Genomic DNA, 51,606 nt, shown 5'->3' with positions numbered 1-51,606 from the left:
CCCGTTTCCTGGCGTGCTCGGTCCGCCTCATTTCCCGGCGTGCTTTTGGCCGGGATCAGAGTGCGGTGTTGGAGAGGAGGCGTTGTTTGAGGGAGCGGGCGGCGGACTCCGGGTCGGGGGACGCGGTGATGGCGCGGACCACGACGACTCGGGTGGCGCCTGCGGACAGGACCTCGGCGAGGCGGTCCTGGTCGATGCCGCCGATGGCGAACCAGGGGTGGGTGGGTTGTGCGTCGGCGGTGGAGCGGACCAGTTCCAGTCCGGCGGCGGTGCGGCCGGGTTTGGTGGGAGTGGTCCACACCGGGCCGGTGCAGAAATAGTCGATGTGCTCGTCGATCGCCGCCAGTCCGGCCTGGTTGCGGTTGTGGGTGGAGCGGCCGATCACCACGTCCGGGCCGACGATCTTGCGGGCGTACCACGGCGGCAGATCGTCCTGGCCCAGGTGCAGCACATCCGCGCCGGAGGCGTGCGCGATATCGGCGCGGTCGTTGACCGCCAGCAACGCGCCGTGCCGGCGGGCCGCGGCCTTCAGCTCGGCCAGGGCGCCCAGTTCGGCCTTCGCCTCCAGCGGTCCGAACTTCGCCTCGCCCACGGAGCCCTTGTCGCGGAGCTGGATGATGTCGACCCCGCCCGCCAGCGCGGCCTCGGCGAAGGCGGCCAGGTCGCCCGTATCGCGGCGGGCGTCGGTGCACAGGTAGAGCAGGGCCGAGGCCAGGCGGTCCCGGGGTGGTGCGGGGCGGTTCGGGTGGGACGGTTGCACGTCATCGACGGTAGTCGCGGTACCTTGGGATAGCGAAACATCTGGACATCCCCGCAGCGAAGGCGGCCGCGCGGGGAGGCCGTTCGGTGCGGGAGTGCCCGCAGCGTCCGGATCCCGGCTGATCCGGGATCGAGCAAGGTGGAAGGTATGCGAAGTCTGGCCGTCGTGGGTGGGGGTGTGATCGGGCTGTCGGTGGCGTGGCGCGCCGCGGAATCGGGCTGGTCGGTCACCGTCTTCGATCCCGCCGCGGGAAGCGGCGCCTCCTGGGTCGCCGGCGGCATGCTCGCACCCCTGTCGGAGGGGTGGCCGGGTGAGGACGAACCCCTCGAATTCGGTGCCGCCTCGCTGGCCCGGTGGCCGGAATTCGGCGCGCGGATCCGGGCCGCGACCGGCGTATCCGTCTTCGTCGCCGAGGAGACCCTCACCGTGGCCTCGGACACCGCCGATGCCGCGGACCTGCGCACCATCGCCGATTTCGTGACCGCGCGGGGGCACGAGATGCGGCTGCTGGACCGGCAGGGCGTGCGGGCCTGCGAGCCCGACCTCGCCCGCACCGTCCGCGCGGGCCTGCTCGCACCCACCGAACCGGCTGTGGACAACCGCCTACTGGTCGAATCCCTGCGCCGCTGTTGTGAACAGGCCGGTGTGCACATCCGCGCGGCGTCCGTTGCGGCTGTGGACGATCTCGACCACGACCGCATCGTGCTCGCCACCGGGGCCGCCGCCGCACAGCTGTGGCCCGGCCTGCCGGTGCGCCCGGTGAAGGGCGAGATCCTGCGGCTGCGGCACCGGCCCGGAGCGCCGCCCCCGCCGCGCCGCGTGATCCGTGCCCGGGTGCACGGCCGCCCGCTGTATCTGGTGCCGCGGGCGAACGGAATCGTGGTCGGCGCAACGCAATACGAGGCGGGGTTCGACACCGCGGTCACCGTCGCCGGAGTCCGTGATCTCATCGCGGACGCGGAGGCGGTGCTGCCCGCGCTCGGCGAATACGAGCTGCAGGAGGCGAGCGCCGGTGCCCGCCCCGGCACCCCCGACAACCTGCCGCTGATCGGCCGTGTCTCCGACCGCGTGATCGTCGCCACCGGCCACGGCCGCAACGGCATCCTCGGCGTGCCGATCACCGTCGACGCGGTCGCCGCCCTGCTGGCGGGCGACACCCTCGCCGAGGCGAAAGTCGCCGACCCGCAACGTTTTCCACAGTCAGGAGGCAATCGATGACCGCAACGATCCCGATCGGGGTCACCGTCAACGGTCAGGACCACGAGTTCGCCGAGCAGCTCACCGTGCGCGAGCTGCTCGAGCGGCTGGAGCTCCCGTGTCAGGGCGTCGCCGTAGCGGTCGACGGCGCGGTGTTCCCCAAGTCCCGCTGGGACGAGCCGGTCGGCCGCGGTTGGGAGATCGAGGTGCTGACGGCGGTGCAGGGTGGTTAGCCCGGCCACGGTCGACGCCGCGTCCACCGTGGCGCCCCTGCGCATCGCGGACCGCACCTTCGACTCCCGCCTGATCATGGGGACCGGCGGCGCCGAGAACCTGGCCGTGCTGGAGGAGGCGCTGGTCGCCTCCGGAACCGAGTTGACGACGGTGGCGATGCGCCGCGTTGACGCGACCGGCGGCACCGGCGTGCTCGACCTGCTGCAGCGCCTGGGCATCGCCCTGCTGCCCAATACCGCCGGCTGTCGCACGGCCGCCGAGGCGGTGCTCACGGCGCAGCTGGCGCGCGAGGCGCTCGGGACCGAGTGGGTGAAGCTCGAGGTCGTCGCCGACGAACGCACCCTGCTCCCGGACGCCATCGAATTGGTCTCCGCCGCAGAGCAATTGGTCGACGACGGCTTCGTCGTGCTGCCCTACACCAACGACGACCCCGTGCTGGCCCGCCGGCTGGAGGACACCGGCTGCGCCGCGGTGATGCCGCTGGGCGCCCCGATCGGCACCGGCCTGGGCATCGGCAATCCGCACAATATCGAGATGATCGTCGCGGCCGCGGGCGTACCGGTGATCCTCGACGCGGGGATCGGCACCGCCAGCGACGCCGCCCTGGCCATGGAGCTGGGCTGCTCGGCGGTGCTGCTGGCTACCGCGGTCACCCGTGCGCGCAGGCCCGCGACCATGGCCGCCGCCATGTCCGCCGCGGTCGAGGCCGGATACCTCGCGCGAGCGGCAGGCCGCATCCCCAAGCGATTCTGGGCACAGGCGTCCTCACCCGACCTGTGATCGCCTCGCCCCTTGTGAACAGTGGTCGATTCGCCGGGCACACTGTGGATATCGGGAGGCCCACAGTGTGAGTGGCACCGGTTCACCGGTCTGGAAATCGGTGGTCCGTGAGCACTACCGGATGGCATGCTGGTTTGAGTGGGGGATCGGTCGGGCATGCATGGGGGTGCCCCTCATCCTCGAGGATGATCGAACTAGCGACCTGTGAGCGATGGTCTACACATGCAATCTTCGGAAGACTGGTCGTCATGATCGAAGTGACTGGCCTGACCAAGCGGTTCGGCACCACCGTCGCTGTCGACGATCTGACGTTCAAGGTCGAGCCCGGGCAGGTGACCGGGTTCCTGGGACCCAACGGCGCAGGCAAGTCGACCACGATGCGGATGATCCTGGGCCTGGACCGGCCCACGGCGGGCACCGCGGTGATCCAGGGCAAGCCCTACCGCGACCTCGACAACCCGCTACGCACCGTCGGTGCGCTGCTCGACGCCAAGTGGGTGCACCCCAATCGTTCGGCGCGCTCACATCTGCGCTGGATGGCGGCGACCAACGGCATCCCGCAGTCCCGGGTGGAGGAGGTGCTGCGCCTGGTCGGCCTCACCGAGGTGGCCAACAAGAACGCGGGCGGCTTCTCCCTCGGCATGTCGCAGCGGCTGGGCCTGGCGGGTGCGCTGCTCGGCGATCCGCCGGTGCTGCTGTTCGACGAGCCGGTCAACGGCCTGGACCCGGAGGGCATCCTGTGGATCCGCCGGTTCATGCAGCGGCTGGCCGCCGAGGGCCGGACCGTGCTGGTGTCCAGCCACCTGCTGTCGGAGATGGCGCAGACCGCCGACCACCTGGTCGTGATCGGCCGCGGCAAGCTGATCGCCGACACCAACACCAAGGATTTCATCGAGCGCGCCTCGGAATCGACTGTGCGCGTGCGCAGCCCGCAGCTGGACCAGCTGCGCAGCCTGCTCACCTCCAACGGCCTGACGGTGCGCGAGGAGGATCCCGCGGCGCTGCTCGTCGTCGGCGAGACCAGCGACGCGGTCGGCAAACTGGCCGGGGCGAACAACATCACGCTGTACGAACTGGCGCCGCAGCGGGCCTCGCTGGAGGAGGCATTCATGCGGATGACCGGCGGTGCCGTGCAGTACCACGGTGAAGGTATCGAACAGGTGATGGGAGGTGCGCTCTGATGGGCGTGATCACAGCGGAACGCATCAAGCTCACCTCCACCCGGTCGCCGTGGTGGTGCTCGGCGTCGGTCGTGGTGATCGGCCTGGGCCTGGCGGCGATCTTCGGCCTGGTGGCCAAGGCCTCCTACGGCAAGGAGGGGATGCTCGAGCTCACGGTCTCGATGGCGGTCTCCGGCCTGACCGGCCTGGGCGTGATGATCCTGATGATCATGGCGACCCTGACGGTGACCAGCGAATACCGCTTCGGAATCATCCGCACGACCTTCCAGGCGACGCCGAACCGGACGCGGGTGATCGCGACGAAGGCCGGTCTGGTGGCCGTCTTCGGCGCGGTGCTCACCGCGGTGCTGGCCCTGCTGGCCTTCGGCCTCGCCAAGGTGCTCAGCGGCTCGGACGCGGGTGCGCAGCTCACCCTGTCGTCCGCCGAGGACTGGCGCGGGCTGATCGGCGTCCCGGTCTACGCGTTTCTCGGCGCGATCCTGGCCGTGGCGATCGGTGTGCTGGTCCGCCAGTCCGCCGCCGCGATCGCCCTGATCGTGCTGTGGCCGATGCTGGTCGAGCCGCTGGCGGGCGCGTTCGGCAGCTTCGGCCGCAATGTGCAGCCGTTCCTGCCCTTCGCCAATATGCAGCGCTTCATCGGAGGTGCGGACGCCAGCGGCAACTGGCACTGGGGCCCGTGGGGCGGACTGGTGTACTTCACCGTCTTCGTCGCGATCGTCCTCGCCGCCGCGCTGTACACGGTCGAGAAACGCGACGCCTAGAACCTGCCCGAACCCCCGGGGAGCATTCCCTCGCCACCCCGGGGCCGGGAGGGCGGTCCTGTCGGGGGACCGCTGTACCCGAGTCATGTCGGCCACTGCCCGGCCGATGTGACATCACCGGCCCGATGCGAATCTCTCGCATCGGGCCGGTGTTTTCGTGGAAATCCTTGGTTAACTGTGAAACGACGAGCTTCCATCCGGAACGGGCGCTGCGTAGTATCGGCCCCAGCAACCAGGAAGCTATCCATCTGCGGACCCATTGCCGTGCCCGCTCAGTCCGACAGGGGAGATGGCAGGTGGCGATCATCGGTAATCCGCCCACCGACAGGTGGCTGAGCTACGCTGGCGCCGTGAGCGAAACACCCTCCGGCGACGGCGAAAACGCGCCTCGCGCGGCCGATGCCGACGGTTCGGCGCGCCGATCGGAGACGGACGAGTCACGCGCGGGCGGGAGCACCGAGCCCGGCGGTGGCCGACGCCGCATCGAACCCGGCCCGGATGTCGTGATTCCGCTCACTCCGGCCGATTCCGACGATGCTCCCCGGCGCCCTGCCGGTCGGTTGCGCGCGGGGCAATTGTCGTCCTTGATGGCCGCGGCCAACCAGCGGCCGGACGTCATCGGCGTGATTCGGCGGGCCCGCGAGAATCTGCCGGGCGATCCGGCTTTCGGTGACCCACTGTCGGTTTCGGGTCCCGGCGGTCCGCGTGCGGTGGCGCGGGCGGCGGACAAGCTCGTCGGCGACACCCCCAATGCGGCCAAGGAGATCGGCCTCGGCGCGCTGCAGGTCTGGCAGGCCATGCTGGAGCGCGTCGGCCGCGGCAAGGGGACCCAGCAGACGACGGTGATGTTCACCGATCTGGTGGCCTTCTCCAGCTGGTCGTTGTCGGCCGGGGACGAAGCCACCCTGGAGCTGTTGCGCCGGGTTGCGAAGGCCATCGAACCCCCGATCGTGGATCGCGGCGGCCGGGTGGTCAAACGCATGGGCGACGGCGTGATGGCGGTCTTCCCCTCGCCGGACCGGGCCGTGCAGGCGGCGGTCTCCGCGAAGGAAAACCTCTGCGGGGTGGAGGTTTCGAGCTACAAGCCGCAGATGCGGATCGGCCTGCACACCGGCAATCCGCGCGAGATCGGCGGCGATTGGCTGGGAGTCGACGTCACGATAGCGGCCCGGGTGATGGAGGCAGGCGGCAACGGCAACACCATGCTCTCGGCCGCCACGCTGCAGGCGCTCCAGCCCGAAACTCTCGCGGCCCTGGGTCACGTCCCCAAGCCCTACCGCCGCAGCTTCTTCGCCGCCCCGCTCAGCGGCGTCCCGGAGGACCTGCGGATCTACCGGCTCGACGAGGAGTAACGGCCTCTCAGCCGATCATCCACGCGACCGCCCCACCCGCCGCCAGCACGCCGCAGATACCGAGCGCAATCGCCAGCCAGCGGGTGTTCTTCCAGGTGCTGTAGGCGCCGCCCAGCAGAAATCCGGCCAGAGCGAACAGGAAGACCACGATCACGGAGTTGGACACACAGCCATCTTGCCGTGCGCCGTCTTCAACCGTCACTCCGGCGTGTGTCGACGATGCCCCGCCAACTCTGGACTGGCCGTCGGCCCTCCCCATTCCCGTCGCCGCGGCCCCCTGGGGCCGCGGCGACGGGATCCCCGCCAAGCATGCCGAGAATGCTAGTGATGTGGCGTTGACCTGCATGAACCCTAATTAACAAGCACGCAGGCTTGATTTTTTCTTGGGGTGATGTGACCCTTTAACGGACGCAGCGAAGAGGCTGTGCGGACTCACCCCACAGGAGGCGCCGCGCGATGAGCAGGCTGGCCGCCGATCCGGAGGTCATCCGGATCGGCAACTGTTCCGGGTTCTACGGTGACCGGCTGAGCGCGATGCGGGAAATGCTCGAGGGCGGGCAGCTCGACGTGCTCACCGGGGACTACCTCGCCGAACTCACCATGCTGATTCTGGGCCGGGACCGGATGAAGGATCCGAGCCTCGGCTACGCCAAAACCTTTGTCCGCCAACTGGAAGACTGCCTGGGACTGGCCCTGGAGCGCGGCGTGCGCATCGTGGCCAATGCGGGCGGGCTGAACCCGGCGGGCCTGGCCGATCGCCTGCGGGAGGTTGCCGAAAAGCTCGGTGTCACTGCGCAGGTCGCGCACGTGGAGGGCGACGACCTGGTGGCCCGCGCGGCCGAGCTGAACCTGGGCACCCCGTTGGCCGCCAACGCCTACCTCGGCGCATGGGGTATCGCCGAATGCCTGACCGCGGGCGCGGACGTGGTGGTGACCGGCCGGGTGACCGACGCGGCCCTGGTGGTCGGACCGGCGGCGGCGCACTTCGGTTGGGCCCGGGACGATTTCGATGCGCTGGCCGGTGCGGTGGTGGCGGGACATGTCGTCGAGTGCGGCACCCAGGCCACGGGTGGGAACTTCGCGTTCTTCACCGAGCTCGCCGATCTGGACCGGCCCGGCTTCCCGATCGCGGAGGTGCGCCGGGACGGCAGCAGCGTCATCACCAAACACGAGAACACCGGCGGCGCAGTCACTGTCGACACGGTCGAGGCGCAGTTGATGTACGAGATCCAGGGCGCGCGGTATGCGGGCCCGGACGTGACGACCCGGCTGGACAGCATCCGCCTCACCGAGGAGGGCCCGGACCGGGTACTCATCGCGGGGGTCACGGGGGAGGCGCCGCCCCCGCAGCTGAAGGTGTCGCTGAACACCCTGGGCGGCTTCCGCAACGAGATGGACTTCGTCCTCACCGGCCTCGATATCGAGGCCAAAGCCCAACTGGTGCAACGACAGTTGGAGAGGTGGCTGCCGGTGCGTCCGGCCGAGCTGGAGTGGACGCTGACGCGGACCGACCGGCCCGACGCCGATTCCGAGGAGCAGGCCAGCGCCCTGCTGCGGTGCGTGGTCCGCGATCCCGATCCGAACAAGGTCGGGCGCGGATTCTCCAGTGTCGCCGTCGAACTCGCGCTGGCGAGCTATCCCGGCTTCACGCTGACCTCACCGCCGGGAAACGGCGGGCCCTACGGGGTTTTCACGGCCGGATACGTCGATGCCGCCGCGGTGCCGCACATCGCGGTGCTGCCGGACGGGAACCGGTCCGAAATCGCCTCGGCCACAGCGACCCTGGAACTCTCGGAGGTGGCCGCACCGCCGCTGCCGGAACCCCTGCCCCGCGGCGAGACCCGGCGGGCTCCGCTCGGCACGCTCGCGCTCGCCCGCAGCGGTGACAAGGGCGGCAACGCCAATATCGGTGTGTGGGTGCGCACCGACGAGCAGTGGCGCTGGCTGGTGCACGCGCTGACCGTGGACGAACTGCGCGTGCTGCTCCCCGAGACCGCGAAGCTGCCGGTCACCCGGCACATACTGCCCAATCTGCGGGCGGTCAATTTCATCGTCGAGGGCATCCTCGGCCAGGGCGTGGCCTATCAGGCCCGCTTCGATCCACAGGCCAAGGGGCTCGGCGAATGGCTGCGCTCCCGGCACGTCGACATACCCGTGGAGCTGCTGTCATGAATGTGTGGGAAACACCCGAACGCCGCGAATTGCGCGCGACCGTCAGGGGATTCGTCGAGCGTGAGATCCTGCCCTCCCTGGACGATTGGGAGCGGGCGGGGGAGATCCCGCGCGAACTGCACAAGAAGGCGGGCGCCCTGGGCCTGCTGGGGATCCAGTTCCCGGAATCGGGCGGCGGCGCCGGTGGCGACGGCATCGACGCGGCGATCGTCTGCGAGGAGATGCACCAGGCCGGCGCCTCCGGCGGGCTGTTCGCCTCGCTGTTCACCTGCGGCATCGCGGTCCCGCACATCATCGCGTCCGGCAATGCCGAGCACATCGAGCGCTGGGCGAAACCGACGCTGGCGGGCGAGAAGATCGGTTCGCTGGCCATCACCGAGCCGGGTGGCGGCTCGGACGTCGGGCACCTGACGACCAGCGCGGTGCGCGACGGCGACCACTTCATCGTCAACGGCGCCAAGACCTACATCACCTCGGGCACCCGCGCCGACTTCGTGGTGACCGCGGTGCGCACGGGAGGCCCAGGGGCGGCGGGTGTTTCGCTGCTGGTGGTCGAGGCGGGCACGCCGGGCTTCACGGTGAGCCGCAAGCTGGAGAAGATGGGCTGGCTGGCATCGGACACCGCGGAGCTGTCCTACGTGGACGTGCGGGTGCCGGTCGAGAATCTGGTGGGTCCGGAGAACAGCGGATTCGCCCAGATCGCCGGGGCCTTCGTCAGCGAGCGGATGGGACTGGCGGTGCAGGCGTACGCCCAGGCGCAGCGCTGCCTGGACCTCACCCTCGCGTGGTGCCGGGATCGCGAGACCTTCGGCCGCCCGCTGATCAGCCGCCAGGCGGTGCAGAACACCCTCGCGGAGATGGCGCGCCGCGTCGACGTCGCGCGGGTGTACGCGCGCAAGGTGGCCGAGCGGGCCGCCGAGGGCGAGACCGATCTCATCGCCGAGGTCTGCTTCGCCAAGAACACCGCCGTCGAGGCCGCCGAGTGGGTGGCCACGCAATCGGTGCAGTTGTTCGGCGGGCTCGGGTATATGCGCGAATCCGAGGTGGAGCGGCAGTACCGTGACATCCGCATTCTCGGTATCGGCGGTGGCACCACGGAGATCCTGACCGCTTTGGCGGCAAAACGATTGGGGTTCCAGTCATGACCGTTCTGCGCACGGCCGTCGACGCGGGGTCGGCGGAATACCAGGCCGCCGCGGAGGCGATGCGGGGCAAGCTCGCCGAGATCGAGGCCGAGTTCGACAAGGCGATCGCGGGCGGCGGCCCCGACAAGCTGGCGCGACATCGCAAGCGCGGCAAGCTGACCGCACGCGAGCGCATCGAACTCCTCATCGACGAGGATTCGCCGTTCCTGGAACTGTGCCCGCTGGCGGCGTGGGGCAGCGACTTCCACGTCGGCGCCAGCGTGATCTGCGGGATCGGCATTGTCGAGGGCGTCGAATGCATGATCGTCGCGCCGGATCCCACGGTGCGTGGCGGCACCTCGAATCCGTGGACGCTGCGCAAGAACCTGCGGATGAACGACATCGTCATGCAGAACCGGCTGCCGGTGATCGGGCTGGTCGAATCCGGCGGGGCCGACCTGCCCACGCAGAAGGAAGTTTTCGTCCCCGGCGGGCGGATGTTCCGCGACCTGACCCAGGCGTCCGCGGCCGGAATCCCCACCATCGCACTGGTTTTCGGAAACTCCACCGCCGGTGGCGCCTACATTCCGGGCATGTCCGACTACACGGTGATGATCAAGGAGCGCTCGAAGGTGTTCCTCGGCGGGCCGCCGCTGGTGAAGATGGCCACCGGCGAGGAGTCCGACGACGAATCGCTCGGCGGCGCCGAAATGCACGCCCGCGTCTCGGGTCTGGCCGACTACCTGGCCGTCGACGAGCAGGACGCCATCCGCCTCGGCCGGTCCATCGTGCGGCGGCTGAACTGGAACAAGCAGGGCCCGGCGCCGCGCACCGAGGTGGTCGAACCGAAGTACGACCAGGAGGAGCTGCTCGGCATCGTGCCGACGGATCTGAAGATCCCGTTCGATCCGCGCGAGGTGATCGCCCGCGTCGTCGACGGTTCCGACTTCGACGAGTTCAAGCCGCTGTACGGCTCGAGCCTCGTCACCGGATGGGCGGAGCTGCACGGCTATCCGGTCGGCATCCTCGCCAACGCGCGCGGGGTGCTGTTCTCCGAGGAGGCGCAGAAGGCCGCCCAGTTCATCCAGCTGGCCAACCAGTCGAATACGCCACTGCTGTTCCTGCACAACACGACCGGGTACATGGTCGGCAAGGAATACGAGCAGAACGGCATCATCAAGCACGGCGCCATGATGATCAATGCCGTCTCCAATTCGAAGGTGCCGCACATCTCGGTGCTGATGGGCGCCTCCTACGGTGCGGGGCACTACGGCATGTGCGGGCGCGCCTATGATCCGCGCTTCGTCTTCGCCTGGCCCAGTGCGAAATCCGCCGTGATGGGCGGCGCCCAGTTGGCCGGCGTCATCTCCATCGTCAGCCGGGCGGCGGCCGAGGCCAAGGGGCAGCCGTTCGACGAACAGGCCGACGCCGGTATGCGCGCGATGATCGAGGCGCAGATCGAGGCGGAATCACTGCCGATGTTCATGTCCGGACGCCTCTACGACGACGGCGTCATCGACCCCCGGGACACTCGCACGGTGTTGGGAATGGCGTTGTCGGCCATCCACAATGCCCCGATCAAGGGCGCCGAGGGCTTCGGCGTCTTCCGAATGTGAGGGCCGCAGTGAACATTTCGACCGTCCTGGTTGCCAACCGCGGCGAGATCGCCCGCCGGGTGTTCGCTACATGCCGCCGCATGGGGCTGGGCACCGTCGCGGTGTACTCCGACGCCGATGCGGCTGCCCCGCACGTGCTGGAGGCGGACGCGGCGATTCGGTTGCCGGGCAACACCCCCGGTGAGACGTACCTGCGCGCCGACCTGATCATCGAAGCGGCGCTGGCCTCCGGGGCCGACGCCGTCCACCCCGGCTACGGATTCCTGTCCGAGAACGCCGATTTCGCGCGCGCGGTGATCGATGCCGGGCTGGTGTGGGTCGGACCGCCGGTCGCCGCCATCGAGCAGATGGGTTCGAAGGTCGAGTCCAAAAAGATGATGGATGCGGCCGGGGTGCCGGTGCTGGCGGAGCTGAATCCCGCCGAGGTCACCGCGGATCTGCTGCCGGTGCTCATCAAGGCCTCCGCCGGTGGCGGCGGCCGCGGCATGCGCGTGGTGCGCTCGCTCGACGAGCTGCCCGGGCAGCTGGAAGCCGCACGGCGCGAGGCGGAATCGGCCTTCGGCGATCCGACGGTGTTCTGCGAGCGCTACCTCGAGACCGGCCGCCACATCGAGGTGCAGGTGATGGCCGATACGCACGGCACGGTGTGGTCGGTCGGCGAGCGCGAATGCTCGATCCAGCGCCGCCATCAGAAGGTCGTCGAAGAGGCGCCGTCGCCGCTGGTGGAGCGGGTCGACGGCATGCGGGCGCGACTGTTCGAGGCGGCGAGGCTGGCGGCGGAGGCCATCGGCTACGAGGGCGCGGGCACCGTCGAGTTCCTGGCGGACGAGCAGGGCGAATTCTTCTTCCTGGAGATGAATACCCGTCTGCAGGTGGAACATCCGGTCACCGAGAACACCACCGGTCTGGATCTGGTCCGGCTGCAGCTGCAGGTCGCGCAGGGGCATCGGCTGCCCGCCGAGCCGCCGCCGATGCGTGGGCATTCGATCGAGGTGCGGTTGTATGCCGAAGACCCGGCCCAGGACTGGCAGCCGCAGAGCGGGACTGTGCACCGGCTCGAAATCGGCACGGCGCCCTCCGTCATTCCGGCGAACGCCGGAATCGAGGCGGGACATGGGCACGGAGCGGGAACACTCGGTTCCGGCGTTCGCCGGGACGACCGGGTGGCTGAATTCGCGGTACTTCGAGAACCGGGTGTGCGCTTGGACTCCGGCGTTGTCGACGGCTCCGTGGTCGGCGTGCACTACGACCCGATGCTGGCAAAGGTGATCTCCTACGCGGACACCCGCGAAGAGGCCGCCCACCTGCTGGCAACCACCTTGCAGCGGGCCAAGATCCACGGCCTGGTCACCAATCGCGATCTGCTGGTGCGGGTGCTGCGGCACCCCGCGTTCCTGGCGGGCGATACCGATACCGCGTTCTTCGCCACCCACGGCCTGGAAACCCTCTCCGCGCCACTGGCTTCCGAATCCGACGAGAAGCTGTCGCTCGTGGCGGCGGCGCTCGCCGACGCGGCGGCCAACCGATCGCGGGCCCGGGTGGGCGGCGGCCTGCCCAGCGGCTGGCGCAACCTGCCCGCGCAGCCGCAGTCCAAGTCCTACGAGAGCCGCACCACCGGAAAGCACGAGGTGCGGTATCGGATCACCCGGACCGGACTCGAGGTGGAGGGATACGAGGGCCTCGAATTGATCGAGGCGACACCGGATTCCGTCACCCTGCTGGTTCCGGTCGGGCGAGCGGGTTCCGCCGATGAACCCGCCGCCGACCGCGCGCGGCGGCGGGTGCGCCGCCGATTCGAGGTGGCCCGCTACGGAGAATCCGGATCGGATTCCGGCCTGGTGGCAGTGGATTCACCGCTGGGCCCCGTCGCCGCACGTCGTCTGCCGCGCTTCGAGGATCCGTCCGAGCACATCGCCGAGGGCTCGCTGCTGGCACCGATGCCCGGCGCGGTGATCCGGCTCGGCGCCGCGGTCGGCGACCGGGTGGAACAGGGGCAGCCGGTGCTGTGGCTGGAGGCGATGAAGATGGAGCACACCATCACCGCCCCCGCCGCCGGCATGCTCGCCGAGCTGAATGTGACCGCGGGACAACAGGTCGATGTCGGCACCGTGCTGGCCATCGTGCAACCCGACGAGTCCGCCGAGAACACCGTCGACGCCGACAACCAGGAGTAGGCCATGAGTTTCATCGAAACCGACGAGCAGAAGCAGCTGCGGGCCGCCGTGGCCCAGCTCGCCACCAAATACAGTTTCAGCGACTACGTCTCGGCGAAGGCCCGCAACAACGAGCCGCTGGACGAACTCTGGGACGAGGCCGGTCGGCTCGGCTTCCTCGGGGTGAATCTGCCCGAGGAGTACGGCGGCGGTGGCGCGGGCATCTACGAACTGGCGCTGGTGATGGAGGAGCTCGCCGCCCAGGGCGCGGGCCTGCTGCTGATGGTGGTCTCGCCCGCCATCTGCGGCACCATCATCACGAAGTACGGCACCGACGAGCAGAAGCGGTACTGGCTGCCGCGGCTGGCCGACGGCTCGTCGAAGATGGTCTTCGGCATCACCGAACCCGATGCCGGATCGAATTCGCACCACATCACCACCACGGCGCGACGCGACGGTGGCGACTGGATTCTCAACGGCCGCAAGATCTTCATCTCCGGCGTGGACCAGGCCGAGGCCGTGCTCATCGTGTCGCGCACCGAGGACGCCAAGACCGGGAAGCTCAAGCCCGCGCTGTTCATCGTCCCCACCGATGCCCCGGGTTTCGAGAAGACCCGGCAGGAGATGGACATCATCGAGCCCGACAGCCAGTTCACGCTGTTCCTCGACGATGTGCGGCTGCCCGCCGATGCGCTTGTCGGACAGGAGGATGCCGCGCTGGCGCAGCTGTTCGCCGGGCTCAATCCGGAGCGCATCATGGGCGCCGCGATGGCGGTGGGCATGGGCCGCTACGCCATCGACCGGGCCGTCGAGTACGCCAAGGAGCGGCAGGTGTGGAAGACGCCGATCGGTGCGCACCAAGGCATCTCGCATCCGCTGGCACAGGTGAAGATCGAGGTCGAGCTGTCCAAGCTGATGATGCAGAAGGCCGCCGTGCTCTACGACTCGGGTGACGACTTCGGCGCCGCCGAGGCCGCCAATATGGCGAAATACGCTGCGGCCGAGGCCAGTATCAAGGCACTCGACCAGGCCATCCAGACCCACGGCGGTTCCGGCCTCACCCGCGATGTCGGGCTCGCGGGCATGCTCGCCGCCGCCCGCATCGGCCGGGTGGCACCGGTCAGCCGCGAGATGGTGCTGAATTTCGTCGCCCAGCACTCCCTCGGCCTCCCGAAGTCGTACTGATGAGCGGCAACGGCGGGCCGATGCCTTCGCGCCGAAATACGAGTGGAGCGGCCGTCCTGGAGGAGGCTCGATGAGCGAAACACCTGATACCGGAACGCCTTACGTGCGCTACGAGGTCCAGGACGGATTCGCCGTTCTCACACTGGACTCCCCGCACAACCGCAATGCGCTGTCCTCCCGGCTGGTGCGGGAACTGCTGGCGGGGCTGGAACAGGCGGCGGCCGACGACCAGGCGCGCGGCGTGGTCCTCACCCACACCGGCAACACCTTCTGCGCCGGCGCGGACCTGAAGGAGGCGCTGGACGCCGACCCCGCGGCGGCCGCCGATATCCGCACGGGCTGGATGCTCGATGTGCTGCGGCGCATCCTGGATCTGCCGAAACCCGTTGTCGCGCAGGTGGACGGCAATGTGCGGGCGGGCGGCATGGGCATCCTCGCCGCCTGCGATATCGCGGTGGCGGGACAGGACAGCAGCTTCGCCCTCACCGAGGCGCGAATCGGCTTGGCGCCGTTCATGATCTCGCTGACCCTGCTGCCGCGGATGACCTCCCGGTCGGCCGCGCGCTACTACCAGACCGGGGAGAAGTTCGACGCCGCCGAGGCGGAGCGGATCGGGCTGATCACCCTCGCCGTCGACGATCCGGCGGCGGAGGTGGGCAGGCTGCGGGAGGAACTGCGCAAGGGCTCGCCGCAGGGCCTGGCCGAGAGCAAGCGACTGGTCAACGCGGCCATGCTCGCCGAGTTCGATCGCAGCGCCGCCGAGCTGGCGAAGCGGTCCGGCAGTTTCTTCGGAACCCCCGAGGTCGTGGAGGGTATGACGGCCTTCTTTCAGCGGCGTCCGCCGAGCTGGGCACAATAATCGATCATGGCGACACCGCACGAACCCAAGCAGGACCGCAGCCGGGCGACCCGGCAGCGGCTGCTCGAGGCGTCCATCGACTGCCTGGCCGAACTTGGCTGGGCGGCGGCCACCGTGGCGGTGGTCGCCGAGCGGGCCGGGGTGTCGCGCGGCGCGGCGCAGCATCACTTCCCGACCCGGGAGGACCTGATCACCGCCGCGCTCGAGTACATGTTCGACACCCGGATGGCCACGGCCAAATCGGAGGCCCTGGCCCTCGGTGAGGTGGCCGCGGGGGTGGGGCGCACCGAGGCGGTGGTGGCTGGGCTGGTGGAGTCCTACACCAGCCCGCTGTTCAAGGCGGCCCTGCAGGTGTGGACGCACGCGGCCGCCGACCCCGCCCTGCGTGAGCGCATCGTCCCGCTGGAGGCCCGCTTCGGGCGCGTCTCGCATCGGCTGGCCGTCGAGTCGCTGGGCGTCGACGACTCCGATCCCGTTGCCCACCACCTGGTTCAGGCCACCCTGGACCTGGCGCGCGGGCTGGGCCTCGCCGACGTGCTCACCGACGACTCCGCCCGTCGCAAGGAGATCGTGCAGCAGTGGGCGGCGACTCTGCACTCGGCGCTGCACAACTCGCGCACGTGATGCCGCGCGGTGCCGCACAGGTGTCCGCACGGTCGACCGGATCGCGCGATTTGGTTCGTGACGCCGCGCCCGTTAAGCTTGCCGAGCCTTCTTGATAGGAGGCATGCCGGTCTCCGATTCGGAGATCGAGTCCTGGCCCCGTCGTCTAGCGGCCTAGGACGCCGCCCTCTCAAGGCGGTAGCGCGGGTTCAAATCCCGTCGGGGCTACTTCGGGAGACCTACCCATCGAGGGTGGGTCCCGAGATGAAAGTCTCTGCCGTTGCGGCAGATTCGCCACTTGCAGGTATCCGATGATCCCATGTCGTGGCCCGGCTGCCGGGACTCGTCCGCGGGCGAGCGGAGAAAACCTGATCCGCGTCACGAATGCGCCACGTAGCGTACGGTCGAGGTAACGAGACCGCTCAGGTCTTGCAAACAAAGGACCCTCATGTCCGACAAATCTCCGCGCAAGACCATGTCCAAGAAGTCAGGGAAATCTCTCAAAGAGAAGCGAGCGGAGAAGAAGGCCAAATCGGCCGACCACTCCAATGTCGAGGCGACCTTCGAGATCCGAAAATCTCGATCGCGGTAGACCACTGACGTCCGAATCGCTGTCCGGTGCATGAGGGCAATGCTTCTCGCCGGTACCCGCTGCGATGAGCAACGGGCACCGGCGAGAGTTGTTGATTCTCAGTGAGTTCGGGTCAGGTCGTAGATCGTGACCCCGTCCACCTCCTGCGCCGTGAAATGGTCCTTGACCCACTCGGTGATCTGAGCGCTGGTCGAGGTGCCCGAGCGTTCCCCGGGACCGCGTTCCCCGCCGATGAAGTAGTGGATCTTGCCCTCCGCCACATACTCCCGGAACTGCTCCAGCGTCGGCGACGGATCGCTCCCGTTGAAACCACCGATCGGCATCACCGGCAACTGCGTCGCGAGCTGGTAGCCCGACGCACCGTTGGACCCCACCGTCGCCGCCACCCAGGTGTAGGCGTCACCGTTGTCCTCCAGCAGTGCCACCATCCGATCGCTCGGACGGCTGGAACCCAGGAACCCACCCGGACCCCCACCACCGCAGGTCGCCTCGGCCGTAGCGCCGTCGATCGGCCCACCTGTACCACTGTTCGGCTGCGGTGCGCCTGGAGTTCCTGCACCACCCGGTCCGGTGGTGCCCGGGGCCCCACAGGTCGCGCCGGGCCCTCCGATCACCATTCCGGGAGCACCACCCGGTGCCCCGTCGGCACTGTTTCGCGCAGGTCCGCCATTGCCGCCGCGTGCACCGCCGCCCATCATCCGGCCGTCGTCACCCGGCGGACCGCCCGGCATGCCGTGGCCGAACGAGTTCGGCAGGCGCGGACCGGCGCTGGGGATCGATCCCTCGTGGCCGGTCGCCAGGGTGTCCACGGTGTAGGCGACCGGTCCGGCGAGGGCGATCACGCCCGCGGCGATCGCGGCCGCCAGCGCGGGACGGGTCGGCAGGGGCAGCAGGAGTGCCACGGCCGCAACGATTCCGGCGATCAGCACGACCCACCGCAACCAGGGCACGAATTCGGTGCTGCGGGACAGCAGCATCCACGCCGTCGCCACCGTCAGGCCCAGCGTCACCGCGGCCGCGACGCGCGCCCACCAGCGCTCTCGGTTGCGCCACAACAGGATCGCGCCGATGCCGACCAGCGCCGCGATCGCGGGAGCCAGGGCCACCGTGTAGTACTGGTGGAATATGCCCTTCATGTAGCTGAACACCAGCCCGGTCACCAGCAGCCAGCCGCCCCACAGCACGAGCGCGGCGCGCTGCCGATCGGTGCGAACGGCCCTGCCGCGCACCAGCAGTCCGACCGCGAGCAACACCAGAGCGGCCGGGAGCAGCCAGGCGATCTGCCCGCCCTGGGCGGGCTCGAACATCCGGGTGATCCCGGCGCTGCCCCACATGCCGTTACCGCCGGGCGGCAACTCGCCCCCGGGCCCGACGCTGCCGCGTTCGTTGCCGTTCAGCCGTCCCAGGCCGTTGTACCCGAGGGTCAGCTCCAGGATCGAATTATTGTGGGAGCCACCGAAATACGGCCGTGAGTCGGAGGGCCACAGCTGGGCGACGAGCACCCACCATCCCGCCCCGACCACCACGCCCGCGCCCGCGGCGAACAGCTGCACGATCCGCTTGCCCAGCCGGGGCGGCCCGGCGATCAGGTACATCAGCGCCAGTGCCGGGACCACCAGCAGGACCTGCAACTGCTTGGCCAGGAACCCGAATCCGATGAACAGCCCGCACAGCACCAGCCAGCGCCAGCGGCCGTCCTCGACCGCGCGGGTCATCGCCCACGCCGCGGCTACCATCATGAGCACCAGCAGCGCATCCGGGTTGTCGAACCGGAACATCAGCGCCGCAACGGGAGTCACGGCCAGGACCAGTCCGGCCACCAAGCCCGCGGCGGCGCCGAAGTTGCGGCGCACCGTCGCCCACAGCAGCGCCACGGTGGCCACGCCCATCAGCACCTGCGGCATCAGCAGGCTCCAGCTCGACAGCCCGAACAGCCGGACCGACAACCCCATCGGCCACAGCGACGCCGGTGTCTTGTCCACGGTGATCGAGTTGGCGGCATCGGAGGATCCGAAGAAGAATGCCTTCCACGACACCGAACCCGCCTGTGCCGCAGCGGCATAGAAGGAATTCGCCCAGCCGCTGGCATTCAGGTTCCACAGATAGGCCGCCGCGGTGCCGACCAGCAGCACCGCGAGCGCCGCGTACTCCCATCGTCGGTGGGCCGGGGGCGGCGCGGCCACGGGCGCGGCGGGTGCGCTGAGCGTCGCCGTCATCGGGTACCTCCCTGCGGCGCGGTAACGCTGTCGGTGACCGCATCGCGGAACACCCACCGCAATCCGACGAATCGGCTCAGCGTCGCCACGGCATTGGCCACGACCAGCACCAGCAACTCCAGTCCCACCGGAGCATCCGGCGCCCAGCGGTGCAGCGCGAACAGCGAGCCACTGGTCAGCACCCAGGCGAACCCGAAGATCAGCAGTCCCTGGATGTGGTGGGAGACAGCGGCATTCGAGCCCCGCACGCCGAAGGTGAAGGCCCGGTTGGCAGCGGTATTGGCGATCGCCGTGAGCAGCAGCGCCAGAAAGTTCGCCGGCTGCGCACCCGTGAAAGGCTGCAGCGCGACATAGAGCAGCAGATAGGCCAGCGTGGACGCGACGCCGATGATGCCGAACCGCACCAGCTGTCCCACCATGCCCAGCGGAACCCCCTCCACCAGCGGTTCCCGCCCGATCGCGGCCCGCAGCTCGTTGATCGGCAGCGCGCCGGTGGCGAGGCCGCGGCCCACCCGCCACACCCCGAGCAGGTCCTTGCGCGCGGTGTCGACGATGTCGACGCGGCTGTCCGGATCGTCGATCCAGTCCACCGGCACCTCGTGGATGCGCAGCCCGGCGCGCTCTGCGATCACGAGCAGTTCGGTGTCGAAGAACCATTCCCCGTCCTGCACCAGCGGCAGCACCTGCCGGGCCACGGGAGCCCGCATGGCCTTGAATCCGCATTGGGCGTCGGAGAATCGCGCCTGCAGGGAGGCCTTGAGAATGAGATTGTAACTGCGGGAGATGAATTCGCGCTTGGGTCCGCGCACCACCCGGGACGACTTCGCCAGCCGGGTGCCGACGGCGAGATCCGAATGCCCGGACACCAGGGGCGCGACCAGGGGCAGCAGGGCATTGAGATCCGTCGACAGGTCCACGTCCATATAGGCGACCACCTGCGCGTCGGAGGCCTCCCACACCGTGCGCAGCGCCCGGCCGCGGCCCTTGCGGTCCAGGTGCACCACGCGCACGTCCGCGAGTTCGTCCGCCAGCAGGCGTGCCGCCTCGAGCGTGCTGTCGGTGGATGCGTTGTCGGCGATGGTGATTCGCGTCGAGAACGGGAATCCCGCGCGCAGGAATGCGTGCAGGCGGCGCACGCAGGCCCCGAGGTCGCGTTCCTCGTTGTAGACGGGGATCACCACATCCAATACCGGCGTCGCTAATGCATCGGCCGGGTCCGCCGCCGGAGCGGCCGTAGCTGTGTCGGTCATGACAACGAACTTCGGCCACCAGCCTGCGGCGGTGCTGCGTCCGGGCTGGGAGGTTCCTGTGAGCGCTAGTCGGCGGTCGCCTCGACGAGCGCCGCCATCAGCGGCCCGACGATCAGCCCGTAGACCAGCAGCAGAAACACCGTGTGGGTGAGGCAGAAGAGAACGAATCCCCCGATCGCCGCCCGGGAATCGAAGTGGTCGCGGACCTTCGCCCACATCCGTCGCGGCGACTTCACGTCCCAGCTGTTCAATCGCAGATAGCGCCCGAGATAGATCCCGATCGACACCAGCAGGATGATCACCACGGATAGGGACCGGGCGGGTGCACCGCGCATGGCGCCGCTGTCGGTATCACCGAATACCGCGACGACGAAACCCATTTGGACGACCAGCACCGCGACGACCATATTGATCACGCCCGACATCGCGAACGACAGCACCGCGATGATGTCGTACCAGAGCGGCACGGGATCCTCGTCCCGGCGATGGTTGAGATTCAGCTCGGTGATGAGGTAGCTGGAGTTGGGCAGCGCCAGCAGCCAGATTCCCAGCCCGACGATTCCGACGACGATCGCGACGGCCCGGGTCGCGGCCACGTCGGCGACCGCGATCCCCGCGAACACCAGCACCAGCACGAACAGCGGCAGCACCGACAGCCAGAAGTTCTTCACCATCGGCCGGTACACCGGTACCCGATACAGCCACGACCGCAGGTAGATCAGCAGCAGCGCATAGCAGTTCAGTCCGACGACATACGTCAGCAGTTCCTCCGCGGGCGTCATATCGGCAAACCTAACCGACCCGCCACCGATCAGCCGTGACGTTGCGGGTCAGATCTGTTCGCCGAGCTCCAGGGTTACGAACGGCATCGGCCGCGCGGTCTTCGACTGGAAGTCGGCCAGTAGCGGGTTGTTCGCCAGCGCCCATTCGGCGAACTCGTCGTAGGCGTCGCCCTCCAGCACCCGCGCGCGGCCGCGATAGGTCGCGCCGCCCAACTCGATGACGACCTCGGGATTGGCCTTGGCGTTGTACCACCAAGCGGGATAACGATCTTCGATGAACGAGCTGATCCACAGCGTCTCATCGCGATACAAGGCACCGAGCGGGACCACGTGCTGCTTGCCGCTCTTGGCGCCGATCGTGGTGAGCAGCAGCATGGTGCTGCCCTCGTAGGCGCCGCCGACCTTCCCGGCGTTGGCGCGGAACTCCTCGATGACCGGGCCGTTCCAGTTCGCGACGTCCTCGTCGGTGTGCAACTGGTTCCACGGGGCGTTCGGGTCGTCGTAGGAGGTGATCTCGGGCTGCTCGTCTTTGCTCATGGGGGAAGTATGTCCGGCAGTTAGGACAGTTACGGTCACCTCTCGGCGGCTGGCGCTTTTCGGACCGGTGTCACATTTCGGACAGCCGCCACAGTGGCGACACCGGCCCGTGCCCGGCGCCCAGCGGGTACGCGGCCTTCAGGCAGCGGGTGGTCCACTCCTTGGCGAACGCGATGGCCTCGGGTACCTCGTAACCGTGCGCGAGTGCGCAGGCGGTGGCCGCGGCCAGCGTGTCGCCGCCGCCGTGGTCGTCGCCGGTGTCGATGCGCGGTGCGGACAGCTCGTGGAACTTCTCCCCGTCGAACAGCAGATCGGTGCTGAAGTCGGAGGAGCGCAGGTGCCCACCCTTCACGATCGCCCATTTCGGGCCCAGCTTGTGCAGGGCCTCGGCGGCCTGGCGGGCGCTGCGATCGTCGGTGACGTGCACGCCGGTGAGCAGCCGCACCTCGTCCAGGTTGGGGGTGACGACGGTGGCCAGCGGAATCAACGCCTCCCGCAACGCGTCCAGGGCCTCGGCGTGCAGTAGCGGGTCGCCGTGCATGGACGCCGCCACCGGATCCACCACCAGCGGAATCGTGCCGTCGCGCCCGATGCCGACCTCCCGGCACACGTCCGCCACCGCCTCGATGATCGCGGTGGAGGCCAGCATCCCGGTCTTGGCCGCGCCGATCCCGATATCGCCGACGACCACGCGCACCTGGTCGGCGACGGTCTGCGGTGGGATCTCGTGAAAACCGCTGACGCCCACCGAGTTCTGCACGGTCACCGCCGCCACCGCGACGCAGGCGTGCACGCCCAGCATGGCCATGGTGCGGGAGTCGGCCTGGATGCCCGCGCCGCCGCCGGAATCGGTCCCGGCGATGGTGAGCGCGCGCACCGGCGTCCGGCCGTCGGGTGTCAGAGGCAGCAGTTTCACGCCCTAGACACTACGACCTCCCGGGCCCCGCCTCCACAGCTTTAATGAAAATGATTATCATTAAGATTGTGACTGCATCGAACGCCGACCTGCTGCCCGTGACCGTGCTCTCCGGATTCCTCGGCGCGGGCAAGACGACCCTGCTCAACCACATCCTCGCCAACCGCGAGGGCCGCCGGGTGGCGGTCGTCGTCAACGACATGAGCGAGGTCAATATCGACGCGGCGCTGGTGGCCGGGCAGGGGCATCTGGATCGCACCGAGGAGAAGCTCGTCGAGCTCACCAACGGCTGTATCTGCTGCACGCTGCGCGAGGACCTGATCGAGACGGTCGGCCGCCTGGCCCGCGAGGGCCGCTTCGACCAGCTGGTGATCGAGTCGACCGGAATCTCCGAACCGATGCCGGTGGCCGCGACCTTCGAGTGGGAGTTCGAGAACGGTTACAAGCTGGGCGATTTCGCGCGCCTGGACACGATGGTGACGGTGGTCGACGCCAGCACCTTCCTGGGGGAGGTGGTGCGCGGCGAGGCGCTGGCCGATCGCAATCTCGAAGCGGGCGAGGGGGATTCGCGCTCGATCGCCGACCTGCTGGTGGATCAGGTGGAGTTCGCCGACGTCCTGCTGATCAACAAGACCGATCTGGTGAGCGCCAATGCCGTTGGCACGGTGGAGGCGACGGTGCGGCGGATGAATCCCGCCGCCCGCGTGCTGCGCGTCGAACGCGGCGTGGTCGAGCTGTCCGAGGTGCTCGACACCGGGCGCTACAACCCGGTGGCCGCGGCCGAATCCGCGGGCTGGGCCGAGGAACTCGCCGGTGGTCATACTCCCGAGACCGAGGAGTACGGCATTCGCTCCCTCACCTATACGGCGGACCGTCCCTTCCATCCGCAGCGGCTGGACGGCGTCCTGAGTCGGCTGCGAGGTCTGTTGCGCAGCAAGGGATTCTGCTGGTTCGCCAGCCGCCCCGCGCTGGCCGCCATCTGGTCGCAGGCCGGGCCGAACCTGACCTTCGAACCGGCCGCCTGGTGGTCGTCGCTGGAGACTCCGCCCGGCCAGGAGATCGTCTTCATCGGGGTGAAGCTCGACCGTGATCACGTGCGCGGCCTGCTCGACGGCGCCCTGCTCACCGACGCCGAGTTCGCCGCGGGTCCGGGGGAGTGGGTGGGGTATCCCGACCCGTTCCCGTCCTGGGGTGAGGTGCACCGGCACTGATCCGATATTCTGAACAGAACGGATCATTCCGTTTCAGGTGTTAGTCTGAGGTCATGCCGAAGACAGCCGACACCCCGGCCCGCAAGCCCCTGCCCGGCCGAAAAGCCCAGGCCGCGCGCAATGACGGGATTATTCTGGAGGCCGCCCGCGCGGTGTTCCTCGCCGACTCGGGCGCGCCGATCTCGGCCGTCGCCGAACGGGCCGGGGTGGGGATCAGCGCGCTGTATCGCCGCTATCCGAGCAAGGAAGACCTGCTGCGCACCCTCTGCTACGACGGCCTGCGCCGCTACAACGAGGAGGCGGAGGCGGCGCTCGAGCTGGACGACGGCTGGCAGGTGCTGGTCGATTTTCTGCGGAGGGTGGTGGATGCCGATGTGCACTCGCTGACCGTGCGGCTCGCCGGGACCTTCACGCCGGACGAGTCGATCCTGCCCGAGGTGCAGCGGGCGGGCGTGCTGAACGAGGAGATCGTGCGGCGCGCCCACGCCTCGGGTCGGCTGCGGCCCGGGGCGACCGTGCAGGACCTCGGGCTGATTCTCGAGGCGTGCGCGGCGATCGTGCTGCCCGATGCCGAGCGCACCGCGCAACTGCGTCGCCGCGTGCTGGCGCTCCTGATCGACGGGCTGGCCACGGAGGGAGACCTGCCGGGCCCGCCACCAGCACCGAACGAGTTCGCCGAGCGATGGCGCCCCCGTGGATGAGCGATCGTCCGCGTCGTCGATGAATTCCGCCGGGGCACACCGTCTTCAGTCCTAGTCAGTGCTGTACCCACCGAAAGGAAAGCCCATGAACTGGACTCTCGAGGTTGTCATCGTCCCCGTCTCGGACCTCGACCGCGCCAAGGAGTTCTATCACGACAGGCTCGGTTTCGTCGTCGACCACGACACCACCGTTCCCACCGGCGGGCGCGTCGTTCAGCTGACGCCGCCGGGGTCGGGCTGCTCGATCGTCATCGGCGACGGCCCGGCGGTGCCGAAGATGGAACCGGGCTCGGTCAAGGGCCTGCAGCTCGTCGTTCCCGATCTGCCCAGGGCGCGAGCCGAACTCGTCGAACGCGGCCTCGATGTCGGCGAGATCCAGACGGTCGCACCGAGTCCCGACGGTTCGCTGGACAACGTCGGCTTCCTCTTCTTCGACGATCCGGACGGCAACAGCTGGGGCATACAGCAAATCTCGGCCCGCGCCTGAAGCGGCACCCCGCCGCCAACCCTGCGGAGGTCGGGGCCAGGCGGGACCCCGGCCTCCGCGAGGATGGCGGGAGGCGTGCTGTATCAGGCGATTTCGACGCGCCTACGACACGATCGGCAGGTACACCGACTTACCCGCTTGGGCGAACTCGTCGGACTTCTCGGCCATCCCGGCCTCGATCGCCTCGACGTCGGTGAGCCCGTGCTTCTCCGCGTACTCGCGCACGTCGGCCGAGATGCGCATCGAGCAGAACTTCGGACCGCACATCGAACAGAAGTGCGCGGTCTTGGCCGGTTCGGCGGGCAGTGTCTCGTCGTGGAATTCGCGGGCGGTATCCGGGTCCAGCGACAGGTTGAACTGGTCGAGCCAGCGGAATTCGAAGCGCGCCTTGGACAGTTCGTCGTCGCGCTCCTGGGCGCGGGGGTGGCCCTTGGCGAGATCGGCGGAGTGCGCGGCGATCTTGTAGGTGATCACGCCGGTCTTCACGTCGTCGCGGTTGGGCAGGCCCAGGTGCTCCTTCGGCGTGACGTAGCACAGCATGGCCGTGCCCGCCTGGGCGATGATCGCGGCGCCGATCGCCGAGGTGATGTGGTCGTAGGCCGGGGCGATATCGGTGGCGAGCGGGCCGAGGGTGTAGAACGGCGCCTCCTCGCACAGCTCCTCCTCCAGCCGCACGTTCTCCGCGATCTTGTGCATCGGCACGTGGCCCGGGCCCTCGATCATCACCTGCACGCCATGGGATTTCGCGATCTTCGTCAGCTCGCCGAGGGTGCGCAGCTCGGCGAACTGGGCCTCGTCGTTGGCGTCGGCGATCGAGCCCGGGCGCAGGCCGTCGCCGAGCGAGAAGGTGATGTCGTAGCGCGCCAGAATCTCGCACAGCTCAGCGAAATTCGTGTACAGGAACGATTCGGTGTGGTGCGCCAGGCACCACGCGGCCATGATCGACCCGCCGCGCGAGACGATGCCGGTGACGCGCTTGGCGGTCAGCGGCACATAGCGCAGCAGCACGCCGGCATGCACCGTCATGTAATCCACGCCCTGCTCGGCCTGCTCGATCACGGTGTCGCGGTAGATCTCCCAGGTGAGCTGGGTCGGATCGCCGTTCACCTTCTCCAGCGCCTGATAGATCGGCACGGTGCCGACCGGCACCGGCGAGTTGCGCAGGATCCACTCGCGGGTCTCGTGAATGTTCTTGCCGGTGGACAGGTCCATGATGGTGTCGGCGCCCCAGCGGGTGGCCCACACCATCTTCTCGACCTCCTCGGCGATCGACGAGGACACCGCCGAGTTGCCGATGTTGGCGTTGATCTTCACCGCGAACTTCTTGCCGATGATCATCGGCTCGGATTCGGGATGGTTGTGGTTGGCGGGGATCACGGCCCGGCCGGCGGCCACCTCGTCGCGCACCAGCTCGGGCGAAACCCCTTCGCGCGCAGCGATATACCGCATCTCGGTGGTGACGATTCCCTGTCGCGCCCAGGCCAGCTGGGTGCGCGGTCCGGAGGCGAGCGGCTTGGTCCAGGTATCGCGCAGCTTCGGCAGACCCGCCTCGACGTCGATCGCGGCGGCATCGTCGGTGTACGGGCCAGAGGTGTCGTAGACGTCGAAGTGCTCACCGTTGGTGAGGTTGATCCGGCGCACCGGAATGCGCAGCGCCGTACCGCCGCCATCGACCTGCTGATAGTGCTTCACGCTGCCCTGGATCGGGCCGGTCGTGACCGTATCGACAGTGGTCGCGGCATGTTTCGATGACATGGGTGAATCCTCCCTACGCCGGCATTACCCGGTCAGGTTCGAACGGTCGACGGCCCTGATCCGCCCGATTGGGCTAGCCGTCCTCTCAGCCCGCTGGTGCGAGCCCCCGTAGGCATGTGCAGTTGTCCTCGGCCGAGGGTACATGGGTCCCGCCGAGCATGTCAGCGGACCGCGGTGATCGGGCTGGATGTACCAGCTCGAGTGGCTCGATATCTCGACCTCCGGCCGTGTCAGTGGGCGTATCAGGCGGGCATCAGGGCGGTGTCAGGCGGGCGGGCGAATGTAGTCACGTCAACACCGACACCCGCGAACACCGCGAAATATCAAGGAGCACATCATGTCTGTCACCCTCACCGCCCAGGACAAGGCCACCATCCGGACCGCCGCCTACGGTGTCGTATCGCTGCTGGCCTCCGCCGGTAGCAAGCCGCACAGGATCGCCACCAAGGGTTCGGTCGCGCTGTGGTCGTCGACCGGCGTGGTCGGGCACGTGCTGGCCGCGAAGTCGAAGGACATCGAACTGAACGGCAAGTCCGTGGCCGAACTCGCCGACCATGTGCTGCCCGCCCTGACGGCCGCGGTGACCCTGCTCGAGCAGCAGGACCCGGCGGAGGCCGACAACTTCCGCAGCACCATCGGCGTCGCCATCGAGGCCGCCCAGGTGGAGCAGGTCAAGCCCAGCCCGACCATGGCCGAGATGACCCGCAAGATCAACGGAGCGCTCGCCGCCGCGTGATGCGATGCCGAGTCGCGCCGCCACGGTGTCACGGGGTCCCGTTCGAGACCCCGTGGCACAGCGGCGCGGCAATCCTGGCTTCCGACAGCGAGTTTCGAGTCGAGCGCAGCAGGAATCGCAACCGGGTCAGGAGATCTGCGCGGGCAGGATGAGCCCGCTGACCTCGCCCAGTCCGATTCGCGATCCGCCCGGACCCGGGGCCGTGGCGGTGAGTTCCACCAGATCGCCGTCCACGAGGAACGTCCGTGGGGAACCGCCGACATCTATGGGTTCGCTTCCGCCCCACGACAATTCCATGAACGAGCCGAGCTGATCGCGCTCCGATCCGGAGATGGTGCCGGAGGCGAACAGGTCGCCGGGGCGGACCGAGGCGCCGTTGGCGGTCATGTGCGCCAGCATTTGCGCCGGGGACCAGTACATCCGGCCGTAGGGCGGCCGCGAGACCACAGTGCCGTTCCACCGCACTGCCAATTCCATGTCCAGGCCCCAGGGTTCGCGCTCGCGCAAGTACGGCAGCGGTTCGGGTCGCTGTGGCGGTAGCGGAATCCGGGCCGCATCGAGCGCGGCCATCGGCGTGATCCACGCGGCCATCGAGGTGGCGAAGGACTTGCCGAGGAACGGGCCCAGCGGCTGATACTCCCAGGTCTGGATGTCGCGGGCGGACCAGTCGTTGACCAGGGCGACGCCGAAGATGCGGTCGGCGCACTCGTCGATCGGAATCGGGCCGCCCGGTCGTGACCCGCGCCCGACCACGAAGCCGAGCTCGGCCTCGATGTCCAGCCGTTGCGAAGGACCGAAATCGGGTGCACCGGACGGGGTCCGGCGCTGTCCACAGGGCCGGGTGATATCGGTACCCGAGACCACCACCGTGCCCGCGCGCCCGTGGTATCCGACCGGCAGATGCCGCCAATTCGGCAGCAGCGGTTCACCGTTCGGGCGCAGCAGCCGCCCGAGGTTGGTGGCGTGGTCGATGCTGGCGTAGAAGTCGACGTAGTCGCCGATCTCGATCGGCAGCCGCAGCCGCACCGACGACAAGGGGTGTACGGCGGCGTCGGGGATCGCGGTGGTGATCAGCCGCTGTATTCGCTCGCGCACCTCGCGCCAGCGGTCCGGGCCCTGTGCCAGAAAGGCATTCAGATCCGGCCGCGCGAATACCGAATCCTCCAGCAGCACAGCGAGATCCAGGACCGAGTCGCCGAGGCGTACGCCGACCCGGAAGGTTCTGTCCCCCGGATCGAACACGCCGTAGGGCAGATTCTCCGGCCCGAACAGCGAACCGTCGGGCACCTCGACGCGCACGCTCATGCGCGCCCCGCATTCGGCCCGCGCCCCGACCACGTCCACGCGTAGTTCGGATCCTCGCAGGCCAGGGCGCCCTCGCCGAGGCCCAGCGGGCGGAAGGTGTCGACCATGACCGCGAGTTCGTCGAAGAACTCCGCGCCGATGCTGCGCTCGTAGGCGCCGGGCTGCGGGCCGTGGGCGTACCCGCCCGGGTGTACCGAGACCGAGCCCTGGCCGATCCCGGATCCGCGCCGCGCCTCGTAGTTGCCGCCGCAGTAGAACATGATCTCGTCGGAGTCGACATTGGAGTGGTAGTAGGGCACCGGGATCGACAGCGGGTGATAGTCCACCTTGCGCGGCACGAAGTTGCACACCACGAAGTTGGCGCCCTCGAATGCCTGGTGCACCGGCGGTGGTTGATGCACGCGCCCGGTGATCGGCTCGAAGTTCTCGATATTGAAGGTGTACGGGTACAGGCAGCCGTCCCAGCCCACCACATCGAAGGGGTGGGTGGCGTACACCATTCGGGTGCCGACGATTTCGGGTCCGGGTCGGTGCTTGACCAGCACCTCCACCTCGGTGCCCGACTCCTGCCGGAGTTCGCCGGGGCCGTGTAGGTCACGCTCGCAGTAGGGCGAATTCTCCAGGAACTGGCCGTATTTCGACAGGTACCGCTTCGGCGGCGCGATATGCCCGGTGGCCTCGATGACGTAGGCGCGCAACGGGTCCGAGCCGCCGGGCCGCCAGCGGTGTGTGGTCGCCCGCGGCAGCAGTACCTGATCGCCCTGCCGAACCGGCAGCGACCCGAACACCGTGTCGACGGTGCCCGTGCCGGACTCCACATACACCAGTTCGTCGCCTACTGCGTTGCGGTACAGCGGGGATTCCTGCCGCGCGACCACGTAGGAGATGCGCACGTCGTCGTTGCCGAGCACCAGCCGCCGCCCGGTCACCACATCGGTGGTGGCCGGGGTGTCGCCGGGAAACAGCTCGTGCAGCCGCAGATGACGGTGGCGCAGGGGGTGATTGGGCACCGTGTGCTGACTCGGTGGCGTCCACACCGTGGAGTCGACGAGCGAGGGTGGCAGCCCGCGGTGATACAGCAGCGAGGAGTCGCTCGAGAACCCCTCCTCGCCCATCAGCTCCTCGTAGTAGAGCTCACCGCTCGGATCGCGATGCTGGGTGTGCCGCTTGGGCGGCACCGAACCCACCTGTCGATAGAACGCCATGACCGGCCTCTCGCCAGATTGCTGGTCGGATAGTTCGTGTTTGTCCATCGTAGCTATCCGAATTGACCACCGGATGGGCTTTCACACGATGCACCTGGCCAATCCCGGCGAAAAGCATGCCGGGAAAGAGAGTGGGGCGTGCCGGGGGATGGCGCGAGGTGTGTCGGGGTGAGGTGAGGTGTGCCGGGGTGAGGTGAGCGTGCCGAGGAGTGAACTGAGGTGCGCCGGAGAGCGAGGTGGGCGTGCCGGGGCACAGGCCGCCTACGCGGAAGGTGGTGGCCGGGAGGTCCTCAGGCGTCGCGGAGGGCGCGGTATACCGCTGCGCCGATGAAGGCGCCGAGATCGTCCGGGGTCCAGGCGCCGTCACCGGCCAGCAACGTGCGCACCGCGCCCTCGCCGGCGGAGACCCAGAGTTCGACCAGGGCCGGGAGTTTGCGCTCGGCGTCGGCGGTGCCCCAGGCGTGCAGGGTGGGGCGCAGGCGGCGGGTGCAGCGCTCCACCGCGAGCTTGCGCCCGCGGCCGAAGGAGTTGGCGACCGCCGGATCCGGGTTGCCGTACAGCAACTTCCAGGTGTCGGGCCGGGCGGCCACGGTCTCCAGCAGCGCCCGGAAGCCCTCGACGAAGACCTCCTCGTCGGCCTCGACGCGGCGGCGCGGTAGCGCGCCCATGATGCCGCCGAGCAGGTAGGTCTCCTCGCGCTGGAGCAGCGCGTCGATGAGTTCGACGCGGTCGGCGTAGCAGGCGTAGACGACCGGGCGCGTGACGTTCAGACGTTCGGCGACCGCGGCGACGGTGATGGCGGCGATGCCGTCCTCGACCGCGATCTGCAGCGCGGTGTCGAGCACCTGCGGACGGCGGCGTTCGGGCCCGAGGTGTTGCGCACGCTGCCGCGGCTGCACCGCCGAATCCGAACTCATGCGCACCAAGATATCAGCGGGAACGCGGGCGATCGCCGGTCGTCCCGCCCACCCGGCGCGCAGTCGTCGCGAGTGGTATCGGCGGTTGCGAGCTGCGATATCCGGAATTATCTGGCATATCTCTGGCAAACCGCGAAACAATATAAGGCCATCGCGGGCTTGCTCGCGGGTGTGATGCGTTTGCCCTGCTGTATGGAATTTGTACGAGGTACAAAGAATTCACCTGTCGTCCCGGAGCCTACGGTTGCGTAACCGGACGGCCGTACGGCAACCTCCAGGGACAACATCAACCCCAGTCGAGGAGGCCGGTCCGTGTCGCACTACAAGGCGAACGTTCGGGATATCGAGTTCAACTTGTTCGAGGTGCTTGGAATCGGGGCGCTGCTGGACGGCGGCGCCTACGGCGATCTGGATACGGAGACCGCGCGCGGAATCCTGGCCGAGGTGCTGCGGCTCGCGGAGGGGCCCGTTGCCGAGTCGTTCGTCGACGCCGACCGCAACCCGGTGCAGTTCGACGCCGCGAACCACACCATCATCGTTCCGGACTCGCTGCGCAAGACCGTCGCCGCCGTGAACGAGGCGGGCTGGTCGGCCCTGGGCATGCCGGAGGCGATGGGCGGCGTGGACGCGCCGTCGCCGCTGGTGTGGGCGACGCAGGAAATGCTTGTCGCGGCGCACAATTCGGCCAGCTTCTTCAACATGGGCCCGCTCATGCACACCGTGCTGTTCAACGAGGGCACCGAGGAGCAGCAGCGCTGGGCCCAGCACGCGTGGGACAACCGTTGGGGCGGAACGATGGTGCTCACCGAGCCGGATGCCGGTTCCGATGTCGGCATGGGCCGCACCAAGGCGGTGCAGCAGCCCGACGGCACCTGGCACATCGAGGGCGTGAAGCGCTTCATCTCCGGTGGTGACGTCGGCGACACCGCCGACAACATCATCCACCTGACCCTGGCGCGGCCGGAGGGTGCGGGCCCGGGCACCAAGGGCCTGTCGCTGTTCGCCGTGCCGAAGTTCCTGTTCGATTCGCAGACAATGGAACTCGGCGAGCGCAACGGCGTGAACGTCACCAACCTCGAGCACAAGATGGGCATCAAGTCCTCGCCCACCTGCGAGCTGACCTACGGCGACGGCAAGCCCGCCGTCGGCTATCTGGTCGGCGAGGTGCACAACGGCATCGCCCAGATGTTCAAGGTGATCGAGAACGCCCGCATGATGGTGGGTGTGCTGTCGGCCGGAACGCTGTCGTCCGGATATCTGAATGCGCTGGAGTACGCCAAGACTCGCGTGCAGGGCGCGGACATGACCCAGATGACCGACAAGGCCGCACCGCGCGTCACGATCACCCACCACCCGGATATCCGGCGCAGCCTGGCGCTGCAGAAGGCGTACTCGGAGGGCCTACGGGCGCTCTACCTGTACTGCTCGGCCTACCAGAACGACGATGTGGCGCAGGCGAATTTCGGCGCCGACCCCGAGACCGCGGCGAAGGTGAACGATCTGCTGCTGCCGATCGTCAAGGGCTGCGGTTCCGAGCGCGCCTACGAGACCCTGACCGAATCGCTGCAGACCTTCGGCGGCTCCGGCTATCTGCAGGACTACCCGGTCGAGCAGTACATCCGGGACGTCAAGATCGACTCGCTGTACGAGGGCACCACGGCGATCCAGGCGCAGGACTTCTTCTTCCGCAAGATCATTCGCGACAAGGGCGTGGCGCTGGCGCACGTGGCCGGGCTGATCCAGAAGTTCATCGACGCCGACGAGTCCCGGCTCAAGCGGGAGCAGGAGCTGCTCGGCGCGGCGCTGGCCGATGTGCAGGCGATGGCCGCCACGCTCACCAACTACCTGATGGCGTCGCAGCAGAACCCGGAGGAGATCTACAAGGTCGGCCTCGGATCGGTGCGATTCCTCTACGCCGTCGGCGATCTGGTCATCTCGTGGCGGCTGCTGGAGCAGGCCAAGGTGGCGCTGGCGGCGCTGGACGGGCAGCCGTCGGAGCAGGACCGGCTGTTCTACACCGGAAAGGTCGGCGTCGCTTCGTGGTTCGCGAAGAACAAGCTGCCGCTGTTGAGCGGTGTGCGTTCGGTCGTGGAGAACCTCGACAACGACATCATGCACCTGGACGAAGCAGCGTTCTGAGGAAGGATTCCGGCCGAAGGCCCACGCTTTTGGCCGGAATCCACTGGCCCGCAACGACGCGCCGACGAGACACGCATTCCGGCTACTGAGCGGCCACCGCACCGGGTACAACTACCGCATGGTCTTCCCGGTGGACTTCGGCTGGATTCAGGCGCTGCTGGCGGTGCTCTTCGTGCTCGCCGTGGGGCTGTTGATCACCGCGGTGATCAAGGCCCGCAAGGTGGGGTGGCGGGCGCTGGCCGGTCGCGGCTCCGGCGCGGTCGCGCTCGTGCTGGTGGCCGTGGTGATCCTCTGGGGGACAACGCTGCTGCAGACCTATCTCGGCCTGAGCGGTGAGGTGAAGGCCGCGCACGTGGTCGCGACGCAGGTGCCCGGCGAACCGCACACCCTGGATGTCGAGCTGACCCTGTACGGCGACGAGGAACATGCCGAACAGCGTGAGAAGTACCGCGTCGAGGGCGATATGTGGGTGCTGCAGGCCAATATCGTCGAGCTCGAACCCTGGGTGAACGCCCTCGGCTTCCACTCCGGCTACAAGGTGACTCGCCTGTTCGGCCAGCGCCTGGACGGCATCGCCACCGAACAGAACCACATCTTCCTCAACGGCGGCGACCGAGACTTCTTCGAGGACATGCAGAACGAGGCCTGGCACACCAAGCCTTTCGTCCGCTCCGCCTACGGCAACGCCGTGATCGCCACCCCGGGCACCTACGACGTCTACATCTCCCACGACGCCATCAAGACCCGTCCGGCGTGAGGAGGTCCCGGCCAAAAGCGTGCCGGGAAATGATGAGGCGGGCGCCGCCGGGAAATGATGAGGCGGGCGCTGCCGGGAAGTGATGAGGCGGGCGCTGCCGGGAAGTGATGAGGCGGGCGCTGCCGGGAAGTGATGAGGCGGGCGCCGCCGGGAATGACGAGGTGGGCGCTGCCGGGAATGGCAAGGCGGGGCCGTCGTCAGTCGCCGAACTCGGCCACCACCGGTGCGTGATCGCTGGGGCTCTTGCCTTTTCGCTCCTCGCGGTCGACCGATGCGTCGGTGGCGCGGGCGGCCAGGGTGGGGGAGGTGAGGATGAAATCGATGCGCATGCCCTCCTTGCGGGGGAAGCGCAATTGCGTGTAGTCCCAGTAGGTGTAGACGCCGGGGCCCGGTGCGAACGGGCGCATGACATCGCTGAAACCCGTATCGACGATGGCCTGGAAGGCGTCCCGTTCCGGTTCGGAGACATGGGTTTTGCCCTCGAAGAACTCCGGTGACCAGACGTCGTCGTCGGTGGGTGCGATATTCCAGTCGCCGACCAGAGCGATCTGTGCCGCGGGATCGTCGGCGAGCCACTTCTTTCCGGTATCTCGCAGCGCGGCAAGCCATTCCAGCTTGTACTCATAGTGCGGATCGTCGAGGGCGCGGCCGTTGGGCACGTACAGGCTCCACACCCGGACGCCGCCGCAGGTGGCGCCGATGGCGCGGGCCTCCACCACGGGCGCGCTCAGCAGCGAGGCGCCCGCGTCCTTGTCGAACCCGGGCTGGCCGGGAAAGCTGACCTCGACATCCTCGAGACCGACCCGGGAGGCGATCGCCACCCCGTTCCACTGGCTGAGGCCGATGTGCGCGACCTCGTACCCGGCCTCCTCGAACCGCTCCGTGGGGAACTGGTCGTCGCGGCACTTGGTCTCCTGCAGGGCGAGCACGTCGATATCCGCCCGGTCCAGCCACGGGACCACCCGATCCAGCCGCGAGCGAATCGAGTTCACATTCCACGTAGCCAGCCGAAACGTCACCATGCCTCCGATTTCTTTCCCAGCGTGCTCAGTCCGGTGCCGCGTAGCGGTAGTTGTGGTGTTCGAGGAACCCCATCTCCCGGTACATCGCCAGCGCCCCACCATTGTCCACCCCTACCTGTACATAGGCGTGGGTGGCGCCGCGGCGCTGTCCCCAGCGCAGGAGCTCGGCACAGATCAGGGTGCCCAGTCCGTGGCGGCGGTGCGGGGCCGCGACGGCGAGGCAGGTGAGGCCGATCCAGCACCGGCCGTCGGGCGCCGTGGTGACCGCGCCTCTGCCGACCGCGAGCGGAGTGGGCAAACCCAATGCCGCGAAACCGATTTCGCCGTCCCGCACCGCCGTGAGGACCGCCTCGTCCACCGGCGGCGGTGGCACCGGCACGGTGTCCTCACCCTGGAATCGGTACAGCTCCATCCAGGCCTCCGGCGGCAGCGGCTCGATCCGGACCATCGAAGGGCCCTGCGGGAGAACGACATTGTCGATATCCAGGCCCAGCACGGCGGTCTCACCCCAGGTGCGCCAGCCCGGCGGCACCGGCGCCAGCCGGTCCGGCAGCCGCAACTGCAGCGGCAGCCCCTGCTCGGTGTACCACTGACCGATCCGGTGCAGGGTATCCGGATGGGTTGTCGCGGGTCCCTCCGAGTTGCCCAGCGGCACTGCGGAATTGGCTCGATTCGTGTACCCGTTGCCCGCCGCGGACAGCCAGCCGTCGATCCGGGTGTGCCGCAGGCCCGGCCAGCCGTCGGTCGCCGCCGCCTCCAGCGCCCGGATCTCCCGGGTGCGAACCGGCCTGGCCCCCAACGGTTTCATGGCCACCACGCGGTCGGCGGCGATGGATACCGTCTGGCCGTCGGCGGTGCGCACGGTCGGCGGATCCACCGACATCAGCTCGCCGATGACATCGGTGAACTGCTGGGGATAGCCCGACGGCAGCCGATACCGCACCACGACCCGCCTGCCGGGCGGGATGTCGGGCAGCTCAGTCGTCATGTCCGAAGGGGTCCGGCCCCTCGCCGGGCAGCCAGCTCAAACCCGGTACGCCCCAGCCGTTCCGCTTGATCGCCTTCTTCGCCGCGCGGGCATTGCGCCCGATCAGCACGTCCACGTACAGGAAGCCGTCGAGGTGGCCGACCTCGTGCTGCAGCATCCGGGCGAAGAAGCCCTTGCCCTCGATCTCGACCGGATTGCCCTGCTCATCGGTGCCCGTCACGCGCGCCCAGTCCGCGCGGCCGGTGGGGAACTGCTCGCCCGGCACCGACAGGCAGCCCTCCTCGTCGTCGTCCGGATCCGGCATGGTCTCCGGGATGTCCGAGGTCTCCAGCACCGGATTGACCACCGCGCCGCGGCGGCGGTTCATCGCGCCGCTCGCGTCGACATCGGGACAGTCGTAGACGAACAGGCGCAGCGAGACTCCGACCTGATTGGCCGCCAGCCCGACGCCGTTGGCGGCATCGAGCGTGTCGTACATGTCCGCGATCAGCTCCGCGAGCTCCTCCGGCGATTGGGTGACCTTCTCGGTCGGAGTGTGCAGAACGGGATCGCCGACGACGCGGATCGGGAGAATCGCCATGGTCGGTCACTTTACGCGGGCGCCGGAACAGCCCGTGGCAGTGGACACGTCGGCGCCGCCCGACACGCCGAAGGAGCGAACGGGGAACGCCGCCGTTCGTGGTTGAATGAGCGACGACGTATAGCAGCCCTGGACGCAGTCGTCAGGTGTAACTCGGCGAGGGAGCGATATGGACAGCGCAGCGGCCCGGAATCTATCCGCAAGCGAGGACAGCTCTTCCGTGGATGCGGACGGCGCGGTTGCGGTACCGGTCGACGAGACCGATCCCAGCGGACTGACCCGCCGCGAACTCGACATTCTCGATTTCGAACGCAAGTGGTGGAAGTACGCGGGCGCCAAGGAGGAGGCCATCCGCGAGCTGTTCGGCATGTCGGCCACCCGCTACTACCAGGTGCTCAACGCCGTCGTCGACAGGCCCGAGGCGCTGGCCGCCGATCCGATGCTGGTGAAGCGGCTGCGGCGGCTGCGGGCCAGTCGGCAGAAGGCCCGTGCGGCACGGCGCCTGGGCTTCCAGGTGTGATGCGGGCGTCCACGTCCGCAGGCGACTAGGGTCGACCAGGTGAGCAACCCCAATCCGCCCTCCGGTGGACCGCCGCTGCGAGCGCTCGCGATGGTGCTGATCGCGCTGGCCATCGTGTTCGCCGGCCTCGGCGCGATGTCGCTGTCGAGTTCCGACTCCGAGGCTTCGGACAGCTCGACGCAGGGACAGGCGACCCAGGGCCAGCCCACCAGCACCACCGCACCGAAGCCGGTCGCGACCACCACATCGGCCGCGGCGCAGCCCACCACGACCACCGTGGCACCGACGACCACGACCGCCGCGCCGACCACGCCCGCGGGCGCCGACAAGACGGTTCCCGTGCGGGTGCTCAACAACAGCACCATCGTGGGCCTGGCCGCGCAGACCGCGGGTCAGCTCACCGCCGACGGATGGACCGTCGCGGAGACCGGCAACTACCCCGGCGGCGTGGTGCCGAAAACCACGGTCTACTACGGCAATACGCCCGGCGAGCAGGCGGCGGCGCAGTCCATCGCCGCGGAATTGGGCGTCACCGCCGAGCCTCGATTCGCCGGAATCGCGAACTCGCCGCCCGGCGTGATAGTGATCGTCACAGGGAACTGAACGGTCGTCTCGGGCAACCCGGCCCGACGCCTCAACTGGATAACGGCTCTGGCATCATCTTGTCCGGTAACGAATCTGTCCACTCAGCTTTACTCGTAAACTCGGTACTCGTAAAGGAGTTCCCCGATGGCCCCGTCCACAACTCGTCGCCCGTCCTGGCGGACTGTGACCCCGGTGCTGGCGGTCGCGGTCTTCGGTCTCGCGGCCTGCACCAACAGCCAGGAGTCGAGTGACGTCAAGGGCACCACGCCGCCGGTGTGGACGGGCTCGGCCGGGGCGGGTGAGTCCACCGGATCCGGCGAGCACGGCTCCGGACACGGCGCCGAGCACGGCAACGGCTCCGCGCCCGCGGGCGATTCGGTGTCGGTGCCGCTGAAGGATCCGGCCGGCGCCCAGGTCGGCACCGCGTCGATCGCCAAGTCCGGCAACCACCTGGAACTCATCGTCGAGGCGCACGGCCTCAAGCCCGGCTTCCACGGCCTGCACTTCCACCAGTTCGGCAAGTGCGAGGCCAACTCCACGGCGCCGTCGGGCGGCCCGGCGGGCAACTTCCTGTCCGCGGGCGGGCATCTGCAGGTCGGCGACCAGAGCACGCACCCGGCCAGCGGCGATCTCACCTCGCTGTCGGTGCGGCAGGACGGCACCGCCAAGCTGGTCACCACCACCGACTCCGTCACCCTGGACGATCTGAAGGGTAAGGCCCTGATGATCCACGCCGGTGCGGACAACTTCGGGAACATTCCGAGCCGATACACGCAGGCCAACGGCACCGCCGGACCGGACGCCGAGACGATGGCGACCGGTGACGCGGGGGGCCGGGTTGCCTGTGGCGTAGTCGGGTAAGCGCGGGGATGCCATGGGCGGGGTCGGTCAGGTTCAGTGGAACAGCTCGCCCCGCCCGACGCTGGGCGTCGAATGGGAGATCGCGCTCGTCGACAAGCAGACGCGGAACCTGTCCAACCAGGCCGCCGCGGTCTTCGACGCGGTCGGTGACCTGCGCGCGCACGACGGTACCCCGCAGATCACCAAGGAACTGCTGAAGAACACCGTCGAGCTCGTCAGCGGCGTGCACGACACGGTGGGCGAGGTCCTCGACGATCTGAGCGGCACCATGGACGCCGTGCGCGGCGCCGCCGACCGGGCCGGGGTGGATCTGTTCTGCGCCGGGACCCACCCGTTCGCGCAGTGGTCGACCCAACAGCTCACGCGCACAGCGCATTACGACGAACTCATCGAACGCACCCAGTGGTGGGGGCGGCAGATGCTGATCTGGGGCGTGCACGTGCACGTCGGGGTTTCCCACCCGGAGAAGGTCTTTCCGATCCTGAACACGCTGCTGCTGTCGTATCCCCATCTGCTGGCGCTGTCGGCGTCCTCGCCCATGTGGGCCGGAATCGACACCGGGTACGCCAGTAACCGGGCGCTGATGTTCCAGCAGCTGCCCACCGCCGGGTTGCCGTTCCAATTCGAGAACTGGTCGCAGTTCGAGGGTTTCGTGCACGACCAGATGAAGACCGGGGTGATCGAGCAGCTCGGCGGCATGCACTGGGATATCCGGCCCGCCCCGAAATGGGGGACGATCGAGGTGCGGGTGTGCGACGGAATCCCCACGCGCCTGGAGCTTTCCGCGCTGGTCGCGCTCATCCACTGCCTGATCGTCGATCTCGACCGCCGCGTCGAGGCGGGGGAGACGATGCCCACCATCCCGCCGTGGCACGTGCAGGAAAACAAGTGGCGCGCAGCACGTTACGGCCTGGACGCGATCATCATCACCGACGCGGACAGCAACGAGCGCCTGGTGACCGACGACCTGTCGGAACTGCTCAACCGGCTCGAACCGATCTCGAAGCAGCTCGGCTGCGAGCAGGAACTGTCCCTGGTCGCCGACATCCCCAAGCGCGGCGCTTCCTACCAGCGCCAGCGCCGCGTGGCCGCGGCGGCCCAGGGCGACCTGGTGGCCGTCGTGGACGCCTTGGTCAAGGAACTCGACAACTAGCCTGGTCGAGGCCGGATCGTGACCCCGGCGAAGGGTGCGTCGCCGATCGGTGGCCGGTCGTTCAGCTGCTCAGCGGGGCGGCGTTCATCGGCCGTTTACTATGGTCGTCGTGCTACTCGACGACCCGCGTTCCGACTTCGGTGGTGATGCTCGCCGGAGCCGCATGCCGTCGAAGCGGGTGCTGGTGTCCGGTGCGGTGGCGGCCGTGCCCGTCCTGCTCGTCGTGCTGCAGATCGTGGCCTCCTACAACGATTTCGAGGGCCCGCTGCAGAGCCTGTGGGCCGACTACGCGGGTACGCCGAAGTCGATGACGGTGCCGTGGGCCGGGCTGGCGCTCGCGCTGGTCGGCCTGTCGTGGCGGCGGCGATTCATCACCCTCGGGATCGCGGTGGCGATCGACGTCGTCTGCGCGGTGGTGCGGGTGCTGCTGGGCGGGCCGGTGACCGTCGGCAACGGGGCGGTGATCGCGCTGACCGGGCTGGCGCTGGTCGCCTGGTTCGGCTGGGAGGGCGCGGACCGCCGCAATGCGCTGCACGCGGCCGCGGCGTGCCCAGCGGCAGCATTCGGACCGTGTTCGGGCTGAACTCCGGCATCCGCTTCAGATCGGAGACGACCGCCCAGACCCGCTCGCGCGGGGCGGCGATGTCGACGGTGGCTTCCAGGGTGTTCGGCAACGTTGCCCTCCGAGGTGTGACGATCGGTAACGGGAATCCTACTGGGACACGGCCCCGTCGGCCCGGTCGGAGTGACGCGGGACACACTCGATTGAAAATCAACTAGATCACATTCTGATGTGATCGGTATCGGTACCTGTAATAACGGACGCACAATGGCAGATAGATGAAGCGGCAGGCAACGAAGCAACCGACCCGAGCCCGAGTTTTCGTCCAACGTGAGGTGATCGGCCGTGAAACTGCGCTTTCTCCTCCACCGCAGGCAGCCGGATTCCGTTCCGCTACTTCCGGTTCCAGAATCCGACGACGCCCCCGCCCCACCCCGGCACGGTGGTAAGAGATCCCAACACAAGGCTGTCGAGCGCGAGGAGCGGCTCGAGCGGTTGCTGACCCAGAAGGAGCTGGACCTGGTCCAGCACCACCGGCTGTGAACGTCCGGCGGGGCACGTTCGGCGGGAACCCACTTGCGTCGACGCCCATACTTTTGAGGTGACTTCACCAGCTGTCGCCAAACCGGCAATCCTCAGTGTCGACGACGACCCGGGTGTCTCCCGGGCTGTGGTCCGCGATCTGAGGCGCCGCTACGGCGCGGATTATCGGATTCTGCGCGCGGAATCGGGCGCCTCCGCGCTCGACGCGCTTCGTGAGATGAAACTGCGCGGCCAGCCGGTCGCCGTGCTGATCGCCGATTATCGGATGCCGGGCATGGACGGCATCGAATTTCTCGAGCAGGCGATGGATCTGCACCCGTATGCGCGCCGGGTGCTGCTGACCGCCTACGCCGATACCAATGCCGCCATCGAGGCGATCAATGTCGTCGATCTCGATCACTATCTGCTCAAGCCGTGGGATCCGCCGGAGGAGAAGCTGTACCCGGTGGTCGACGCCCTGCTGGAGGCGTGGCGCGGAGACGAACACCGGCCGGTGCACGAGACGAAGGTGATCGGGCACCGCTGGTCCGCCCGCTGCTCGCAGGTGCGCGAATTCCTGGCCCGCAACCAGCTGCCCTACCGCTGGTACCTGGCCGACGAGCCGGAGGGTTCGCGGCTGCTGGAGGCGGCCGGGGCCACCCAGGACCAGTGCCCCGTGATCATCGACGCCGCGGGGCAGGCCCTGATCACCCCCTCCGACGCCCAGCTGGCGGGCAGCGTCGGGCTCAGCACCGACCCCACCGGCGACTTCTACGATCTGATCGTGATCGGCGGCGGTCCGGCCGGGTTGGGCGCGGCGGTCTACGGCGCGTCGGAGGGCCTGCGGACCGTGCTGGTGGAGCGCACGGCCACCGGCGGCCAGGCCGGGCAGAGTTCGCGCATCGAGAACTACCTCGGTTTCCCGGACGGATTATCGGGCTCACAGCTGGCGGACCGGGCGCGGCGCCAGGCGGTCAAGTTCGGCGCCGAGCTGATCACCGCGCGCGAGGTGGTGGGGCTGGAGGCGTGCGGTTCGGCCCGGGTGGTGCGCTTCGACGACGGCAGTTCGGTCGCGGCGCATTCGGTGCTGATCGCCACCGGCGTCAACTATCGCCACCATCCGGCTCCGGGCGTGGACGATTACACCGGGCGCGGGGTGTACTACGGCTCGGCGATGACCGAGGCCGCCGACTGTGCCGACCGCGAGGTCTACATCGTGGGCGGGGCGAATTCGGCCGGGCAGGCGGCGGTCTTCCTGTCCCGCAATGCGAGCACCGTGCACATTCTGGTCCGTTCGGACTCGCTGGATCGGGGCATGTCGCACTATCTGGTCCAGCAGATCGAGCAGATCCCCAACATCAAGGTGCACACCTGCACCGAGGTGGTGGCCGCCGACGGCGACGACCACCTGGAGCGGATCGTGCTCCGCAACAATTCCACCGGCGCGGAAGAAAAGGTGGACGCGGAGCGGTTGTTCCTGTTCATCGGCGCCGCACCCGAGACAGACTGGCTCGACGGCCTGGTCGTCCGGGACGAGGCCGGATATGTGCTGGCCGGCCCCGACCTCCTGGTCGAGGGCGCCCGCCCGGCGGGCTGGGAGCTGCCGCGGCCCCCGCATCATCTGGAGACCAGCGTGCCCGGCGTGTTCGTGGCCGGCGACGTGCGGTCGGAGTCGGCCAAACGGGTCGCGTCCGCCGTGGGCGAGGGTGCGATGGCCGTCATGCTCGTTCATCGATACATCGCGAAACAGTAGGAGTGTGCGCCATGGCTGACGACGCAGCGGCCGATTACGTCAAGGGCACGGAATTGATCTGTGACCCGGAGGAATTGCGCACCCTGTTCCTGTTCGAGAAGCTCGACGACGAACAGCTGGCCTGGCTGTGCCGGGACGGGCGCGTGGAGCATTTCGAGCCGGGGCCGGTGTACCGCGAGGGCGATCCGGCGACCTGCTTCTACGTCCTGATGGACGGCGAGGTGGTGCTGACCAAGATGTCGGCGGGCGAGGAGATCGAGCTGGTCCGCACCGATCACCGCGGCTCCTACGCCGGTGCCTGGACCGCCTACATGGGCGACAAGGCCGAGCAGAATTACACCGGGTCGTTCTCGGTGACCAAGCCGTCGAAGTTCTTCGTGCTCGACGCGGGCACCTTCGCGCGCATGATGCAGGACTGGTTCCCGATGGCGCTGCACCTGCTCGAGGGTGTGTTCTTCGGCAACCGCAATGCCAACGAGATCATCGGCCAGCGCGAGCGGCTGCTGGCGCTGGGCTCGCTGTCGGCGGGGCTGACCCACGAGCTGAACAATCCGGCGGCCGCCGCGGTGCGGGCCACGTCGTCGCTGCGGGAACGGGTCGCCGGGATGCGGCACAAGCTGAAGATGATGGCGCACGGCAAGTTCGACCCGTCGTCGCTGGAGGCGCTGGTGCAGCTGCAGGAGGAGGCCGCCACCCAGGTCGCCAAGGCTCCGACGCTGACGACGCTGGAGGCCGCCGATCGCGAGGACGAGCTGGGCGATTGGCTCGCCGACCACGGCATCGCCAACGGCTGGGACCTGGCGCCCAACTTCGTGCAGGCCGGATTCGACATCGACTGGCTGGAGAAGGTGGCGGCCACCCTGGAGGGCAACGACAGCGGGGTGTTCGAGGGCGCGATCCGCTGGCTGAACTACACGGTCGAGACCGAGTTGCTGATGAACGAGATCGCCGACTCGACCACCCGCATCTCCTCGCTGGTGCACGCGGCCAAGCAGTATTCGCAGATGGACCGGGCGCCGTTCCAGGTGGTCGACATTCACGAACTGCTCGACAGCACCCTGGTCATGCTCGCCCGCAAGATCGGCGACGGTATCGAGATCGTCAAGGACTACGACCGGGGCCTGCCGCAATTGCCTTGTTACGCGGCGGAATTGAATCAGGTGTGGACGAACCTGATCGACAACGCGGTCGCGGCGATGGCGGGCAGGGGCACGCTCACCGTGCGCACCTATCACGAAAACGACTGTGCCGCAGTGGAAATCTGCGATACCGGGCCCGGGGTGCCCGATGAGCTCCGGCACCGGATCTTCGAACCGTTCTTCACCACCAAACCGGTGGGCGAGGGAACCGGTCTGGGACTGGACATCTCGTTCCGGATCGTGGTGAACAAGCACGGCGGCGACATCCGGGTGGAGTCGGTGCCGGGAGACACCCGGTTCATCGTCCGGCTGCCGCTGAATCGACAGCAGGACGAGGGTGACACGACGGAAGGTCAAGCAGCGCAAACGAATCCTGGAGGTCAGTGATGTCTCAGGCGATCGAGGGGATCGATCCGGCGGCGGCGCCCAGCGGCCCCGGCTGTGTGGAATGCGAACAGGCCCGCGGCTGGTGGGTGCATCTGCGGCGGTGCGCCCAGTGCGGCCACGTCGGCTGTTGCGACTCCTCCCCGTCGCAGCACGCCACCAAGCATTTCGCGGCGACCGGCCACCCGTACGTGCAGAGCTACGAGCCCGGCGAGGAATGGTTCTGGGACTTCCGCACCGAGGAGATGTTCGGCGAGGGCCCGGAACTCGCACCGCCGCACGATCATCCGTCCGGCCAGTCGGTGCCGGGGCCCCGCGATCGGGTCCCGAGCGACTGGCAGAGCCACATCCACTGAAACGGCGCCCGGAACGGCCGGGCGGAGTGCGCGGGTTTTCATCCGCGCCCCCGCCCGGTACGCTGCGACGCGCGCCGGACAGGCCGGGCGCATGCGACCACCGGGATTAGACGTCTATGAAACGACTTTCGGCTACTGCCGTCGTGCTGGGCGCACTGGCAGTGGGACTGACCGCGTGTGGCGGCGACGACAAGACCACCGACGATGCCAGCGGATTGCGCAGAAACGCGCCGTCGATCACCGCACCCTCCGCGACCGCGGCCCCTCCGGTCACCGGTGCCGCCACGGAGTCCCCGGAGGCCGCCCCGACCAGCGTGTCCCGCTCGGGCAATACGTCACTGGGCCCCGCCTCGCAGACGACGTGCGGCGAGTTCAAGAATCTCGATACCGACGGCGAGAAGTCGCTGATGGAGTCGCTGCTCGCGGAGAATCCGGGATCGAAGTTCGAGGGCAGCCCGAATGTGGCGCTGGGCACCGCGAAACTGGTGTGCCTGGCGGAGAGTCAGGCCGACAAGCCGGTCGCCGTCGCCATCGGTATCGCGGAGCAGTAGCGCGACTTTCGCCTTAACCGATCGTTTGGCACCCGATAAGCACTGCGGCGCATGGTCTTCCCATGCGCCGCGACAGGTGCGGTGCCGGATCGGCGGGAGGCCCCGTGAAGAAGTTGGCAATTGCCGCGCTGGCGTCCGGCGCGCTCGCCCTGTCGCTCACCGCCTGCGGTCCGGCGGACGGATCCGACGAGGGAGCGGGCCTGCGCAAGAACACCCCGACGAGCGCGACTCCCACGAGCACGGAGCGGCGCCTGCCCCGGATCCAGCTCCCGGATATCAAGTGGCCCAAGGAAAACGGTGGCACCGATGCCCGGTAGCGATACGCTCCCGCACGCCCGGGAGCGTCTGCCGCACCGCAGGCGGCATCGGGCCGCGCGGGTGGTGGCGGGTATCGTCGCCGGTCGGTGGCGCACGGTGAAGGCGGGTGAGCGAGTGGACGACGCGGGGCTGGTCGAATTCGAGCGGCATCGAGTGCGGCTGTTCGCCCTGGCCTACCGCATGCTCGGCGCCGCCGGCGAGGCCGAGGACGCCGTGCAGGAGGCGTACCTGCGCTGGGAGGGTACCGACCGCGCCGAGGTCCGCTCCGCCGAGGCGTGGCTGACCACCGTGGTGGTGAATCTGTGCCGCACCTGGCTGGATTCGGCGCGCTCGCGCCGCGAGACCTACACCGGCCCCTGGCTGCCGGAACCGGTGCCGACCGGCCGCGGGGAACTCGGGCCGCTGGAATCGGCCGAGCAGCGGGATCTGGTGTCGATGGCGGTGCTGACGCTGCTGGAACGATTGTCACCGGTCGAGCGCGCGGTATTCGTGCTGCGCGAGGCATTCGACTACGCGCACCGCGAGATCGCCGACATGCTGGAGCTGACCGAGGCGAATTCGCAGCAGCTCTACAGCCGGGCCCGCCGCCGCGTTCGTTCCGAGCGCACCCGCTTCGATGCTCCGCCCGAGCAGGCCCGAGAACTGTTCGAACGCTTCCTGACCGCCGCCCGCACGGGCGACGTGGCCGCGCTGGAGCAGATGTTCACCGCCGACATCGTCGCCGTGGCCGACGGTGGCGGCAAGATCACCGCGGCCCGCCGCCCGATCGTCGGCGCCACCAAGGTGGCTCGCTACCTGTCGGGGCTGTTCAACCGCGAGATCCCGGGTCTGGAACTCACCATCGAGGAGATCAACGGCACCCCCGCCGCAGTGGCCCGAGTGAACGGCGCCGTGCTCGTCGTCGGCATCGCCGATGTGACCGGCGACCGAGTCTCCGCCGTCCGCCTGATACTCAACCCGGACAAACTCGCCCGCATCGCATAGCCGTCCGTCTGTCCGGCGTGCCCGCCTCCCTATTCTTCCGGCACGCTTTCGGCCGGAATCTGGCGGAATGTGACGCACCATACGTTCCTCCGATGTCAGGGCGGAGGGACCTGTCCGGTCTGTTGAGTGTCGGCCTTTCGAAAGGAGTCACTCATGACCGGATCGCATCGAATCGTTGTGCTGGGTGCCGGATACGCGGGTCTGTCGGCGGCGCGACGGCTGGCACGCCGGGCGAAGGGAGCGCAGATCACCGTCGTGGATGCGCGCTCGGAGCTGGTCGAGCGGGTTCGCCTGCACCAGCTCGCCGCCGGGCAGCGGATTCCACGGTGGGACCTGCGGGAGCTGCTGGAGCGCAAGGGAATCCGGTTCGTGCAGGGGCGTGCCGTCGAACTGGATCCGGCGGCGAAACGGATATCGCTGGCCGACGGAACCGTGGTCGGTTACGACACGCTGGTCTACGCCCTGGGCAGCGCGGCCGATGTGGAAAGCGTTGCGGGCGTGCGGCTCTACGCCCGCACCGTGGCCACTCCCGATGATGTCGCGGGGTTGGGAACGCTGACCGGGACGATCGCCGTCGTCGGCGGCGGCTCGACCGGAATCGAGACGGCCACCGAACTCGCCGCGGCGCGACCGGATCTCACGGTGCTACTGCTGAGTTCGGCGGAACCCGGGGCCTGGCTGTCGGACAAGGCGCGCCGTCACATTCGCGCGGTGCTGGACCGGCTCGGTGTCGAGGTGCGCTCGGACGCGAAGGTGGTCGAGGTGCTGCCCGACGGCCTCCGGCTGGCGGACGGCAGCCTGGTTCCGGCCGAAACCGTGCTCTGGACAACAGGTTTCGAGGTTCCCGAGCTCGCGGCGCGCGCCGGTCTCGCGGTCGACGCCCGCGGCCGCCTACTGGTCGACGAGGCGCTGCGCACCTCGGATCCCGCCGTGTACGCCGCCGGTGACTCCGCGGCGATCGCCGGACCGGACGGCCGCGAGTTGCGGATGGCGTGCGCGACCGCGCTGCCGTCCGGCGCCCACGCCGCCACCGCGGTAACGGCCCGGCTGCGGGGCGCGCAGCCTCCCGCTCTGCGGTTCCGCTACCAGGTCCAATGCATCAGCCTGGGCCGCCGCGACGCGGTGATCCAGTTCGTCCGCCCCGACGACACCCCGACCGGCCGGGTCCTCACCGGCCGTCCGGCGGCGTGGTTCAAGGAGGCCGTGGTCCGCGGTGCGGGATGGTCCACGCGCCCGTGACTCGAAGCCCACGTCAACTATTGGTTGACGATCGTCTCCTCGTCAACCTATCGTTGACGCATGACAGACAAGGTACGCCTCGACGATCTGATCGACGGCATAAAGAAGGCCCGGCCCGACGACGTCTTGGAGCAGCTCACCGATGCCGTGGTCGCGGCCGGACATCTGGGCGAGGTGGCCGATCATCTGATCGGCCACTTCGTCGACCAGGCCCGCCGCTCCGGCGCCTCGTGGACCGATATCGGCAGCAGCATGGGTGTCTCCAAGCAGGCCGCGCAGAAGCGATTCGTGCCCAAGGGGCCTGCCGACCCCGGGATGGATCCGAACGCCGGATTCGCGCGATTCACCCTGCGGGCCCGCCAGGTCGCGGTCCAGTCCCAGGAGGAGGCGCGGAGCGCCGGCAGCGTGGAAATCCAGCCGGAGCACCTGGTGCTCGGCCTGCTCGCCGACCCGCAGAGCCTGGCGTGCCAGGCGATCGTCGCCAAGGGCGTCTCGCTGGATGCCGTGCGCCGGGTCGCGACCGCGGCACTGCCCCCGGCGTCCGCGGAAGTCCCGGAACTCATCCCCTACAGCGCCACCGCCCGCAAGGCGCTGGAACTGACCTTCCGCGAGGCGCTTCGGCTGGGCCACAACTACATCGGCACCGAACACATCCTGCTCGCCCTGCTGGAGCAGGAAGACGGCACCGGCGCCCTGTCCGGCCTCGGCCTGAACAAGGACGAACTGGAGAGCGACATCGTGGCCGTACTCGCCCAGATCGTGAACGCCACCCAGCAGCCCGGAATGCCTCCGGCCCCGCCGCAGCCTCCTACGCCGCCCACCCCGCCACAGCCGCCCAGCCCGCCGGGGCCGCCGACCCCGCCGCAACCGCCGACCTCCTGATCCACCGCGCCACGCACTGTCGGGTCCGCGCCGTAGACCGTGCGCGTCCGGTGAGTTCGAGCATCGAAGCTCGCGGCGGATCCGTGCGGCCGCCGGGCTGGTCGCAATGTCGCTCGCTCGGCGTCACCCGCCGGGCCCGGCCGCAGGGTCGGTCAGGGCCTGTGGGCGACCGCGAAGACGCGGCGGAACGGCAGCCAGGTGGTGCCGTCGGGCTGGCGGGGGTAGGCGGTACGCAACCGCGGGGCGAGCTCGGCGACGAATCGGTCCCAGTCCGCGTCGTCGAGGGCCTCGCGCACCGGGCGCAAGGCGGTGCCCGACACCCATTTCAGCACCGGATCGTCACCGGTCAGGCGCTGCAGATAGGTCGTCTCCCAGGCGTCCACGGCCCACCCCGCCTCGGCGAGCACCGTGGCGTAACCGGTCGGGTCGAGGACATTGCGGGCCTCGAGCACCCCGGTCGGCGCCAGCCGGTCCCGCCACCGATCCGTTCCGGCCACGTCCCGGATCGACCGGTGCGACGGCGCATCGAAATTGCCCGGCACCTGGACCCCCAGCCACGCGCCGGGCGGGAGCTTCGCCGCCCAGTCGGTCAGCAGCGCCGGGTGGCCCGGCACCCACTGCAGCACCGCATTGCACACCACGACGTCGGTATCGGGCTCGGGCTCCCACTCGCGGACATCCAGCAGCGTGGCGTGCACCCCGCGCGCCCGGGCCGCGGCGACCATCTCGGGGGAGGAATCGGACGCCTCGACGATGGCATCCGGCCAGCGTTCGGACAGGGCGTTGGTCAGATGTCCCGGACCGCAGCCCAGATCCACGACACGCCGCGGCTGCTCGGCGCGCACCCGGCCGAGCAACTCGAAAAAGGGTCGTGAGCGGTGATCATCGAAGGCCAGGTACTGCTGGGGATCCCACATCGGCGGCTCCAAAACTCGCATCTACCAAACCGTACGTACGTACTGTATGACCCGGATGCGGGTTGCACAAGGGTCGTCAAGATACGATGTCGCTATGGCGGATGACGTGGATTCCGACCTAATAGCGGGGGAATTGCGCGCTGACCTGCTGCGCGCGCTTTCCTATGTCCAAACGGAGGACGGTGAGGACGGCAGTTACATCGTGAACGGCGACCTCCCACCCGAGGTGGCGCCGCCGTTCATCCGCGCCATCATGCGCATCGAGGCGGAGTTGCTGCTGCACGACGCCGAGCAGGTCACCGTCGAGCGGGGTGAACCGCGCTCGCCGGAGGAGCGCCGCACCGACGCCTTTCTCGCCCTGGCGTTGCGGGTCACCGATACCACGTAGCCCTGTGGGCTCGACCTTGCACTCGATATCCCTGAGTGCTAGAAAGGGATCTGGCACTCTCAACCCGTGAGTGCCAGGTCGGGACGGTGAGAGCGGGTGCCACGACACCCCCGTTCGTCCGTCGCGGGCACCGAGCCTGGCCAGCATCGTGTCACCCCCAATCCTGGAGGATCACTTCGCAATGGCCAAGACGATTGCGTACGACGAAGAGGCCCGCCGCGGTCTCGAGCGGGGTCTGAACAGCCTCGCCGACGCTGTCAAGGTGACGCTGGGCCCCAAGGGCCGCAACGTCGTCCTGGAGAAGAAGTGGGGCGCCCCCACGATCACCAACGATGGTGTGTCCATCGCCAAGGAGATCGAGCTGGAGGACCCCTACGAGAAGATCGGCGCCGAGCTGGTCAAGGAAGTCGCCAAGAAGACCGACGACGTCGCCGGCGACGGCACCACCACCGCCACCGTGCTCGCCCAGGCGCTGGTGCGCGAGGGCCTGCGCAACGTCGCGGCCGGTGCGAACCCGCTGGGCCTGAAGCGCGGCATCGAGAAGGCCGTCGAGGCCGTCACCAACCGCCTGCTCGACTCGGCCAAGGAGGTCGAGACCAAGGAGCAGATCGCCGCCACCGCCGGTATCTCGGCGGGCGACCCGTCCATCGGTGAGCTGATCGCCGAGGCCATGGACAAGGTCGGCAAGGAAGGCGTCATCACCGTCGAGGAGAGCAACACCTTCGGTCTCCAGCTGGAGCTCACCGAGGGCATGCGCTTCGACAAGGGTTACATCTCCGGTTACTTCGTGACCGACCCGGAGCGCCAGGAAGCGGTCCTCGAGGATCCGTACATCCTGCTGGTCGGCTCGAAGGTTTCGACCGTCAAGGACCTGCTGCCGCTGCTGGAGAAGGTCATCCAGGCCGGTAAGCCGCTGCTGATCATCGCCGAGGACGTCGAGGGCGAGGCCCTGTCGACCCTGGTGGTCAACAAGATCCGCGGCACCTTCAAGTCCGTCGCCGTCAAGGCCCCGGGCTTCGGCGACCGCCGCAAGGCGCAGCTGGCCGACATCGCCATCCTCACCGGTGGCGAGGTCATCAGCGAAGAGGTCGGCCTCAACCTGGAGAACGCCACCGTCGACCTGCTGGGTCAGGCCCGCAAGGTGGTCGTCACCAAGGACGAGACCACCATCGTCGACGGCGCGGGCGACGCCGAGGCCATCCAGGGCCGCGTGGCGCAGATCCGCACCGAGATCGAGAACTCCGACTCGGACTACGACCGCGAGAAGCTGCAGGAGCGCCTGGCCAAGCTGGCCGGCGGTGTTGCGGTGATCAAGGCCGGCGCCGCCACCGAGGTGGAGCTCAAGGAGCGCAAGCACCGCATCGAAGATGCCGTGCGCAACGCCAAGGCCGCCGTCGAGGAGGGCATCGTCGCCGGTGGTGGCGTGGCCCTGCTGCAGTCGGCCCCGGCCCTGGACGAGCTGAAGCTGACCGGCGACGAGGCCACCGGCGCGAACATCGTGCGGGTCGCCCTGGCCGCTCCGCTGAAGCAGATCGCCTTCAACGCGGGCCTGGAGCCCGGCGTGGTGGCCGAGAAGGTCGCGGGCCTGCCCGCGGGCCAGGGCCTCAACGCCGATTCCGGCGAGTACGAAGACCTGCTCCAGGCCGGCGTTGCCGACCCGGTGAAGGTCACCCGTTCGGCCCTGCAGAACGCGGGCTCGATCGCGGCGCTGTTCCTCACCACCGAGGCCGTCGTCGCCGACAAGCCGGAGAAGGCGGCCGCCCCGGCGGGCGACCCGACCGGCGGCATGGGCGGCATGGACTTCTGAGTCCTGCCTCCGCCTTTCCGGCGCACTCTCGGCCGGAGTCTCTCGGGAGCCGGTCCACCGTTTCGGTGGGCCGGCTTCCGGCTTTTCGGCGGGGTTCTACAACGGCAATTCGGAAACCAATGGGTTGGTTCGGGAATGGAGCTGCCCGATGCTGGGTTGTACCTCTTGTCGTCACCGCGCCGTCGACTGCTGTTTGGCCGTATGACCAGGCGATTTGACATCGAAAGCGGTTGGCACGTAACTTATTCCAGGTCAGAGCGACACGGACGCCGACCCGGGCCGAGAGGCCAGGGACACGAGGTGGGACGATGAGCGCCTGATGATCACATGGTTCGACCGAGACCCCGATTTGGTTCGGGGTGGCTGGCTGAGCTAAGCTCGAAAAGTTGCCTCACCGATCGAGCGGGCGGAAGCCCGGGAGATGGTGTGTGCGTGTGTTCTTTGAGAACTCAATAGTGTGTCGATGAATGTCAGTGCCAATTATTTTTGGTTCCGGCGCTTACACCCCCGTGTGGGTGTCGGATTTTTTGTCAGCTATTTTCCGGCTGGCGTTTAAGTTAGGTTTTCGGACTCTGGTTCGATGCATTCTTCTGATTTGCCCTTCGGGGCAGG

51 protein-coding genes, 1 tRNA gene, 1 pseudogene and 1 riboswitch are annotated in these 51,606 nt (G+C 68.6%); of the genes and pseudogenes, 37 read left to right on the top strand and 16 right to left on the bottom strand.

The annotated features are described in order from the left end of the window. Positions 1-55 precede the first annotated feature (55 nt). A complete protein-coding gene (gene thiE, locus NM1_RS35170) occupies positions 56-760 on the bottom strand; it encodes a thiamine phosphate synthase (protein ID WP_068030400.1) in 705 nt (234 codons plus the stop codon). A 147-nt stretch (positions 761-907) separates the two neighbouring features. Between thiE and thiO the strand changes: the two genes are divergently transcribed. The 6 genes from thiO to NM1_RS35140 all read left to right on the top strand — a co-directional run bounded on the left by thiO (position 908) and on the right by NM1_RS35140 (position 6,265). Continuing rightward, positions 908-1,978 carry a glycine oxidase ThiO gene (gene thiO / locus NM1_RS35165; protein WP_068030398.1) on the top strand — a complete coding sequence of 357 codons (1,071 nt, stop codon included), beginning with the start codon at positions 908-910 and terminating at the stop codon, positions 1,976-1,978. Next, positions 1,975-2,190 (top strand): sulfur carrier protein ThiS, encoded by a 216-nt coding sequence (gene thiS / locus NM1_RS35160; RefSeq protein WP_068030396.1) that lies wholly within the window; start codon positions 1,975-1,977, stop codon positions 2,188-2,190. The genes thiO and thiS overlap by 4 nt, the downstream gene beginning before the upstream one ends. A gap of 28 nt (positions 2,191-2,218) precedes the next feature. Beyond that, positions 2,219-2,971 carry a thiazole synthase gene (locus tag NM1_RS35155; protein ID WP_084520342.1) on the top strand — a complete coding sequence of 251 codons (753 nt, stop codon included), beginning with the start codon at positions 2,219-2,221 and terminating at the stop codon, positions 2,969-2,971. A 248-nt stretch (positions 2,972-3,219) separates the two neighbouring features. Further along, a complete protein-coding gene (locus NM1_RS35150) occupies positions 3,220-4,152 on the top strand; it encodes an ABC transporter ATP-binding protein (protein WP_068030393.1) in 933 nt (310 codons plus the stop codon). Further along, positions 4,152-4,913, top strand: coding sequence for an ABC transporter permease (locus NM1_RS35145; protein WP_068030390.1), 762 nt, complete (start codon positions 4,152-4,154; stop codon positions 4,911-4,913). The genes NM1_RS35150 and NM1_RS35145 overlap by 1 nt, the downstream gene beginning before the upstream one ends. A gap of 587 nt (positions 4,914-5,500) precedes the next feature. Further along, positions 5,501-6,265 (top strand): adenylate/guanylate cyclase domain-containing protein, encoded by a 765-nt coding sequence (locus NM1_RS35140; protein ID WP_068030408.1) that lies wholly within the window; start codon positions 5,501-5,503, stop codon positions 6,263-6,265. Positions 6,266-6,272: 7 nt separating this feature from the next. On the opposite strand, the gene NM1_RS43205 is transcribed toward NM1_RS35140, so the two are convergent. Next, a complete protein-coding gene (locus NM1_RS43205) occupies positions 6,273-6,431 on the bottom strand; it encodes a CG2302 family histidine operon protein (protein WP_169814374.1) in 159 nt (52 codons plus the stop codon). Between the two features lie 290 nt (positions 6,432-6,721). Here NM1_RS43205 and NM1_RS35135 point away from each other — a divergent pair, with 290 nt between their 5' ends. The 9 genes from NM1_RS35135 to NM1_RS43200 all read left to right on the top strand — a co-directional run bounded on the left by NM1_RS35135 (position 6,722) and on the right by NM1_RS43200 (position 16,569). Next, complete coding sequence (locus NM1_RS35135) at positions 6,722-8,437, top strand: acyclic terpene utilization AtuA family protein (protein ID WP_068030387.1); 1,716 nt, start codon at positions 6,722-6,724, stop codon at positions 8,435-8,437. After that, a complete protein-coding gene (locus tag NM1_RS35130) occupies positions 8,434-9,582 on the top strand; it encodes an acyl-CoA dehydrogenase family protein (RefSeq protein WP_068030384.1) in 1,149 nt (382 codons plus the stop codon). The genes NM1_RS35135 and NM1_RS35130 overlap by 4 nt, the downstream gene beginning before the upstream one ends. Next, positions 9,579-11,177, top strand: coding sequence for an acyl-CoA carboxylase subunit beta (locus NM1_RS35125; RefSeq protein ID WP_068030381.1), 1,599 nt, complete (start codon positions 9,579-9,581; stop codon positions 11,175-11,177). The genes NM1_RS35130 and NM1_RS35125 overlap by 4 nt, the downstream gene beginning before the upstream one ends. An 8-nt stretch (positions 11,178-11,185) precedes the next feature. Beyond that, the gene (locus tag NM1_RS35120) at positions 11,186-13,351 is read left to right on the top strand and encodes an acetyl/propionyl/methylcrotonyl-CoA carboxylase subunit alpha (protein WP_068030379.1); all 2,166 of its coding nucleotides are present in this window, start codon (positions 11,186-11,188) and stop codon (positions 13,349-13,351) included. Between the two features lie 3 nt (positions 13,352-13,354). Continuing rightward, complete coding sequence (locus tag NM1_RS35115) at positions 13,355-14,515, top strand: acyl-CoA dehydrogenase family protein (protein WP_068030377.1); 1,161 nt, start codon at positions 13,355-13,357, stop codon at positions 14,513-14,515. A gap of 70 nt (positions 14,516-14,585) precedes the next feature. Further along, entirely contained in the window at positions 14,586-15,374 is a 789-nt protein-coding gene (locus tag NM1_RS35110) for an enoyl-CoA hydratase family protein (RefSeq protein ID WP_068030375.1), read from the top strand. Between the two features lie 6 nt (positions 15,375-15,380). Then, on the top strand, positions 15,381-15,998 hold the full coding sequence (locus tag NM1_RS35105; protein ID WP_068030367.1) for a TetR/AcrR family transcriptional regulator: 618 nt from the start codon (positions 15,381-15,383) through the stop codon (positions 15,996-15,998). Positions 15,999-16,132: 134 nt separating this feature from the next. Further along, positions 16,133-16,205 (top strand) — tRNA-Glu (locus NM1_RS35100). A gap of 220 nt (positions 16,206-16,425) precedes the next feature. After that, the gene (locus tag NM1_RS43200; protein ID WP_169814373.1) at positions 16,426-16,569 is read left to right on the top strand and encodes a hypothetical protein; all 144 of its coding nucleotides are present in this window, start codon (positions 16,426-16,428) and stop codon (positions 16,567-16,569) included. A 98-nt stretch (positions 16,570-16,667) separates the two neighbouring features. Here the strand turns inward: NM1_RS43200 and NM1_RS35090 are convergent, their stop codons facing one another. The 5 genes from NM1_RS35090 to thiD all read right to left on the bottom strand — a co-directional run bounded on the left by NM1_RS35090 (position 16,668) and on the right by thiD (position 22,270). Continuing rightward, complete coding sequence (locus tag NM1_RS35090; protein WP_068030361.1) at positions 16,668-18,785, bottom strand: glycosyltransferase family 39 protein; 2,118 nt, start codon at positions 18,783-18,785, stop codon at positions 16,668-16,670. Continuing rightward, positions 18,782-20,035 (bottom strand): bifunctional glycosyltransferase family 2/GtrA family protein, encoded by a 1,254-nt coding sequence (locus NM1_RS35085; protein WP_068030358.1) that lies wholly within the window; start codon positions 20,033-20,035, stop codon positions 18,782-18,784. Before NM1_RS35085 ends, NM1_RS35090 begins: the two co-directional genes overlap by 4 nt. Before the next feature lie 65 nt (positions 20,036-20,100). Beyond that, positions 20,101-20,817 (bottom strand): DUF1361 domain-containing protein, encoded by a 717-nt coding sequence (locus NM1_RS35080; protein ID WP_068030355.1) that lies wholly within the window; start codon positions 20,815-20,817, stop codon positions 20,101-20,103. Between the two features lie 48 nt (positions 20,818-20,865). Continuing rightward, positions 20,866-21,354: a nitroreductase/quinone reductase family protein gene (locus tag NM1_RS35075; protein ID WP_068030351.1), complete on the bottom strand. Its 489-nt coding sequence runs from the start codon at positions 21,352-21,354 to the stop codon at positions 20,866-20,868. 70 nt (positions 21,355-21,424) lie between these two features. Beyond that, positions 21,425-22,270 (bottom strand): bifunctional hydroxymethylpyrimidine kinase/phosphomethylpyrimidine kinase, encoded by an 846-nt coding sequence (thiD, locus tag NM1_RS35070; RefSeq protein ID WP_068030348.1) that lies wholly within the window; start codon positions 22,268-22,270, stop codon positions 21,425-21,427. A gap of 50 nt (positions 22,271-22,320) precedes the next feature. Between thiD and NM1_RS35065 the strand changes: the two genes are divergently transcribed. The 3 genes from NM1_RS35065 to NM1_RS35055 all read left to right on the top strand — a co-directional run bounded on the left by NM1_RS35065 (position 22,321) and on the right by NM1_RS35055 (position 24,669). Further along, on the top strand, positions 22,321-23,481 hold the full coding sequence (locus NM1_RS35065; RefSeq protein ID WP_068030405.1) for a GTP-binding protein: 1,161 nt from the start codon (positions 22,321-22,323) through the stop codon (positions 23,479-23,481). Between the two features lie 53 nt (positions 23,482-23,534). Continuing rightward, positions 23,535-24,182 (top strand): TetR/AcrR family transcriptional regulator, encoded by a 648-nt coding sequence (locus NM1_RS35060; protein ID WP_068030346.1) that lies wholly within the window; start codon positions 23,535-23,537, stop codon positions 24,180-24,182. An 85-nt stretch (positions 24,183-24,267) separates the two neighbouring features. Further along, a complete protein-coding gene (locus tag NM1_RS35055; RefSeq protein WP_068030343.1) occupies positions 24,268-24,669 on the top strand; it encodes a VOC family protein in 402 nt (133 codons plus the stop codon). Positions 24,670-24,771: 102 nt separating this feature from the next. Here the strand turns inward: NM1_RS35055 and thiC are convergent, their stop codons facing one another. Continuing rightward, positions 24,772-26,424 carry a phosphomethylpyrimidine synthase ThiC gene (gene thiC, locus NM1_RS35050; RefSeq protein WP_068030340.1) on the bottom strand — a complete coding sequence of 551 codons (1,653 nt, stop codon included), beginning with the start codon at positions 26,422-26,424 and terminating at the stop codon, positions 24,772-24,774. Then, positions 26,418-26,544, bottom strand: a riboswitch (TPP riboswitch). (Overlaps the previous gene by 7 nt.) 217 nt (positions 26,545-26,761) lie before the next feature. Between thiC and NM1_RS35045 the strand changes: the two genes are divergently transcribed. Beyond that, positions 26,762-27,160, top strand: coding sequence for a hypothetical protein (locus tag NM1_RS35045; RefSeq protein WP_068030337.1), 399 nt, complete (start codon positions 26,762-26,764; stop codon positions 27,158-27,160). Between the two features lie 126 nt (positions 27,161-27,286). Here NM1_RS35045 and fahA read toward each other — a convergent pair whose 3' ends face one another. The 3 genes from fahA to NM1_RS35030 all read right to left on the bottom strand — a co-directional run bounded on the left by fahA (position 27,287) and on the right by NM1_RS35030 (position 30,587). After that, complete coding sequence (gene fahA / locus NM1_RS35040) at positions 27,287-28,465, bottom strand: fumarylacetoacetase (protein WP_068030403.1); 1,179 nt, start codon at positions 28,463-28,465, stop codon at positions 27,287-27,289. Then, on the bottom strand, positions 28,462-29,670 hold the full coding sequence (locus NM1_RS35035) for a homogentisate 1,2-dioxygenase (RefSeq protein WP_068030334.1): 1,209 nt from the start codon (positions 29,668-29,670) through the stop codon (positions 28,462-28,464). The genes fahA and NM1_RS35035 overlap by 4 nt, the downstream gene beginning before the upstream one ends. Positions 29,671-29,960: 290 nt before the next feature. Next, on the bottom strand, positions 29,961-30,587 hold the full coding sequence (locus tag NM1_RS35030) for a TetR family transcriptional regulator (RefSeq protein WP_068030331.1): 627 nt from the start codon (positions 30,585-30,587) through the stop codon (positions 29,961-29,963). 312 nt (positions 30,588-30,899) lie between these two features. Between NM1_RS35030 and NM1_RS35025 the strand changes: the two genes are divergently transcribed. Beyond that, on the top strand, positions 30,900-32,726 hold the full coding sequence (locus NM1_RS35025) for an acyl-CoA dehydrogenase (RefSeq protein WP_068030329.1): 1,827 nt from the start codon (positions 30,900-30,902) through the stop codon (positions 32,724-32,726). 118 nt (positions 32,727-32,844) lie between these two features. Continuing rightward, positions 32,845-33,483, top strand: coding sequence for a hypothetical protein (locus NM1_RS35020; RefSeq protein ID WP_068030326.1), 639 nt, complete (start codon positions 32,845-32,847; stop codon positions 33,481-33,483). A 197-nt stretch (positions 33,484-33,680) separates the two neighbouring features. On the opposite strand, the gene NM1_RS35015 is transcribed toward NM1_RS35020, so the two are convergent. From NM1_RS35015 to NM1_RS35005, 3 genes are read right to left on the bottom strand one after another with little or no spacing between them, the layout of a single operon-like run. Continuing rightward, entirely contained in the window at positions 33,681-34,505 is an 825-nt protein-coding gene (locus tag NM1_RS35015; RefSeq protein ID WP_068030323.1) for an exodeoxyribonuclease III, read from the bottom strand. Positions 34,506-34,530: 25 nt separating this feature from the next. Continuing rightward, positions 34,531-35,493 carry an N-acetylglutamate synthase, CG3035 family gene (locus NM1_RS35010; protein ID WP_068030321.1) on the bottom strand — a complete coding sequence of 321 codons (963 nt, stop codon included), beginning with the start codon at positions 35,491-35,493 and terminating at the stop codon, positions 34,531-34,533. After that, positions 35,483-36,073 carry a peptide deformylase gene (locus NM1_RS35005; protein WP_068030318.1) on the bottom strand — a complete coding sequence of 197 codons (591 nt, stop codon included), beginning with the start codon at positions 36,071-36,073 and terminating at the stop codon, positions 35,483-35,485. Before NM1_RS35005 ends, NM1_RS35010 begins: the two co-directional genes overlap by 11 nt. Before the next feature lie 169 nt (positions 36,074-36,242). On the opposite strand from NM1_RS35005, the gene napA reads away from it, so the two are divergent. The 5 genes from napA (at position 36,243) to NM1_RS44315 (ending at position 39,775) form a co-directional block, all read left to right on the top strand. Further along, positions 36,243-36,593, top strand: coding sequence for a nucleoid-associated protein NapA (gene napA / locus NM1_RS35000; RefSeq protein ID WP_068030316.1), 351 nt, complete (start codon positions 36,243-36,245; stop codon positions 36,591-36,593). Between the two features lie 39 nt (positions 36,594-36,632). Further along, entirely contained in the window at positions 36,633-37,196 is a 564-nt protein-coding gene (locus NM1_RS34995) for a LytR C-terminal domain-containing protein (RefSeq protein WP_084520339.1), read from the top strand. A 126-nt stretch (positions 37,197-37,322) separates the two neighbouring features. Continuing rightward, a complete protein-coding gene (gene sodC, locus NM1_RS34990) occupies positions 37,323-38,039 on the top strand; it encodes a superoxide dismutase[Cu-Zn] (RefSeq protein ID WP_068030309.1) in 717 nt (238 codons plus the stop codon). A gap of 13 nt (positions 38,040-38,052) precedes the next feature. Then, positions 38,053-39,192, top strand: coding sequence for a glutamate--cysteine ligase (locus NM1_RS34985; RefSeq protein ID WP_068030301.1), 1,140 nt, complete (start codon positions 38,053-38,055; stop codon positions 39,190-39,192). Between the two features lie 100 nt (positions 39,193-39,292). Then, a complete protein-coding gene (locus tag NM1_RS44315; RefSeq protein ID WP_068030298.1) occupies positions 39,293-39,775 on the top strand; it encodes a DUF5933 domain-containing protein in 483 nt (160 codons plus the stop codon). Here the strand turns inward: NM1_RS44315 and NM1_RS44735 are convergent. Continuing rightward, a pseudogene (locus NM1_RS44735) lies at positions 39,756-39,953 on the bottom strand (SRPBCC family protein); the annotation flags it as partial. The gene NM1_RS44315 and the pseudogene NM1_RS44735 sit on opposite strands and share 20 nt — an antisense overlap. A 146-nt stretch (positions 39,954-40,099) precedes the next feature. Here NM1_RS44735 and NM1_RS42740 point away from each other — a divergent pair. From NM1_RS42740 to NM1_RS34940, 9 genes are all read left to right on the top strand, one after another. Further along, a complete protein-coding gene (locus NM1_RS42740) occupies positions 40,100-40,297 on the top strand; it encodes a hypothetical protein (RefSeq protein ID WP_147289174.1) in 198 nt (65 codons plus the stop codon). 58 nt (positions 40,298-40,355) lie between these two features. Then, entirely contained in the window at positions 40,356-42,029 is a 1,674-nt protein-coding gene (locus tag NM1_RS34975; protein WP_068030295.1) for an NAD(P)/FAD-dependent oxidoreductase, read from the top strand. Between the two features lie 11 nt (positions 42,030-42,040). Further along, positions 42,041-43,555, top strand: a complete 1,515-nt coding sequence (locus tag NM1_RS34970; protein ID WP_068030292.1) for an ATP-binding protein — start codon at positions 42,041-42,043, stop codon at positions 43,553-43,555. Then, positions 43,555-43,908, top strand: coding sequence for a UBP-type zinc finger domain-containing protein (locus NM1_RS34965; RefSeq protein WP_068030289.1), 354 nt, complete (start codon positions 43,555-43,557; stop codon positions 43,906-43,908). The genes NM1_RS34970 and NM1_RS34965 overlap by 1 nt, the downstream gene beginning before the upstream one ends. A 116-nt stretch (positions 43,909-44,024) precedes the next feature. Further along, complete coding sequence (locus NM1_RS34960) at positions 44,025-44,459, top strand: hypothetical protein (RefSeq protein ID WP_068030285.1); 435 nt, start codon at positions 44,025-44,027, stop codon at positions 44,457-44,459. A gap of 104 nt (positions 44,460-44,563) precedes the next feature. Further along, entirely contained in the window at positions 44,564-44,776 is a 213-nt protein-coding gene (locus tag NM1_RS34955) for a hypothetical protein (protein ID WP_068030282.1), read from the top strand. Beyond that, positions 44,766-45,761, top strand: coding sequence for an RNA polymerase sigma-70 factor (locus tag NM1_RS34950; RefSeq protein ID WP_211339599.1), 996 nt, complete (start codon positions 44,766-44,768; stop codon positions 45,759-45,761). Before NM1_RS34955 ends, NM1_RS34950 begins: the two co-directional genes overlap by 11 nt. 153 nt (positions 45,762-45,914) lie before the next feature. Next, positions 45,915-47,000 carry an NAD(P)/FAD-dependent oxidoreductase gene (locus NM1_RS34945; protein ID WP_068030280.1) on the top strand — a complete coding sequence of 362 codons (1,086 nt, stop codon included), beginning with the start codon at positions 45,915-45,917 and terminating at the stop codon, positions 46,998-47,000. 60 nt (positions 47,001-47,060) lie between these two features. Then, positions 47,061-47,882, top strand: a complete 822-nt coding sequence (locus NM1_RS34940; RefSeq protein WP_084520337.1) for a Clp protease N-terminal domain-containing protein — start codon at positions 47,061-47,063, stop codon at positions 47,880-47,882. 152 nt (positions 47,883-48,034) lie between these two features. Here NM1_RS34940 and NM1_RS34935 read toward each other — a convergent pair whose 3' ends face one another. After that, positions 48,035-48,799: a trans-aconitate 2-methyltransferase gene (locus tag NM1_RS34935; protein ID WP_068030276.1), complete on the bottom strand. Its 765-nt coding sequence runs from the start codon at positions 48,797-48,799 to the stop codon at positions 48,035-48,037. A 94-nt stretch (positions 48,800-48,893) separates the two neighbouring features. On the opposite strand from NM1_RS34935, the gene NM1_RS34930 reads away from it, so the two are divergent. Then, complete coding sequence (locus NM1_RS34930; RefSeq protein WP_068030273.1) at positions 48,894-49,187, top strand: DUF222 domain-containing protein; 294 nt, start codon at positions 48,894-48,896, stop codon at positions 49,185-49,187. Between the two features lie 181 nt (positions 49,188-49,368). After that, positions 49,369-50,994 carry a chaperonin GroEL gene (groL, locus tag NM1_RS34925; RefSeq protein ID WP_068030271.1) on the top strand — a complete coding sequence of 542 codons (1,626 nt, stop codon included), beginning with the start codon at positions 49,369-49,371 and terminating at the stop codon, positions 50,992-50,994. Positions 50,995-51,606 lie beyond the last annotated feature (612 nt).

The sequence above is a fragment of the Nocardia mexicana NBRC 108244 genome (assembly GCF_001613165.1).
GTDB lineage: Bacteria > Actinomycetota > Actinomycetes > Mycobacteriales > Mycobacteriaceae > Nocardia > Nocardia mexicana.
This window is presented reverse-complemented; position numbering and strand designations above follow the sequence as displayed.

Excerpts from the sequence above, each read along its gene's own strand:
- NM1_RS35035 (WP_068030334.1), bottom strand. The coding sequence starts at position 29,670 with ATGGCGTTCTATCGACAGGTGGGTTCGGTGCCGCCCAAGCGGCACACC.
- NM1_RS35005 (WP_068030318.1), bottom strand. The coding sequence starts at position 36,073 with ATGGCGATTCTCCCGATCCGCGTCGTCGGCGATCCCGTTCTGCACACT.
- NM1_RS43200 (WP_169814373.1), top strand. The coding sequence starts at position 16,426 with ATGTCCGACAAATCTCCGCGCAAGACCATGTCCAAGAAGTCAGGGAAA.
- NM1_RS35060 (WP_068030346.1), top strand. The coding sequence starts at position 23,535 with ATGCCGAAGACAGCCGACACCCCGGCCCGCAAGCCCCTGCCCGGCCGA.
- napA (WP_068030316.1), top strand. The coding sequence starts at position 36,243 with ATGGACAGCGCAGCGGCCCGGAATCTATCCGCAAGCGAGGACAGCTCT.
- NM1_RS35030 (WP_068030331.1), bottom strand. The coding sequence starts at position 30,587 with ATGAGTTCGGATTCGGCGGTGCAGCCGCGGCAGCGTGCGCAACACCTC.
- NM1_RS35105 (WP_068030367.1), top strand. The coding sequence starts at position 15,381 with ATGGCGACACCGCACGAACCCAAGCAGGACCGCAGCCGGGCGACCCGG.
- thiC (WP_068030340.1), bottom strand. The coding sequence starts at position 26,424 with ATGTCATCGAAACATGCCGCGACCACTGTCGATACGGTCACGACCGGC.
- NM1_RS35085 (WP_068030358.1), bottom strand. The coding sequence starts at position 20,035 with ATGACCGACACAGCTACGGCCGCTCCGGCGGCGGACCCGGCCGATGCA.
- NM1_RS35055 (WP_068030343.1), top strand. The coding sequence starts at position 24,268 with ATGAACTGGACTCTCGAGGTTGTCATCGTCCCCGTCTCGGACCTCGAC.
- thiO (WP_068030398.1), top strand. The coding sequence starts at position 908 with ATGCGAAGTCTGGCCGTCGTGGGTGGGGGTGTGATCGGGCTGTCGGTG.
- NM1_RS35075 (WP_068030351.1), bottom strand. The coding sequence starts at position 21,354 with ATGAGCAAAGACGAGCAGCCCGAGATCACCTCCTACGACGACCCGAAC.
- sodC (WP_068030309.1), top strand. The coding sequence starts at position 37,323 with ATGGCCCCGTCCACAACTCGTCGCCCGTCCTGGCGGACTGTGACCCCG.
- NM1_RS34945 (WP_068030280.1), top strand. The coding sequence starts at position 45,915 with ATGACCGGATCGCATCGAATCGTTGTGCTGGGTGCCGGATACGCGGGT.
- groL (WP_068030271.1), top strand. The coding sequence starts at position 49,369 with ATGGCCAAGACGATTGCGTACGACGAAGAGGCCCGCCGCGGTCTCGAG.
- NM1_RS34965 (WP_068030289.1), top strand. The coding sequence starts at position 43,555 with ATGTCTCAGGCGATCGAGGGGATCGATCCGGCGGCGGCGCCCAGCGGC.
- NM1_RS34950 (WP_211339599.1), top strand. The coding sequence starts at position 44,766 with ATGCCCGGTAGCGATACGCTCCCGCACGCCCGGGAGCGTCTGCCGCAC.
- NM1_RS35110 (WP_068030375.1), top strand. The coding sequence starts at position 14,586 with ATGAGCGAAACACCTGATACCGGAACGCCTTACGTGCGCTACGAGGTC.
- NM1_RS34970 (WP_068030292.1), top strand. The coding sequence starts at position 42,041 with ATGGCTGACGACGCAGCGGCCGATTACGTCAAGGGCACGGAATTGATC.
- NM1_RS35010 (WP_068030321.1), bottom strand. The coding sequence starts at position 35,493 with ATGACGACTGAGCTGCCCGACATCCCGCCCGGCAGGCGGGTCGTGGTG.
- NM1_RS35090 (WP_068030361.1), bottom strand. The coding sequence starts at position 18,785 with ATGACGGCGACGCTCAGCGCACCCGCCGCGCCCGTGGCCGCGCCGCCC.
- NM1_RS35150 (WP_068030393.1), top strand. The coding sequence starts at position 3,220 with ATGATCGAAGTGACTGGCCTGACCAAGCGGTTCGGCACCACCGTCGCT.
- thiS (WP_068030396.1), top strand. The coding sequence starts at position 1,975 with ATGACCGCAACGATCCCGATCGGGGTCACCGTCAACGGTCAGGACCAC.
- NM1_RS35015 (WP_068030323.1), bottom strand. The coding sequence starts at position 34,505 with ATGGTGACGTTTCGGCTGGCTACGTGGAATGTGAACTCGATTCGCTCG.
- NM1_RS34930 (WP_068030273.1), top strand. The coding sequence starts at position 48,894 with ATGGCGGATGACGTGGATTCCGACCTAATAGCGGGGGAATTGCGCGCT.
- NM1_RS35125 (WP_068030381.1), top strand. The coding sequence starts at position 9,579 with ATGACCGTTCTGCGCACGGCCGTCGACGCGGGGTCGGCGGAATACCAG.
- NM1_RS44315 (WP_068030298.1), top strand. The coding sequence starts at position 39,293 with ATGGTCGTCGTGCTACTCGACGACCCGCGTTCCGACTTCGGTGGTGAT.
- NM1_RS35135 (WP_068030387.1), top strand. The coding sequence starts at position 6,722 with ATGAGCAGGCTGGCCGCCGATCCGGAGGTCATCCGGATCGGCAACTGT.
- NM1_RS34940 (WP_084520337.1), top strand. The coding sequence starts at position 47,061 with ATGACAGACAAGGTACGCCTCGACGATCTGATCGACGGCATAAAGAAG.
- NM1_RS35145 (WP_068030390.1), top strand. The coding sequence starts at position 4,152 with ATGGGCGTGATCACAGCGGAACGCATCAAGCTCACCTCCACCCGGTCG.
- NM1_RS34935 (WP_068030276.1), bottom strand. The coding sequence starts at position 48,799 with ATGTGGGATCCCCAGCAGTACCTGGCCTTCGATGATCACCGCTCACGA.
- NM1_RS35020 (WP_068030326.1), top strand. The coding sequence starts at position 32,845 with ATGGTCTTCCCGGTGGACTTCGGCTGGATTCAGGCGCTGCTGGCGGTG.
- NM1_RS35130 (WP_068030384.1), top strand. The coding sequence starts at position 8,434 with ATGAATGTGTGGGAAACACCCGAACGCCGCGAATTGCGCGCGACCGTC.
- NM1_RS34985 (WP_068030301.1), top strand. The coding sequence starts at position 38,053 with ATGGGCGGGGTCGGTCAGGTTCAGTGGAACAGCTCGCCCCGCCCGACG.
- NM1_RS35065 (WP_068030405.1), top strand. The coding sequence starts at position 22,321 with ATGATTATCATTAAGATTGTGACTGCATCGAACGCCGACCTGCTGCCC.
- NM1_RS35080 (WP_068030355.1), bottom strand. The coding sequence starts at position 20,817 with ATGACGCCCGCGGAGGAACTGCTGACGTATGTCGTCGGACTGAACTGC.
- NM1_RS35115 (WP_068030377.1), top strand. The coding sequence starts at position 13,355 with ATGAGTTTCATCGAAACCGACGAGCAGAAGCAGCTGCGGGCCGCCGTG.
- fahA (WP_068030403.1), bottom strand. The coding sequence starts at position 28,465 with ATGAGCGTGCGCGTCGAGGTGCCCGACGGTTCGCTGTTCGGGCCGGAG.
- NM1_RS34960 (WP_068030285.1), top strand. The coding sequence starts at position 44,025 with ATGAAACGACTTTCGGCTACTGCCGTCGTGCTGGGCGCACTGGCAGTG.
- NM1_RS35045 (WP_068030337.1), top strand. The coding sequence starts at position 26,762 with ATGTCTGTCACCCTCACCGCCCAGGACAAGGCCACCATCCGGACCGCC.
- NM1_RS35140 (WP_068030408.1), top strand. The coding sequence starts at position 5,501 with ATGGCCGCGGCCAACCAGCGGCCGGACGTCATCGGCGTGATTCGGCGG.